Source organism: Bacteroides intestinalis, from assembly GCF_003464595.1.
Taxonomy (GTDB): Bacteria; Bacteroidota; Bacteroidia; order Bacteroidales; family Bacteroidaceae; genus Bacteroides; species Bacteroides intestinalis_A.
The window spans coordinates 1-57,671 of the sequence record NZ_QRZF01000019.1 but is presented as its reverse complement, the minus strand read 5'-3'; the positions used below and the strand labels follow the sequence as shown (position 1 = coordinate 57,671).

The window sequence follows — 57,671 nt, the reverse complement described above, 5'->3', positions numbered from 1 at the left end:
AAGGATTACCGCTATGAGGGGTACTATTATGGGGCAGGCTTAGCTTATGGCTACCAATGGCTACTAAGTAATCGCTGGAGCCTTGAAGCAAGTCTAGGCTTGGGATACGTACGTGCACACTACGATAAATACGATTGTCCTAAATGCGGTGAATGGAAAGAAAAAGGGAACAAGAACTATTTGGGAGCAACCAAAGCCGCCATATCACTTATCTATGTTATTAAGTAAAAAAGGAAAAACTGAGTTATGAAGAGAATATTATATATCACAGGAATCTTGCTGAGCGCATCACTGTGGACACATGCACAGGAGGGACAACTTATCAATGTGAAAGTGATTAATGAATCGGTAACAAAAAATGGCCGTGAAGTGAATGTTAAGATGACGCTTGATTTGACAGATATGGAAATAGGCAACCAGAAAAGCGTACGTCTGAAACCAATCATTGTAGCCAAAACAGATTCTAAAGAATTAGAATTAACCCCTGTTGTAGTAGATGGCCGTACCCGAAACCGGATACATAAACGTATGAAAGCATTGACAGGAAAGTCAACAGTGGATGATGCCTATATGGTGGTGCGCCGTAAGAGCAATAAAAAGCAAAATGTGGAATACTCCATGACCTTGCCTTACGAACCTTGGATGGCACAGAGTCGTCTAATACTTCGTGAAGAAATGACTGGTTGCCTGGAATGTGAAGCGGGCACGCTCGCTACAGAAGAATCTTTAGTAAAGAACACCTTCCTACAACTGTTTCAGCCACAATATGTTACTACTTTTGTACAACCAGAAAAGGAGACAATAAAAGTACGCAATGAAATACGTGCAGTACGCCTTCAATATCGTCAGAACAGCTATATCATTGATCCGAAATTCAAAAACAACCAAGCAAAACTAGATTCAGTACATAATTCCATAGAAGTGGTAAAGACAAATCCCGATTTGACTATAACAGGTATTTATATAACGGGGTATGCTTCGCCCGAAGGTACAGTAGCCTACAATGAACATTTGTCTAAAAATCGTGCAGAAAATTTTGCTCAATATATGCAGAAGGACACAAATGTAGATGCCTCACTATGGCACGTAACTTGGAAAGGGGAAGACTGGAATGGATTGCGGAAAGAAGTGCTAAAGCACCCAAAACTCTTAAAAATAGATGAAGTTATAAAGATTATTGATGAGTGCGAAGATGATCAGGATGTTTGCGAACAGAGAATCAAGGACCTTGTTCCTCCAGAGATTTATCAGCGTCTACTGAATGAAATGTATGAACCCTTACGCCGTAATGAATATCGCATAGAGTATAACGTAAAAGAATTCAGTTTGGAGGAAGCTAAAAAACAGTTGAAAATCCGCCCGGATTTGCTAAGCATGGAAGAGATTTATATGGTAGCAGACTCTTACGGAGAAGACTCCCCCGAATATAAAGAAGTACTATTGATTGCGGCCCATACCTATCCAGACAAAACCTCGGCAATAGTAAACGGGGCTAACGTGGAAATGGAACGCAACAATATAGCTGCCGCTATCTCAATGATAGAGAAATCGAAAGCTGTCCATACCCCTGAAGCATTAAACTGCTTGGGTGTAGCCTATGCGAAAAACAAACAATATGATAAAGCAAAAGAGACACTAAAACGTGCAACTGACGCCGGAAACATGGAGGCCAAGATCAATCTGGAACAATTAGCCAGAGTTATTGCTGACTTATAACAGACAGAGTCCCGGTAAAACATGATAAATAAAATCAGTTAGCATATACATAATAAAATTAAGTTATCAATTATTTACTAATCAATTTAAATTATGAAGTTAAGCAAGTATGTTATGCTGGCATTAGCTGGATTAGCTTTTGCAGCATGTAGTAATGAAGATGCAGAACAGAATTCCCTCAGTAACGGGAAAAGTGTTTCAATTTCTATTGCCAATATGGCAAAACCAGATAGCCGCGCAACAGGTAGTTTTAGCGATGAAACTCAAAAAATACCTGTTGCAGACATCTCAAATCTGAAGGTGATCTTTCTGGCAGGAGATCAAATTAGCTCTACCACAACATTTGATAAAGGCACTAATGTTGATGGTATATATACTTTCCACAAAGTTCCAGGTGATGTGAATGCCGTTGCCATTTTAGGGAACACCGATAAGGTAATAACAGTACACTCAAGTTTTAGTACTTTATTGGATGCTATAAAAAAAGATCTTATAGGCCAGCAATCAACACCAAACGACATTGTAGTATACGGAAAGAGTACATCATGGTCTGCAAGTGGTTCATGTTCAGATGAAAGTGGAGCTACATCCACACTTTACGATGCAGGTCAGATAACCGTACAACCTCTATTGGCCAGAATAGAGATTGGTGGCATTGCATGTACCGATTTAGGAGAGAGTTCAGCCAGTGAAGTAGCTCTCTATAAAGAATTAACTTTATCAAAAATTGGTATTGATAATATTCTGACAACAGTTGATGGCAGTGAGACTATCAGTTATCCGGCAACAGAACAGGGACAAAAAGACTGGAATGCCGCAACAGGCTGGTATATAGATCCTTTCAATCCAGAAATAGAATTAAAAGATAAGGATGCATTGCCTAATGTATATGTTTACAATGTAGCTCCAGGAGCAGCTCCCCGCATCATACTGACCGTTGCAAACGGAGTATTCAATAATGGAGTAAGTGGAAATTTGGATATGCCTCAATACGTAAGAGCATCCAGTTATACTGATGATAAAGGTACAGAAATCACAGCTTTCGAAGCTGGTAAAATCTATAAAGTCAACTACGCTTTCACCTGTAACAACATCAAGCCATGGATACCGGTAGAAACAATCTGTGTGAAAGTTGATATTGTAATTCCAAACTGGATAATTGTAAACCTGACTCCGGATTTTGATTAATTCCCTAACCCTAATTTTTATAAAAGGCAGTGTGCAGTAACCATATAATACTGCACGCTGTTCATAGCTATTCCACAATTTATAAGCATACAGAATAATGATGAAATACATAAATCCATTCATAATCCTGCTTTGGGTCGTTCTGGTGGCAGGATGTATCAAAGAAAATAGGGATGACTGCGGCCGTTGCACTCTTCGTTTCAGCTACGTTGGCGATGGTACTACGGAAATCTTTCAAAAAAAGATTGAAAAGGTGAATCTGTATGTCTTTGATGCGAACCACAACTGCATAGTCTCCCGCACGCTTAAGCAGAACGAACTAAGCACTCAAAGCATCAGTCTTGAGCTCTCTCCTGGAACATATCGCGCTGTATGTATTGGTAATGCTTTTGAAGCAACTGTAATCACAGATGTCAATTGTGGAAACTATAAAGATATACATTGCACACATCCGTGTTGCCTATCGGGAGACATTATCCATTCCAATGACTCTCTCTATCAGGGAAGCAAAGAATTCGCAGTTCCTAAAAATCGGGAACTGACAGAAACCATTCCCTTTTCTGCTTCACACATAGATATGTATGTAGAAGTAAAAGGTTATATAGAAACTGCTGCCCGCTCTACTTCACCTTTAAAACTTGAAGTTAACAACCTATCAACCTGGGTAAACTTCAATAACGAAGTAACAGACGATGAACTGGCAACATATTATCCACTGTCTGATGTAAAAAAACAAAGTTACGTATACCGGTTCAATATTTTAAAGCAAACAGAACACCCTTGCCTGAAATTGTATGACTCAGACAACAAGGAAATTTTCAGTATGCAATTGGCCGACTTCCTTGAAAAACACCCTGAAATAAATATTGATAAGAATGAGACTATTATCCCTATTCTTATTGAATTCAAGAGTATAGGAGTAGAAGTAAGCATACCTGACTGGGCCATAGAAGACGTAAAACCGGAATTCTAAAATAATCGTAATATGAGAAATATAAAGATTCACAATATATTCTATCTGTATAAAAGGGCAGACATCTTTCTTTTACTATTAGGAGTACTCCTTTGGACAAGTTGCATCAAAGACGATTTTAAGAGTACCCCTGTAGTCAATGGAGAAGTTATACTAAATGTAAAGTTGCCAAAACCTATTATATCATCTACCACTACACGTGCCGGTGCCATTGATTTTGATATAGTCAATGACTTGAATATCATTATTGCAGCGGGCAGTAATGAAGAATCAGACATACAAGAAATCTTCTATCTCCCCTTCAATGACGAAGCAAGCGTCATATTACCTGATGGAGTTACTTTTGTGTCTCAGGAAAACAATAGTTATTCACTCCATTTTTCCGCAAAGTATTTGGAAGACAAAGGATACGTGGCAAGTACTATCTATGTGGTTGCCAACTATGGTTCAAGTATGCAAATCAAAGGTCCTCATAATGTCGGGGAATTACAAAGAATAAAGGAAGAAACCTCTAGCCTATCCGGTATTATCAGCGGAAACAGTATGCTATTTGCTAAAGCTATAGAAAATGAGACACATACCGATGCAGATGGAACTGTCGGCAAAACTCTGAAAGCGGAGTTACAACGTCTCGCTGCATTAGTAACAGTCAGAATTGATGGAAGCGGATTAAAAGATGACGTAATCATAACACCTACCAGAATTCAGTTACACAGGGTCCCTAAGGAATGTTTCATAGGTCAACCAAATATCGACTTGAATGCTTCGACTGACATTGTCCAAAATGGCGAATTCAAAGAAACGGCATCTTACAAATGGTCACGAGTTGCCAATGAAGTAACTGTTGAAAAATACAAAGAACAATTTTCTAATCTGTCCACCCATAGTGGTAAACATTATTTCGAAGGTAATAGTTGGAATGAAGGTATAGAAACAAACTATACTGATCAGGACGTTGCACCTTTGTTTCTATTTGAAAATACTCATCATGAAGACTTCGGCGCTGCCGAAACAAACCAGAAATATAAGCGCCCAGCTGCAGCAACCGGCATTACTCCTGAAGAAATTGATGCTGCAGCCCAAAACTGCTCATACCTTGAAGTATCGGCAAATTATTTAAGGTATAAAAATGATGGAGAAATTATTTCCGGTCCAGTATCTTTCCGAATATTCTTAGGGGGAGATGTCATCTCTGACTTCGATGTAATTCGTAACCACTATTACGCAGTAACTTTATCACTATCAGGATATGCTGTAACCGAAGGAGGACAAATAGATCCAGAAACTGGTGAATTGGAAACAAATTCAGATGATATAACCTGGCGCATGGAAACCGAACTAGGTGAAGCATCATTTGTTTCAGGAGATATAAATGTAAATGCAAGCGGAGAATACATACCAATTGAAGTCATGGCCGGAGAAAATACAACTTATACCATTTCCGGGAGTGGAGACTATTTTCTTTGGGTATATGATCCGGACAGTTACAATAAAACAGGTTGGGAAAGTGTAGCTGGTGGTTCGGACCTTAAAGCAACAAACGGTATTTTATGGATTTATGCTCAACCAATGGTACCGGAAAGTGGAGCTACAGCAACATCCCGTTCATGTAAAGTAACCATCTCAGTAAATGGTGAAGAAATTCAGACTATCGAAATCAAACAGTATGCCCCGATCGTATACGATGTCCCCGATGATCTAGCAAATAAAATATTCGGCCATACAAATATTAGTATTTTGATCGACAGGGTAGACAGACAGGCTATGCCCTGGGGCTTCAAAGGTGAAGTTCTGGATAAAAATGTAGGCTTTGACGCCACATATCCACACGGCTATGCCAACTGTTTCCATTTAATCGATCAAGCAGGAGGATGCGAACATTATAAAGTAGCACAGTCTTATCTCCCGTGGGGAAAAGAAAATGGTGGAAGTGCCATGGTATATGCTATGACATTTTATGGACTGCCGGAACAAGCCCCATCTGGTAATATAGATGACTTGTTAAACGATCATAGTCTACCAAATCTTAGTGCAAGCCCGAGTTATACCGATTACTTTTGGACTCTTCCGGCTATTGCAGAATGGCAGATGATTGAAAAAGCTTGGTTAGCTGGCAGTTTTAATGTAGCGGATGCTGAACCCTTACATGACTTTATGGAATATTGGACCTCAGATGCTGTAAGTTTAGTATCCGATATAGATGGAGGAGACGAAAAAGCTTATACTTATCAAATAGGAAGGGATTTACATTCACTTAGTGAAGATGATACATACCCTGAAAACTTGATAAAAGACCGTGATACTCCATTGCGTTTCCGGTTAATAGCAGTAAAGAAGAATTAAAAAAGAAAAGCCAGTCACATTCTTTTTGTGAAAAAGGAAGTGGCCTGTTGTTTGTTTTGTTGATATCCCATTCCTGCCAAGCGAGGTAAGGAATGGGATTCATTTAGATGATATTAACGGATAAGGCGCCCTTTTTATATGCTAAGGATGTATCTCCTCAAACGCCTTATTCTCTTCCTCTATAGTAGTGATTGTTTCCGGCAGCTCACTGATAGGAAGATCAAAGTTATACCAGTCGGTATAGCAATCGGTGACATACCACTTTCCGTCAATTAGTTCGAACACTACGCGAAGAGAAGCTTCCGACTCATCATAGCCAGCCTCAAACTCTTTATGTTTGGGGTTGTTTACTGTGAAGCGGGAGACATAAACTCCACCTTCCTCGTCTGTGATACGCTCTTCTTTAAATGCATCTTCGCCCAACAACGCCCACTTCTCACGTGTAAACGGAAAAACCTTCTCCGTCTCACCATCCTCCTCCAACAGGGCAATAGGAGTTTTCAACGGAAACTTGATACGAGAATACTGGAAAGAGGCACTGGAAGTAAATTTCTTGAGGAATGTTTGGAAGTCCTCATTAGCTGCGGCAGCATGACCGTTTGTAGTCGTCAGCATAAGTACCGCGAAAAGACAAAATACAAAGTGAATTGCCTTCATCTAGTTACAATGTCAAAGGGTTTATTAATCAGGCGCAAAGATAATGCAAAATCCGAAAGCAATATAAAATAAGCTGCTTATTTTATATTGTTAAGGTGTAGTTTATCTTATCCGCAGAAGATAACAATAATCCATCCGCTCCCATATCTTCAAACATATGAGATAATATTACAAAGAACATACATATTATATCCGTTCCTTTACTGCTAATAACACGATATATCTAATACTTATGAAAATAATAATATCATTTATGCTTTTTAGTATTCTGACATCATGTATTCAACAAGGAAGTCAGTTAGAGCAAGCAATATCGCAAAGTGGAGACAACCATGTTGAATTGGAGAAGGTCTTGTTACACTATTCCGCCAATCAATCCGACAGTTTGAAATTAAAAGCAGCAAAGTTTTTAATAGAAAACATGCCGGGACATTATTCCATTCTATCAGATGAATTAAGCAATTACAAACAGCATCTTTTGCAATACGACGCATATCTTAAAGCTCCTGCACATATAAGAGCCATGTTTGATGTTTATCCTTACCAGGCAAGCCTGGTAAAATTGCTCCACCCCAAAAAGGTAGAAGATATAAAGATTATCAAAGCAGATTATTTAATAGATAATATAGATAAAGCTTTTCTTCATTGGGAAGGTCCCTGGGGAAAGCATTTGACGTTTGAAGAATTTTGCGAGACATTACTTCCGTATAGGGTTGATATTGAACCATTATCCAATTGGAGGGATTCTTTATCATCTGAATTCACCACTACAATGAATTGGCTTTCTCATGTGGATGAATATGCATATTCACCTTATCAGGCATGTCAGGTCATAAATGATACACTTTATAAATCAACTAATTACGCTAATCACATTTTCCACGGATTTCGACATTCTTTAATATCACAGAATGCAAAAGATTGGAATTGTGTTCAATACGTCTATGGAGCTCAATATGTGATGCGAGATTTGGGGATACCTGTTCATATAGACTATATTCCTCAATATGGTGTTCGAGGAAGTCGCCATTATTGGAACAGCGTATTGCATTATACCGGGCGCTCCTATCCTTTTCAAGGATACAATTCAGGACCGGAACGTTCTTTGAATCCTCATAATGGAATCATTAAAGTTTTTCGTCAGTCATATGCCCGTAACAAATATTGGGTGTCAGAGAAAGCAAGAGGCGAACCTATACCTCCATTTTTTGAAAATCCTTTTGTGAAAGATGTCTCTCATGAGTACCAACGTACCTTTAACATAAAGGTTGATTTAACCCATGAAAGCGTGGAAAAACGACAATTTGCCTATTTATGTGTATTTAATAATGAGAAATGGGTTCCGATACACTTTGGAAGAATAAAAAAGAATTCGGTTGTATTTGAGAATGTTGGAACCGGAGTTGTTTGTGTGGCAGGCTATTGGATAAACGAAGAAGTAGTTCCCGCATCATATCCGTTTCTAATTAAAAGTACAGGAGAACTCAGCTATTTATGTCCAGACAAGAACCAAATACAAAGTATCCGCCTCAAACGCAAATATCCACTGGTTAATTGGATTAATCGCAATAGTGACAGGCTGGTAGGAGCGAAAATAGAGGCATCACATAACTCTACCTTTATTCCATCAGTCGAGGTTTCCAGTATATCAGAAAACGCATATTCCAACTATGCAGACCACTACATCCCTTATTCGGAAAAATACCGTTATTGGAGAATACGAATTCCAGGTTCGAAAGCTTCAATCGCCGAATTGCAGTTTTTCTCAGATAATGACAGCATTCCACTAAATGGTCGTTTTTTTGCCTCACCTAAAGAAATAGAGTTCGAACAAAAAAAGGCGGCACTTTCTGACTTGGACAAATTAACTTCTGTGGAAATACGAGACTGGCTTGCCATTGATTTTGGGCTCCCAGTCAGCATCAGTCGCATTCATTACCTGCCTTTAACAGATGACAATAATATAGTCCCCGGTGAAACTTATGAACTGCTGATTAGTGATGACAAAGAATTCAATAGCTTAGGAATAAAAGTGGCCGAACATTCATATATTGATTTTGATTCGGTACCAGTTAATGGACTCTATTGGATAAGAAATCATACAAAAGGGCGCGAAGAGAGAATTTTCACATTTGAGAAGAATAGAGTTGTTTTTAGATAGAAAATGATGAAACAGACCTTGACATATACGGATTTGTACGCTTGTGCATTTGCCCTGTATATTGCTCTCCATACTATATGGACTTCCAACAACCTCATGGAGAGAGGTGATTGGTTGGTGTGGGGATATGTGGTAACCTGCTATATACTAACACGCTGCCTAACAAGCTCCTGGCAAAACAGACTATTGGTGATAATCGTTATTTCCGGGTTTATTCAGTCTCTCATTGCATGGAGGCAATTTTATGGTTGGACAGAGTCTAACCATAGCAGCTTTTTGGTTACAGGCAGTTTTAAGAATCCCGCTCCTCTGGCGGGATATATTGGTGCATGCCTGATATTAACTATAGAATTAATGCAATTATATCATAAGAGAAACAGGAAAATCACCTTTTTATTAATACCTGTGGCAGTCTCAATGTTCGGAGTCATCATCCTCTCCTATTCCAGAGCAGCATGGTTAGCCCTACTGATACTCATTGCGTGGCAAATTGTGAGATATTATAAAGTCCAGCGTCGTTATTTATCCGTTATTGCAATATTGCTCATTTTATGTTCAGCAGGTTTCTATTTTCTAAAGAAAGAATCTGCCGATGCGCGACTATTTATATGGAGCACCAGTAGTCAACTCATTTATACTTCTCCGCTGACCGGCTCTGGAGTAAACAGCTTTGCATCCCAATATATGTATGCGCAAGCCGAATATTTTGCGAATCATCCGAAGTCACCCTACAAACTCAAAGCATCCGACAATAACCATGCCTTTAATGAATATCTGCGCATTGTTATTGAATATGGAATTGCCGGATTTATACTACTATTTTTACTATTCAGAAGTGTTTCATTCCTTCATCCTGTTTTATTGTTCTATAGCGTCTTTGCTCTTTTCTCATATCCATTGAGTATTGCACCTATTGTTTTACTGATAGCCATTATGTTAGCCTCTCATCCAGGGAAAACCATCTGCTATTATTCTAAGTATGTCCTGATTGCTTTCTTTTTATTTATATCATGCATCCTCGGCTACACAACCTATCGTTTCAAGACAGAAGAATGGAAATTGGAAAGTATGATTCACGAATATGAACATCTTCCCAACCCCGAATTAGAAGATAGGCTATATGAATGCTATCCCCACTACAAAAACAACCGCACATACATAGCCTCGTGTGCTATGCAGTTTTATAAAAATAAAAACTACCCCAAAGCAGAGATTATGCTGCAACGGGCCTCAGTATTATTCCCTTCCTCAAGAATTTTATATGATTTGGGTAATTGTTATCATAACCTTCAGAAATATGAAGAAGCGGAGCAGGCCCTATTAACCTCATGCAATATGACTCCGGGCTATATATTGCCACGATATTACTTATTTCGTCACTATGTCGAAACGAACCAAATCTGCAAAGCACAGGAAAATGCCCGACTGATTATTCAAGATAGTTTTAAACAAGAGGGTTCTATTGCTCTTCAGGTGAGACACCTGACAAAAGAGTATTTAGAGAAAACAAAGAAAGGAGGTGAATAAAAACGCAATAAACTTTATCGATAAAACAGAGTGATCTTATTAGTAACCAACATTAATACATTAAAATGAAAAAGAAAAAACTAATATTTATTTTAGCACTATTCACCGGCTTGTGGTATTCTTGCTACGACGATTTGCCCGGCTCGCAGAAACACAAGCAAGCAGATACTCAGCAAACGGGTGACAATACAATGAGCCTTGACGCAGTAAAGAGGTATTATTCATGCATCCCCCAACTGGCTTTGCCTCAGACACAGGATAAAGTACATGAGCATGGGGCAAATGACAGTACGAATGTAGTGAATGACAGTACTCACATACACACGGATGCGTGCCGGCATGAGCATGCAACACGAAGCTTGCCGGATGTTCAGGGAAGCAACATCGTTCTCCTGTGGGATGAATCCAGAGAATGGTCGGACTCAACATTCAATTATGTAGAAATACCCTTAAATGTCAGCGGAGGGAAATTATACGCCCATAAAACGATGAAACGAAAGGGTAAAAAGACTATCTTTGAGCGTATTAAACCAGAGTGTATGCTTGTATTCGAGCAAAAGCGCGGAGAAAAAAAGATAGATTGCTATATGGTTACGCTGGTAGGAGAAAAAGGCTATATAAAAAAGCACGGGAAGAAAATGAAAACAATGCGTCACATTCCCGATGATCACGCTTTTACCGGAGTGTGGTACAAGTCCTATCTCAGCGGACGCATTAAGTCTGCCTATTATTACTCTAATGGAAAAAGAACGCACAAGATTTTCAGAGCTACGTGTCAGCAACAGTCCGATTATTCGAAAGATAATGACTTTCTTTCAATCAGTTTGATAGATCGCTCTCTATCGGTTTCCAGTTATTCTATCGATTGGGAAAATGATGTGTATTATTGCGCATTTTGTGGTCTGTACCACACGTATGACGGAGGCGGGTGTGAAGTCTTGATTGAGTATTGTACCAGATGTGGACAAAACGTTAATGACTGTTCCTGCTGTTACTATTGTGGAAATAATCCATGTACTTGCAATGATTGTTTCGTATGCGGAAACGATCCATGCACTTGTTATTCCCAATGCCCCGATTGTGGACATGATCCTTGCATTTGCTGTCCGGATTGTGGTAATTATCCCTGTACTTGTTGCCCCGTTTGCGGCAATTCTCCTTGCACTTGTGATGACGGAAATACAAATCCTGACAATCCGGATGACTGTAATGGTCCCAAATGTCCGGAGTGTGGAGGACTGATTATGGATGGCATAGCCACAAGGGCGAGTGTTTCTTGTCCAATATGTGATGGAAAAAGATGTCCGGTTTGTGAAAAAAGACACTGTAAAGAAGTCCATAGCAACTGTGATCCAATCCCTGCTTCCGGCAAGATCAAAGCAAGTGCGAACACTATGTATAATACGATGAAGAATGCCCATCCTGATGGTCCCAAAACATTTGCTTTCAGTGATTTTGAGAATCTTCTCAGAACTAATGGACATAATGAGAACTCCATTAGTCTGTCTTATTATGCAGATGACAATACATATAGATTAAAAGAGTTAGTAGAAGGAAATTCTCCAACCAGTGTCACAATTTATACGCATAACACGACTGTGGCTACCATACATAATCATCCTAACGGTACCCCACCGTCCGGAATCGACTTCTTGAATACAGCCAAATGGGTGTCCGAGAATAATGTTTATTCAACCACGTATGTCTATACCACCAGTGGTAATTATGCACTATATATTGAAGATGTCCAAAAAGCGGAACTGTTTTATTCTAAATATTCGGGGTGTCTCTCAGATACGGAGACAAAGATGTTTAAAGCAGAATCCGATTTAGATAAAAAATGGGAAAGTATCTATAATAAATTGAAAGGATTATCCGATACCGACAGGCACATGATGTCGCTTGCCGAATTGGCCGAACAAACTAATTCAGGGATTCGTATATTGAAAAGTGAGTCTTCAAGCAGCAACTCTTTCGGGTTATACTATACCCAAACAATTGATGATAGAATTATACCGTATAATTGTAAATAATAAACTTATGAAAAATTTAATTCTAATTTTGTCACTATTTGTGGCATCCATATCTGCTTTTGCACAAAACAGATATATATCTTTGCAAGAATGCAATAACGATACTCTCGAATATGTGAAAGCGAATTTTACAGGCAAGAACATTGAAAAGTACATAAACCAACCATTCGGAATATTTGCAGATGATTTCGATTTAGATTTTCATCTGATAGGAAAGTCTGTGATATCTATTAAGTCTCCAAGAGAGGTAGAAGCTATAAAAATATCATACAAGAATGAAGGTAAATTTCACCTTAAAAAGAAATTTCCGTTATATTGTTGCTTTGTCCAGTTTCACCAACCATATCCTTCAATGGGTGGCTTTATAACATACAAAGATAAAAATAGAGTAAATGAAAATACAGCTATAAGGGAATACTTCGGCAATTTCATTATAAAAGACATAGAATTTATATTACTTTTCAGCAATGGAGACACTTCTAAAGATAAATTTTGGTATTGGAAAGATTTAGGATTTGATTGAAAGTTTATATATAAAAAAATGAATATCAAACGATAACATTTGTTCAACATATAAGCAAATATATCAAGTTAACTAAAAGCATACCTATAGTTTTAGGGAGTACAAGACAATTTTGAGTTGTTTTTCTATTTTCAGTTGTTCATTGTCAGCTTTGTTACTATTGAAAACAGAAAAACAACCTCAAAAAGAGTCCGCATATTGAAACTAAGCAAAATCCAAACAGGATTTTAATACCGTATAACTGTAAATAACAAACTTATGAAAAATTTAATTCTAATTTGGTCACTATTGGTGGCATCCATATCCGCTTTTGCACAAGACGGATATATATCCTTGCAAGAATGTAATAATGATACGCTCGAATATATAAAAACAAATTTTACAGGGAAGAATATTGAAAAGTACATTAACAAACCGTTCGGAATATTTGCAGATGATTTTGAATTAAAATTCTATTATATAGGAAGGTCTAGTAAGGATAATTTCCCATACCCTAGGGAAGTACGAGGTATAAAAATATCATATTTGGGAGATGACAAGTTCCATCTTATAAAAAAAGTCCCAATATATTGTTGTTTTATCAAATTTTATGAACCATACCCAAAGAGTGCTGGGATTGCAGAATACGAATTTAAAAACAGAGTAGATCAAAATAGAGCCATAAGGGGATATCTTCGTGATTTCATTATAGAAGATATGGAATTTATATTGTTCTTCAGCAATGGAGAAACCACTAGAGGAGACAAGTTCCGTTATTGGAAAGGATTAGGATTTGATTGAAAATTTATATCATTGCTGTCCACTAAAAAAGTAGATAGCAATGACTTTGTATATAAAATGAATAGCAAACAATAACATTTGGTCGGTATATAAGCAAATATACCTATAGTTTTAGGAATAACAAGACACTTTTGAGTTGTTTTTCTATTTTCAATCGTTACATAGTCAGCTATGTTCCTCTTGAAAATAGAAAAACATCTTCATCAAGCATAAATACCTATTCGTGTATTACCTTTCCACAACCTATTTCTCTTCTTGCAGTTCTTTCAGCCCTCCCTGAGTCTCCCTATCCATCGGCTTTCCGGCTGAAACTTCCAGTCTTCTCACCACCTCATACACATTGCCGTATTCCGTATGTCTCCTTTTCAGTCCTGCCCGAAGCAATACTTGCCCGAAGCGCATGGGGTTACTGCCTCGCATGGCGGCAGGGTTGGCCGTTTGCAATTCGCTGAAAATGTCGGCGGCGGTCAAGTCAAGGCTCTTTTCATGGGCAAGCGGGGTGCGGAACCGGGAAGCGAGTACCTCTTCAACAAGACTGGTACGATAGAACTTTTCATTGTACCTTTGCAATTCTTCCTCTTCTTTCTTGGTGAACCAGTTACGCCGTCCGGCAGACAGTTCAGCTTTCAGTTGGGCAAAAATCTGGTCATGCTCTATGTGGGTGCAGTCGATATCGTGCTTCACTTCCACGCAGAAGAAACGGCGGCTGCCCGTCGGATCGGTGAGCAGGTCAAAGCGGTTGCTTGTACCGATAAATGAGGCTACGCGAGGTAGTTGCCGGAAATTCTGCTGATAGGCCTTGCGGATGTTGAGGGTGGACATCTGCATCAGGTTCTTCAGCAACGGCATCTTGTTTTCGGCGTATTTATCAAATTCATCCATATTCAGCAGTCCCATTTCCGCCAATAGCCGTTCGGCTTGTCCCTGCGAGGTGAGTTTCAGGTTGTCGGTGTAGTAACGCATCAGCACGTCAGGCATCAGTGAGCGGCAAAAGGTACTCTTCCGGCGCCCCTGTTCCCGGCTGACAAGAATAGGCGCTACACTGTTGGCATGCAGTCCGGACTGATCCATCCATTGCGAAGCAAGCCCCAGCATCCATGTGTGGAAGCCTTGCACCCACAACGGACGACAAGAAACGCGTTGGGCAAGCGCAGTCAGCCGGTCGTGTCCGTCCCAGGCGGGCAGCTCTTCCATGTAGAGGTGAAAAGGGTGATAAGAGGCGATGTAAGAGGAATAGACATAACGGCTCAGGTCCTTGTCCCAACAAGGAATACCTTCGTCATGCGCTTCAATGCATAAAGCATTCAGTTCCCGCTTACCGATAGGAATGAAAGGAGTGGTACGTTGTCCGGCAGGGCGAAACTCGGTCTCATCCGTCAGTAGGTTGTAGCGAAAGTCGTAACGGGTTGTCAGGAATTCCTTTACATTGCGGGTCAGGAGCAAAGTCGCATTAGCGGCATTCTTCGATATTTTAAGTTTTGTTTCCGGTTTTGTCGCTTTCAGCTTTTCCGCAAAAGTCAGTAGTTGGCTTGCCTCGCGCAAAAGTCGGTGCTGTTGCAATGTCATTCGATTCTTCTTCATGATGTTTTTTGTTTTCTTTTAATGGTTAATGGTATCGGTTTGTCGAGCTCGATGCTACGAAGTTACTATGCGGAATAGGGGTTTTGCAAGCTTTTCCCTATTATTTTTATCATAAAAACGCTTGCAGAAAAAGATAGGGCTTTTATACGCGTAACCCACTTATTTATGTATCTTTGCATACTTCTTTATAAATGACCGACCAAAGTCATTCGTTCTACTGACTGGAGTTATTCGATTGAGTGACTGGAATTATTCGATCTGCCAACCGGAGTGGTTCATTTATAAACGAGCACCTTTGGCACAATAAAGTAAGGATATTAACCGCATAAAGAGATAAGATTTATGTCAATAGTATATGATTGGTATGAGAACCCCAATGCTGAGGGTGATCCGGAAGAAAGGGGATTGCATCCCCGCCCGTTGCTTAACGGAAAAGTCACAATGAAACAATTGTATGCCCGCGTGCATGCCCGCAGTTCGCTCACGACGGGCGATGTGATGAACGCGATAGATTGCCTGACGCAGATTTGTGGTGAGGAGTTGCGCGAAGGCCGTGAGGTACACATTGAAGGTCTGGGGTATTTCTCCCCAACACTGGAAGCTACGCAGAAAGTAACCCGTAGCACACCGAACAAGCATCTGAAAGTACGGTTAAAGAGTATCAGTTTCCGTCCTGACGTCAATCTGAAAAGTGCGCTGACGGGCATCACGACCACCCGGAGCAAATATACCCGCCACTCCCAACGCCTCTCGGAAGTGGAGATAGATATGCGCCTGAAAGAGTACTTCACCGAGCACGACGTACTGATTCGCTACGATTTCCAAAATCTGTGCAGTATGGCACGCACTACCGCCAACGGACATTTAAAACGGCTGCAGGAGGAAGGTAAACTGACGAACGTAGGGCGACGTACGCAACCCATCTACCGTCCCATGCCGGGATTTTATGGTATGTCGCGAGATGCGGAGGTGAAGCGGTGAAAGGGAAAAATAATTTCAGCCGGAATACCGATGAACAAGGAACTCCGGCAAGAACTGAAAGAACAGAACCTTCTTATTTCTGCCTCAGATACTCAAAGCCGAAACGACAGCGCAGGCAGTCTTTCCTATCGCAATACTCTTTCTGAAGTTGCAACAAAGCCTGCGAATCAGCAGCAGTAGATACAGGTAGCCCTGCCCCACTCCAATGGCGAATGATGTGATTATCTTCTGCCTTCAGGCTCTCAAGAAAACGGGTGGCACGCTCGCAGAGTGCTCCGTCTGCTTTATGCAGGCCATAGGCGTATAAGAAAGGAATAACAGTGTTAATGGCAATCAGGCTCTGAGCATTCTTCCCCACTTGCTTTTCACGGGAGGAAGAGACTTTCCGGAAATTGAAATGCTCTTCCCAATACGGGGAGGTACTAATAGTCAGTAGTTTCTGGACAGCTTCCAGCGTTTCCGCTTCCATGATGCGGGAGAAGAGCGAGCGCTCCTTATAATACAAGTTTGCCAACTGTGCCAGCCGGACATGGGGAAAATTGCCGGGACGCAAACGGAGAAAACGCCATTGAGTGGCAGGCATTGGAGCCGATAATTCAAACTTATGCTGCAAATAGCGGAACTCTTTCTGTAACTTCCGGTAATATTCATCCGCATCCGGCAATTCCTCATCCAGCAACCCGGCTTGTCCGAAGAAGAAAGCTTCCACCTGAAAGAGATTGTCGCGGTGCTTACCTATCGCCCGGAAAGGCAAATGATTGGCCCATGTCTCAAAAGCATCCCCATTCAGCCCGAAACCAAAGTTACGGGACAAGGTAATGAAGAATACATCTTCCCAATGATTATTGCAATGTTCCAATCGGGCAACAATAGCACGGGCCTTCTGTTCAAAGCGCTCCACCTGCAAAGCAGAAAGCCAGGAATGAACAATGAGTTTCGGAAGAGAAGATAATATGGAATAGCAAGGAGGATAAATCTCCGCATGGTTCAGCTCGGCATAGTGCCGACGGATGGACTCGGGGCAAAAAAGCTGCAACTGGGGTACCGGTGCACCGTTCGCACGAAACACTTCGCAATCTACGGTCTCCGCTACATGCAGGATCACGTTATCATAAGCAACATCTTTATCGTGCCCATGCCGCATCCAGTCGGAGGCAACAGTGTGCACTTCAACGTTTCCCACCCAGAGGGTACCGTCTATTTTCAGTTTGGCATTAAAGAAGTCGGGGCCTGCATTTGTGTTCGGTAGTCCGGCATCTATCACCTCAACCGGCTTGCCGGTAGTCGTCCGAAGCATCTTCAAAGGAAAGATTTTATGCTTCCAGACGTAATGCAATAGTAGTTCCATTGTTAACAAGAAGTTAATATTGCCCGCAAATGTAAGAAAAACATTACCTTTGCGACCTATAAAATGTTGATAAAGTGAATTAAAACAGAAGAAAGAATGAAAATAGCATTAATCGGTTACGGAAGAATGGGTAAGGAAATCGAGAAGATTGCCCTCAGTCGCGGACACGAGATTGTCAGCATCATCGATGTAGATAACCAGGAAGATTTTAAATCGGATGCTTTCAAGAGCGCTGATGTTGCCATAGAATTCACCAACCCCATGGTAGCCTACAATAATTATATAAAGGCTTTCGAAGCCGGTGTGAAGTTAGTTTCCGGCAGTACGGGTTGGATGAACGAACATGGCGATGAAATCAAAGAGCTTTGTACCAAAAGAGGTAAAACGCTATTCTGGGCGTCTAACTTCAGTCTGGGCGTCACCATTTTTTCTGCCGTGAATAAATATCTGGCAAAAATAATGAACCAGTTCCCGGCTTACGATGTGACGATGAGTGAGACACACCATATCCACAAACTGGATGCTCCAAGCGGTACGGCTATCACGCTTGCCGAAGAAATTCTGGAAAACCTCGACCGTAAAGAACGCTGGGTGAAAGGAACCATGCAGGCACCGGATGGAACCGTTTCAGGTTCTACCAAATGTGCGGCCAATGAACTCCTCGTCAGCTCTATCCGCGAAGGGGAAGTGCCGGGTATCCATGTAATCCGCTACGAATCGGAAGCTGACAGCATTATCCTTACGCACGATGCCAAGAACCGCAAAGGTTTTGCGCTGGGTGCCGTACTTGCTGCCGAATTTACTGCCAATAAAGAAGGTTATCTGGGAATGAGCGACTTGTTCCCTTTTTTAAAAGACTAAAAGATACAAGGAAACAAGGTGACAAGACACAAGGGAGTTGCCCTCCTGTCAACTCGTTAACTTGTTCCCTCGTCAACTAAAAAAATATATTATGAGAAAAGCAACTCGCGCCCAATGGATTAAATTTGCAATCATCACCGTGCTTTACCTCGCCTTTCTGGTATGGGTAAAAAGCTGGTTGGGACTGATTGTCCTACCCTTCATCTTCGACATTTACATCAGCAAAAAAATCCCCTGGGGCTTCTGGAAGAAGTCTAAGAATCCGGCTGTACGCAACATCATGAGTTGGGTAGACGCTATCGTGTTTGCACTGGTAGCTGTTTACTTCGTCAATATCTACGTATTCCAGAATTATCAGATACCTTCTTCTTCACTGGAGAAATCATTGTTGGTAGGCGATTACCTCTACGTCAGCAAATTAAGCTACGGTCCGCGCGTACCCAATACGCCATTGTCCATGCCGCTGGCTCAGCACACCCTGCCACTGGTAAATACCAAATCGTACATTGAGTGGCCCCAATGGGACTACAAACGTGTTCCGGGTCTGGGCAAAGTGAAGCGGAATGATATCGTAGTATTCAACTTCCCTGCGGGAGATACCGTAGCAACCAACTATCAGCAAACGGACTTCTATTCCCTTGCCTACAACGAAGGGCAGCGGATGTATCCGAATCCCGTAAATATGGACAGTCTGACGCGTAAGCAACAACGTGCCGTTTACGATTTGTACTACAATGCCGGAAGGAACCTGATACTTTCCAATCCTAAAATGTATGGTGACGTTGTTGTCCGCCCTGTAGACCGCCGCGAGAACTATGTAAAGCGTTGCGTCGGATTACCGGGAGATACACTTGAAATCAGGGATGCCCAAGTCTATATCGACGGGAAGCCTCTTGAAAATCCGGAAGACATGCAGCTCAACTATCTGGTACAGACCACAGGCCCGTACATCACAGAAGATATGTTCCGCGAACTGGGCATCAGCAAGGACGATCAGGCAATGGTCACTAACGAAAGCCTGTTAATGGAGATGGGATTAACCCACCGTGATGCACAAGGGCGCCTGGCTCCTACCTACGATCTGCCACTGACAAAGAAAATGCTTGAAACGCTATCGGGTAATAAGAAACTGATCAGCCGCATCGTCATGGAACCGGAAATGTTCACCGGTCAAATGTATCCGTTGAACCTCTATACAAAGTGGGATCGCAATAACTACGGCCCAATCTGGATACCGAAGAAAGGTGCTACCATCAAACTGACCGAGGATAATCTGCCTATCTACGAACGTCCTATCAGAGCATATGAAGGCAATACGCTGGAAGTAAAAGAGGATGGTATCTACATCAACGGTAAAAAGACAGACGAATATACCTTCAAGATGGACTATTACTGGATGATGGGTGATAATCGCCACAACTCTGCCGATGCCCGTTCCTGGGGATTCGTTCCGGAAGATCATGTCGTAGGCAAGCCGATTGTAGTTTGGCTGTCACTCGATAAGGATCGCGGCTGGTTTGACGGTAAAATCCGTTGGAACCGAATATTTAAGTGGGTAAAATGATGCCAAATTAAAGAATGAAAGAATTAAAGAATGAAATGGGATACACTTTCATTTTTTAATTCTTTAATTATTAATTTCGATATGAAAGCATGGAAGATAACGGGAGCAATCATCGGAATAATACTCGTTGTAGTGTTACTCCGGGGTTGCGTTATGACTTCCTACCTTATTCCCTCATCGGGTATGGAGAACTCCCTGTTTCAGGGAGAACGTATCCTGGTAAATAAATGGAGCTATGGGCTGCGCCTTCCCCTCATGGCGTTGTGGAATTATCATCGCTGGGGAGACAGTCCCGTAGAAAAGGAAGACATTATCGTCTTCAACAATCCGGCTAATCTTTCAGAGTCTGTCATTTCCCGACGCGAGGTATTCATCAGCCGTTGTATTGGTGTGCCGGGAGATACGTTACTGATAGATTCCCTGTTTTCCGTCATCCCATCGGAAAAGAACGCTCCCGACCAAAAGTTTCTGTACGACTATCCCCGGAAAAAGGAGAAGCAGCTTGATTCATTACTCACTCTCCTTTCTATATGCGATAATCGCCTGATGGGACAGGATAGCATAAAGAATGTACGTAGTTTCAGCCGTTACGAATATTATCTGCTGGAACAAGCCATGAACGGAAACTGCTGGATAAAACTACTGGATAAGAAAGACTCCATAGAGGCCTTACGTCCGCTGATTGTTCCCGGTAAGGGAAAAGCTGTACGTGTATATCCGTGGAACCGGACTCTGCTACGCAATACCTTGGTGCTGCATGAAAAAAAACAAGCTGAGATTAAAAACGATACCTTATATATAGAAGGTAAACCTGTGCAACATTGCTACTTTACCAAGGATTATTACTGGGTAAGTGCTAATAACTCCATCAATCTCTCTGATTCCCGTCTGTTTGGTTTTGTCCCTAAAGATCATATTATCGGCAAAGCCTCGCTCATCTGGTTTTCTAAGGAGAGCGAAACCGGGCTGTTCGGAGGGTATCGCTGGAAACGTTTCTTCAGTCCCGTACAATAGAAAAGGAGAGATCGTAAGAGAACTAACCAAAGAATGAATTCAAAATGAAAACCGTATATCTTTCTTCTGCCTATCTGGCACCCATAGAATACTATGCCAAGTTACTGGCTTATGACAAGGTCTTTATCGAGCAGCACGACCATTATGTGAAACAGACCTACCGCAACCGCTGTACCATTGCAGCACCGGACGGTGAATTGGTACTTTCCATCCCTACCGTCAAGCCCGCCACCCTGAAATGCCCACTAAAAGACATCCGTATCTCCGATCATGGCAACTGGCGGCACCTGCATTGGAATGCTCTGTCATCTGCTTACAATCATACGCCTTTCTTTGAATACTACAAAGATGATTTCCAGCCTTTCTATGAGAAGAAATATGAGTTTTTAGCCGATTTCAACGAAGAATTATGTCGTCTTGTCTGTTCATTGATAGATATACAGCCGGACATGGAACGCACTGATATGTACAAGATTGATCTTACACCCAACGAAGATGATTTTCGTGAACGAATTCATCCGAAGAAAGATTATAAAGAGGAAGACCCGGACTTCATTGTCCAGCCTTATTATCAGGTCTTCCAGGAACGGCTCGGCTTTCTGCCCAATCTCAGCATCGTCGATTTACTGTTCAATATGGGACCGGAGAGTTTACTGATATTGCAACGTTCATTTTGAGAATTTCTGCAGGAATTCTGCAAGATTCTCCCCTTCTTCCAATCCCAGTTTCTTACGCAAACGGTAACGGCTAATCTCCACCCCTCGCAAAGAGATATTCAGGAGCGGAGCTATTTCTTTAGACAGCAGATTCATCTGAATATAGGCACAAAGCAACTTTTCTTTGTTATTCAGTTCCGGATATGCCTTTTCCAGTTTACGGAAGAAATCATGATGTACAGAGTCGAAAGTACTTTGAAATGCCTGCAAATCGTCATCATGCTCAATATTCGTATCGATCTGCCCCAACAGCCGGAGTGTTTTCCGGCGAAGGGATACAAGATTCTCCTCACTGATGGAATGAGAAATACCCAACACTTCCTTCTTGATATCCAATAAGATTTCATTCTTACGCACAATATTCAAAGTGGTACGAATCAGTTCCTCCGATTTATAACGTAATTCAGACTGCAGGTTTTCTTCTTTCAGGATATCTATCTTCTTATCTTTCAGTTCACTTTCTTTCTTAAACTCTTGTTTCTGACGATAAAGTTCCAGTTCTTTCTGCATCAGCAGGCGCTTGCGGCTATCGGCAATACGATAATATATATAGTATAGCAAGCCACTTAGCATGACAGCATAGATCAGATAACTCCACCATGCACGATACCAGGGAGGCAATACCTCAAAAGCAAAACTCGTAATCACCGGTTCCTGATCTTTATCTGTCATCAGCTTTACACTGAATACATATTTCCCTTCGTGCAAACCTGTAAATTCCTTCACGCTATTCTCGCTATACTCACTCCATTGACCTTTATCACTACCATTACTGAGTCGGAATGAATAAAGGGATGCCTGGGAAGGATCATAGGTATTCACATTGTACTGAATACGAAGAGAGTTGTGACGATAAGGAATAATCACCGGCGAATCATCATACCGGTAACTACGCCCATAGATCAACGAGTCACGTTGTCCGGTCAGATATACCCGGCGAATCTGCAAAGACAATGGCGTAACATCTGTAGTAACCGGAGAAAGACTTACCAATGAAAAACCTTCTTCTGTACCTACTACCGCCTGATCGTCACATACATTTACACTCTCATTATTTTCAATCAACGAACCTTTCAGAAAAGACTCATGAGGATTCTTATAATAAGTATTTTTCATGGCATCATAGCGCAACAGCTTCAATGCTCCGCTCACTACATACCACATATTATGCGAAATATCTGTAGTAAGATAAGTATAGGAAGTCTTCCCATCCAATAAAGATTCCAACTCCGAATACTCTTCCAAGCTATCCGTAACCTGATTATAACGCCATAAGCCATAGTGTGACACCACTACGGTTTCATTGTTTATCTGAGCCAGGTAAGCATCATATCCCGTAGGAAAAGAATGGTTATTATAGTTCTTCAAATTTATGACTTCTTTCAAGTCATCAGACAGTTGAAGGCGACAGACACCTCTATCCTTATTAGTAATCCATAATATATTACCTGTTTTCTCAGCCAAAAGACTTTTTGCAGAATAGGTAAAGTTCCGAAGCCGGCCGGCTACTTTCCACTTTCCGGATTCCTTCTGCAACAGATGTAATCCGCTATATTTGCCATATGTTCCCACAATCAACACATCCGGCCGGTGGATGAGAGATATGAGCAGACGCGTCCCCCTCAAGCCATCCAGATGTTCCACATTAGCACCATCTATTACAAAAATGCCATTATCCGAAGCACAGAACAGCTTATCATCATGATTCAGGAACGACCACACCTGACCACCCGTACCGGGAATAAACTCCATTGGTATCGTCTGATTCAAATCTACAGAAGGCACGGTATAATACAGTCCCTGGTTGGTTCCTAAATATAGTTTATCCCGATAGAGATAAGAAGTGTATCCCGAACCTATAACCGGCCTGTTGCCATATAAAGAGGATATACGAGAATTCAAATGAATATAGTCAATTCCATTATCCAGTCCTAACCAAAGATTTTCCTGTGCATCAAAAGCCATACTAAGCACTGTTTTATTCTGTAATCCGCTACTAATAGATATGACATCGATCTCATCTTTTTCAAGATTCAATAAGCACACCCCGTCTTGTACAGAGCCTATGGCCAACAAAGAATGATTAAGAGCTGCACAAAACACACGGTTTTTCTTCATGAACTCATCTGCCGCACAAGTATATTTCTCGATCTTTTCACCATCATAAGTAAAGAGTCCGTTATAGCGGGTAGCTATCAGAACCTTACCGTTATAAGGTAACAGACTGGATATTCTTCCCAATATCTCCGAACCGGGTACTACAGTGAAGTCTTTCCCATCAAGAATGAGTAATCCTTCGGCAGCGCCTATATAAAATTTATTGTATACGATAGAAGAAGTATATATTTCACCGCTACATTCCAGATACTCCAAATGGTCATTTTCCCAATAAAATAAGCTACGATCCGACTGAAAACAGATTCGGTTCTTATCCTGCAGAATATTCCAGATAACACCTATAGAAGAGTTAGGAGGCAAACTATCCGAAAGACAAGTATAGTCCAACCCTCCCAAACGATTCGGAGTAAAATAGCCAAAACGACCGATTCCACCGATGTAAATCCGTCCGTCATTTCCTATTTTCATAGCACGGGCTTTTGCATTATGCATGGGATAAAGATTCCATCCGGCGCCATCAAACTCCAACAGTCCATTGGTATTGGCCACATACATCCAGCCGTTTTCATGTTGCTGTAACCCCCAATTCTGATTACCGGCTTTATAAGCATGGCGTGTATAGTTTGTTATCGGCCGTTGCCAACCGGCACTCAATGATGAGCACAATAAGAGAAGAAAAAAGAATGTAGCATACGTCTTTAGTTTCATAGCGGTCAACTTTTGGTTTCGTAGAAGCAAAGATAATGTCTTTCTGATGAATAACACTCTATTCTTTGAGAAAAAGAGAAGTAGTCTTTTAAAATCAAAATATCCATTTACATCACTAATAATCAATACATTAATTTCGCGTAGAGAAAGTATTGATGTAGTCAGCAAGCAATACTGATGTAGCTAAGATGTAGCCATATTTACAATGTGAGCATGAAAGACCGATATATTTGTCATCACTTTATACAACGATTTAGAAAAGCATATTAACCATTAAAAGAGAAAGGACGCCTATGAAGTAATACTTATGAATCACACATCTTAAAGAGGGGCATATAAATCTACTTCCACCTTAAGAAGTAAAAGCCCTCGGTTCTTACATGAAATTAACCTTTTATTATTCATTTAAATTTAAGCTATATGAAACATTTTTTGGTATTCCTATTAGTCTTTATTGGTATCGGAAGCGTCTCGGCACAGCAAGCCAAGATTACCGGTACGGTAAAAGATAACACAGGAGAAACGATTATCGGCGCTAATGTCACCATCAAAGGAGGTACAGGTGGTACTATCACAGACATTGACGGTCATTTTAGCATTGATGCCTCAACAAATGCCACTCTTGTGATATCCTTCATCGGATACACTACACAAGAGGTTGCCCTGAAAGGCAAAACAAATATCGTTGTAACCCTCAACGAAGACTCACAAGCATTGGACGAAGTTATAGTGATTGGTTATGGTACCCAGAAAAAGGTCAACCTGACCGGGTCGGTATCAGCAGTGAAGATTGATGAAGCAATTGCCAGCCGTTCCATTTCCAATGTATCCTCCGGACTTTCCGGTTTAGTGCCGGGATTGGTGGTAAACCAATCTACTGGTTTTGCAGGTTCCGATGGCGCATCACTGAAAGTGCGCGGTTTAGGTTCTATCAATAACTCCGACCCGCTCATCGTAGTGGATGGCATGCCTGATGTTGACATCAACCGTATCAATATGAATGATATCGAGAGCATTTCCGTATTGAAAGATGCTGCTTCATCAGCCGTTTACGGTTCGCGTGCTGCTAATGGCGTTATTCTGATTACCACCAAAAACGGCCTGGGACAGAGTAAGGCAAAGATTACTTATAATGGTTCTTATGCTTGGGCAAGCCCGGTAGAGTTCTACGACTATATGAATGACTACTCCCGAGCACTAACTATGCACATGCGGGCTGCCGGCACAGGAAACAGTTCAACCAACTTCCGCCAAGGAACAGTGGAGCAATGGATGGCCATGAGTATGGTGGACCCCATTCTGTTTCCCAACACCGACCAATTTGATGAGATGTTCCGCACAGGTGGTACACTCAACCAGACTATCTCGGCTTCAGGTGGTTCGGACAAAATGAATTTCTACGCATCAATCGGTATTATGGATCAGAAAGGATTGCAGATTCATAATGACTACAGCCGCTACAATATGCGTTTCAACCTGGATTATAAAATCCGGGACAACTTTAAAATCGGTATGAAGTCAGACGGCCAATGGTCCGAAACAACTGCTCCCCGTGGAAGCGGTTTGGAAAATGCCGGTTTGAAATATGCAGTATCCGGTATATTGAACAAGCATCCTGAAACGGGCGAATATGGTGGTGCCATGGCTTATGGTGAAAATTCTGCTGCCGGTAACGTAGCTGCCGAATATGAAGCATATCGTACAACTACCTCCCGTAAGGAATTCAATGGAAATGCTTATGCGGAATGGGAACCTCTGAAAGGTCTGAAACTGAATGTAAGCTATGCATTGAGATATTACAATCAATTTTCAAAAGCTGTTCAGAATCCTTTAAAACAATGGAATTTCCAGAGTAATACAGTAGCCCGTGAAATGCCGGACAACGGAGGAGATGGTATTACCGACTCTAATTATGAAGGGTATAAAACATTATTCCAAGGTAGAATCAGCTATGACCGTGAGATCGCTCCGGGACATCACATCACAGCGATGTTCAATGCTGCCGAAGAATTCTGGTCTGATCGTCAACTCGGTGCCTGGAGAAAAGACAGACTTCATTCAAGTCTCGAAGAACTGAATGCAGCCTCGGCTGCACAACAAACCAACTGGGGTAGATCCGAATCAGAAGGCTTACGTTCTTTTATCGGTCGTGTTAATTATGCAATGTTCGACAAATATTTGTTTGAATTCAACTTCCGTTCGGATGGTTCTTCCCGTTTTGCCAAAGGGCATCAGTGGGGTTTCTTCCCCTCAGGAGCAATCGGCTGGCGTATTTCTGAAGAAGCATTCTTTGAACCTTTGAAGAAAGTTATCAGCAATGCCAAATTCCGTGCTTCTTACGGTACATTGGGTAATAACTCCGGTGTAGGCCGTTATGAACAAAAGGAAACGATGAAAACGACTAATTACATCATGAATGGTAAGTTAGTACAAGGATTCAGTGCTAGTAAAATGATCAACCAGGACCTTTCCTGGGAATCAACACGTGTTATCAATGTGGGTCTGGACCTTGGTTTATTCAACAACCAACTGACGGCTGAACTTGATTGGTACGATCGTTTCACCACCGGTATGATTCGTGGCTCCAGCATTTCTTCTATCCTTTCCGGATATGACGCACCCCGTGTAAATATCGCCGACTTGCGCAATCGTGGTATTGAAGCCAATATTACTTGGCGTTCCAAAGTTGGAAAATTGGATTACAGCATCAACGTGAATGCTTCTTACAATGTGAACAAACTGGAAGAATGGGGTGATCATCTTGACAGAGGTTGGACAGCATTGAATATGCCTTACCACTTCCTGTATATTTATGAGGCCTACCCCGGATTGGTACAATCTTGGAACCAAATCTATAATGCTCCCTATCAAGGTAACTATACCGCACCCGGTGACATCCTGATTAAAGACCTGAATGGCGACGGGCAAATCGATGATAAAGATAAAAAAGCATGGAAAGATAAGTATCGTGAAACTCCACTCGGACAATTTGGTATCACTCTGACAGGAGGATATAAAGGTTTCGATATCCAGGCATTGTTCCAGGGTAGTTATGGTCGCGCAGACATGTGGCTGGACGATCTCAATAATGTAAGTGTTCCCGCCGACCGTTATGCTTTCCAGAGTTTCCACTGGAATGACACCTGGTCATTGGATAATCGTAATGCTTCCATGCCAAGGCTGGTTACAGGTAGCGGAGGCTCCTATAACAGAACAGAAAGTACTTTCTGGGCGGAAAACATGAATTATGTACGTCTGAAAAACTTGCAGATAGGTTATTCAATCCCAACCAAGTTACTGAAAAAGATCTCATTTGAACGTGCCCGTATTTATCTGTCTGCAGAAAATGTTTTCACAATAACCCCGTGGAAAGGCGTTGACCCGGAGAAATCTATCAGTAGTTGGAATCAACAATACAATAGATCGGATGCTAATGACCTCTATCCTTTGGTTAAAACCTATTCTATCGGTATTAATGTTGAATTTTGATAACCACCTTAAATTAGAAAACGAATATGAAATACATTAAGTATATATTATTTGCCGGACTGGTCGGAACAATGTCATCTTGCGTAAGTGATTTACTGGACAGACAGCCGACTACAGAAGTATCTTCAGACCTTTTCTGGAAAAGCACAGATGATGCTTTGTCATCTACTTACGGGGTCTACAATGCTATCCGTGACTTGTATGCTACCGATTATTATTACGATGGACAGGGCGAATTTCAAAACACCCGTGGCAAAAGTATCGGAAGTATCACCGGATGGAGCCCTGCCGCCTGGGTAACAAGCGGATTTTCATCTATGTGGAACAATGCTTATAAAACGATCAACCGCGCTAACTTTACTATCCAGAACATAGAGCGGATGATTGAAATAGAGGGGAATGCCACCACCCGGACCTCTCTGGAACGCATTAATGCTGAAAACTATTTTCTTCGCGCATTAGCTTACTTCCGCCTGATTGAGAACTGGGGTGATGTACCTTACTATCGCCATGTACTCTCAGGAGATGCCGAAGCTTGTTCTCTGGAACGTATTCCTATTGCAACCATCAAGGATGACATTCTGCAAGACTTGCAATATGCTTACGAAAAACTGCCTGCAAGCGTAAGTGGTGGCGAGGCCGGACGAGCAACTCAAGTAGCTGCTTTGGCTTTCAAAGGTAAAATAGAGCTTTACTGGGCATCCTGGAAGAAAAACGGTTGGCCGGAACTGAAAGATTTCCAGCAAAGCACAAGCGAAGCCCAAGAATACTATAAACGGGCTGCCGCCGACTTCAAGAAAGTGATCTATGACTATGATCTGAAACTTTTCGGCAATGGTGACCCGGGAGAGTATCAGACTCCCAACTATTGGAAGTTATTCCAATATGACAATGAGTATTGCCAGGAAATCATATTTTCTCTTCAATATGGAGGTCCTAACTTGGGTGACGGACAAGGAGAAAGCTTATTACGTGATTTCGGCACACGTTCTACAGCCAATGCACAATGCTGGATTATGCCGACTAATCGCCTGGTAAACCGTTATCAATCGACTGTTACAGGAGATTTCTTACCTGAGTTAATCTTAAACAATCAGGAAAATCAGGAAAACGGCGCATGGAACCGTAAAAGTTACGAAAATCGTGACTGGCGTATGAGAAGTACTATCTTATGGAATGGTGAGAAAATGATTAAGGTGGCTCTGGACGGTATGTCCATTGGTGATAGCCTGACTTGGATGTTTGGAGTTAGAGGCGAAGAGTCCAAAGGATTTATCAATAACGATGCCAGCAGTCAGACTGGTTATATCTACCGTAAATGGGTACGCCAGGTAGGTATTGCCGAACGTACACAGGGACCTCAGGATTTCTATCTGATGCGTCTTGCTGACGTCTACCTGATGTATTGTGAAGCCGTAAATGAAACAGATGGTCCATCACAGGAATTAGTAGGATTAATCAACCAAATCCGTAACAGAGGTAACCTGCCGGGATTGAAAGAAAGTAAGTATGCTAACAAAGAAGAGTTCTTTAAAGCTATCGAGCAAGAACGCATCGTAGAATTAGCTACCGAAGGACATCGTCCGTTCGACATCCGTCGTTGGAGAAAAGTCAACGAAATATGGGGTGAACCGAATAGTGATGGTCAGACGCTGTATGACACTAAAGGAACCAGACTCCGTGACGAGTTCAAAAATGCTTCCGAACGCGACTTCCAGAAATACTATATTTATCAGATTCCGGAAGGTGAAAGAAGCCGTAATCCGAAGTTGACTCAAAATACCCCATGGTATTAATACTCAGCTTGAAAAACAATACTTATTTAAAACAAGAACGAACATTTATGAAAAGTGTATATAGAATACTAAGTCTTTTGTTTGTATGCCTCCTGATACAAGCTTGCGGAGACGCCCCGTTGGATGACAACAATTTGTTGATTACCGACAGTGAAGAATGCTATATGTCCAACTTCGAGTTGAGAGGTCCGGACGATCGTAATGTATTGGTTGAAACCAATATTCAGGATATAGAAACAGATGCTACGAAAGGTATAGTTACAGCTGTAGCCAAATTCGGAACCAATCTGAAGCATGTTAAACCTCACTGTTCTGTTGCTAAAGATTGTATTGTAACCCCTTCTATGGGTTCATGGATCGACTTTAGTCAATCACGTGAATATACGGTTATTTCGGGTAACCGCCAGGTGAAGAGAACTTATACCATCACTGTAGCTTTACAGGGAGAATAATTTAAAACAGTATCAACTTTAAAAAAGGAGACTATTTATGAAACTACTGAAATATGTAATGCTGTCTGCCATTGCGCTTTCCTGTTTTTCATGTAGCGATGACGATGATTCTACGCTGAGAAACGATCTGATTAAAAAGACAGTTGCTCCTGCTATCGCAGGTGAAAAAATAGAGTTCGCTTATGCCATGGGTGCCCAGATGGGACAGTTGGGGCAAGCCGAAGCAAGGGCTTCTATCTCAGGAGCCGAAGGTACAGGATTTGAGCTCAACTCCTGGTTCACTGCAAGAAACAAACTGGTGGTAAACGGAGTGACGTATCAGGCAGGGGATGATGTTCCTGTACAAACAGTAAAGGACGCTTCCACGAATGGTGCCACATCTACTGCCACTATGATGGATAAAGTAGATGAACACTATATGAATCCGGCAGTGGCTTTCGGTACCAGCCAAGCATCACTGATTGCCGCTACTGTACGCTATGCATACGTGGTACCTGCAGAAGCCAAAGGAAAGAATATCTCTTTCACTTTCTCATCAACTTCCAGCACAGGTGCCAAGGCTTCTTACAGTACCCCGTCTTACCCTGTTTCTAAGATGGACATGAAACGACTCATTGAATTGGGTAATGAAGGAGCCTGCTATTTCTCTATTGAAGACATGAAGGCCTATACAAAAGAAGAAGTAACCACCCAAAGTCTGGCAAGCAAAATCGACTTCATTTATATTTATCAGGCCAAATTGAATGGCTACGATTATAAGCATTCATTCGTATCGCCAGGTACCGACCCGAAATACATTGCTATTGCAGGAATTGTTCCTGCCGGAGCCACCAATAAGACCCCTATGGAAAAACGTGCCAATGTACGTGACGCACAGCTGAAAGGTGAAGCGCCCAATGTTTACATTGACGATGTTGACTTCCAGAGTTTGGATCTCGGTGCGGCAGTTGATTATGCGTTGACATTCAGTAAGGATGACGGTGCATTTATGAAAACAGCAAATGGCAAGTATGCCGCTTATGTATATGTGAATAAAATTGATGATAGTGGTAAAATGACGGTTAGCATCAAACGTTACCCGTTGTAATCTCATGCACATGAATCGTATCAGAATCCATATTTTCTTTTTAATTGTGATCCTCGCAGGAGGAGTACAAGCTCAAAATCCCCGGTCGGTCTTCACCGACCGACCGGTGGACTCTGCAGCCGTATATTTTACTCCGGAATGCTTCCCTATCAAACCAGATGGAAGCACGGACGTATCTGATGCTCTGCAAGAAGCACTGAATACCGCCAAACATAAAGAATCGGGTTGCGGTATTCTTTTTGTCCCCGAAGGAGTTTATAAACTTAGTAAAACGATATATATACCTTCAGGGGTACGTCTCATTGGATATGGGACCAAACGTCCGGTATTCGTCCTTGGCAAAAATTCACCCGGTTTCCAGGAAGTGACGCATGAAACAAATAAAGGGAAGTATCTTTTCTGGTTCATCAGTGGGAACTACCGTTCTGAACGTCCAGTGAATGACGCTAATGCCGGAACTTTTTATAGTTCGTTACTAAATGCAGATATTCGTATTGAAGATGGGAATCCAAATGCTTCAGGAATCCGTGCTCATTTTGCCCAGCATTGTTCCATCTCCAATGTGACGATTCACGTAGGAAAAGGACGTGCAGGAATTGTAGATGCAGGTAATCATCTGGAAAACGTATCCGTCTTTGGAGGAGAATATGGTATTGATACGGATAAATCAGCCCCGGGATGGCCCATTATGCTACTCAACAGTTATTTTGAAGGACAGCGTAAAAGTGCGATTCTGACTAATGAAGGTGGATTGACTATCGTACGCATGAAAGTAAAGAATGTACCCGTAGCTGTAGAGATTAAAGAAGATGCACCCGATCGCCTGTTTATGGAAGATTGCATCTTTGAAAATGTACAACGAACGGGACTCATTCTGACCGATGCGGGCAATGCAGCTACGCAAATCAATCTTCGGAATATACAGTGCAAAAATGTTCCGGTATTTTCTCTGGAACGTTCTACAAATGAACAGGTATCTGGTAAGGGAAAGACTTACCAGATTACCCGTTTCACTTACGGCTTCAATGCCAACAGCCTCGAAGATATTCCCCAGATAGTACGTGAAGCTGAAATCGTACCTATCAAAAGTATCATCCCACTGGATGCCGGTGATACTCCAATGCTTCCTACAATGAGCCATTGGGTTAATATCCGGGATTTGGGTGCCAAAGGAGACGGTTTTAGCGATGATACGGAAATATTCCGGGAAGCCATAAAGAAATATACGAATATCTATATTCCGCAAGGATGGTATGTGGTCAAAGATCCATTAGTTTTAGAGCCGAATACAAATATAATCGGGCTACACCCCGGAACCACTATCCTGTTAACACTAGGCGGTAATCCTGCATTTAGTGGTTTTGAAGCACCTCAGGCACAGTTAACGGCTCCAAAAGGAGGTACTAATATCGTATGTGGTATCTTCCTCAACGCTGATGCATATAATTATCGGGCTGTAAATTGTAAATGGATGGCAGGTGAAGGTTCATACTTATACGATGTAAAATTCAGCGGACATGATAAGAACCGCTTCTTCTATAACGGGCAAAGTGCAGCCAATCCATTAGAAAAGCCTATGCCTGTAACCCCGGAAACTCATGACCTGATAACCCGTGCCTGGGATAACCAGCATTGGAGTTTATGGATAACTAATGGAGGCGGAGGTACTTTCCGGGATTTATGGACGGCTAACGAATATAGCTCGGCAGGTCTTTATGTAAGCCATACTGAGACGCCCGGACGCATCTATGGAATGTCGCTGGAACATCACTTACGTAATGAAGCGATTTTTCGCAACGTTGCCAACTGGAAAATCTATGATTTTCAGTTTGAAGTAGAAGCTGAAGGTATCGACACACAGCCATTGGACTTGATTGATTGCCGTAACCTGACTTTTGCTAATTTCTACTCTTACCGTGTATCACGCATGTTGAAGTCTTATCCATCGGCTATACGAACCTGGAATTGCAAAGACATTGAATTTCTCAACCTGCATAATTATGCCCATGCCCGCGTGAAATTTACTTCCAATGCCAGCCTGTATGATGTAAATAGCCGGCATGAAGCACGTCGCTGGGAATTGGCACGGCTGCAACTGACCGGCAAAGAGAACCGGAAATACTCATTGAACAATGAAATAGGAAAAGCTGAGATTATAGTCACCGGCTTTGAATTCATTGACGGATTGACTAAAGACAGCCAAGGCAATATCTATTTCTGCGAATATCGTATGCGACGTATCTACAAACTGGATATTAAAAGCGGGCAAGTGACTTCCATTGCCGATTTCCCCTGGAATGCAGTGGCACTGACCTGCGATACGCAGGACAACCTGATTGTTGTCACCAAATACATATCTCAACCCGGTTATAAAAATGATGATACACGCAATGACAACCAGCCATTATTCGGATGGCGTGGATCGGGTGGCTTATGGGGATTCACCTACGTTCCCAAGCTTTATTCAATCCGCCCTGAAAATGCAGATGATAGCTTTCAGGTACTTCCTTTAGTAGATATGTCACAGGTACAGAAGCCTCAGAAGGTATGTTATTTAGCTAACCGAACTATTACCCAAAATGAATATTACGGTGGAAGAAAACCAACTCACTGCTTTGTGGCTCTGGATGGAGTAACTATTATTCCATATTATGAAGACCTGTTCCGTTGTTCATCTATAGTGGAAGCCGTTCCGGGAGAAACAATCTATACACTGGATGAGTATCACCAACGAGTTATTCATTCGGAAACGGATACCCAAGGTTTCTTACAACATAGTCATGTATTTGCAGATGGAGGTGACCGTAGTGTAGTAACAGACCAAACCGGCAATGTATATGTAGCAAACGGAGATATCTCTATTTTCGATTCTACAGGCAAACTTATAGGAATAATAGAGGTGCCCGAACGCCCGACATCCTTATTGATAAGCGGGGATAAGCTCTATATTACAGCCATATCCTCACTTTATCAAGTAAGATTAAAATAATAAGTTTTTCCCATCCAGACTAAGTTAGCAATAAGGTTAATTATCTTACCATGAAAAAGAAAGAAAACACATCCAGACAGACAGCTTTCCGCAGGATAGCTACTACCGCCCTATCTCTATTATTCCTGACAACTGTACAGGCACAACGAGAAAGTAAAACCATCAATGACAGCTGGAAATTCTTACAAGGTGAATGCACTACAGCAATAGATAGTGCTTTCAATGATGCAAACTGGACATCCGTCCATCTGCCACATACCTGGAATACGGATGCTTACACTGAAAAGGATTACTATCGGGGAACAGGCTGGTATCGCCGGCAAATATCGATACCGCAAAGTTGGAAAGAAAAACAGATATTTCTAAAACTGGATGCCGCCAGCAAAGCAGCCACCATTTATATCAATGGGAAAAAGGTAGGTGAACATACCGGAGGATATACCGCCTGCACATTCGATATTACCCCATTTTGCTCATTGAATACTCCCAACTCTCTTGCTATTTGTGTAGATAATGCCCGTCAGGATATCCCTCCTATTTCAGGTGACTTTACATTCTTTGGCGGCATATATCGGGATGTATGGCTCACAGCTGTCCCGAAACAACATTTCCATCTGACGAATTATGGTTCGGAGGGAATTTTCATCAGTACCCCCCAAGTATCCGAGGAAAAAGGTACAATACTTATCCGTGGAGATATAAAGAATGATGCTACCCAGAAAGCATCACTCGAACTGGAACACATCATATATCACCCTGATGGAAGCATTGCCCAGAGCCTGAAACAATCCATACAGATCAAGGCCGGAGAACAGTATTCTTTCCGTGCTGAGACCTCTCCGATCTTATCTCCTCAGTTATGGACTCCGGAAACCCCTCATCTCTACAGAGTGGAAAGTATCCTACGTGATAAAAAGACTAAAACGGTTCTTGACCAAAGTAACCACTATACCGGCTTCCGCTGGTTTAGTTTTGATGGTGAAAGAGGATTCTCCCTCAACGGAAAACCCTATAAACTACGTGGCATTTGCCGTCACCAGGATCAGAAACCCATTGGGGTGGCACTAACGGATGAGATGCACCGTCGCGACATAAAATTGATGAAGGAAATGGGAACCAACTTCATCCGTATCTCTCACTATCCACAAGATGACGCCTTACTGGAAATGTGCGATAAACTCGGCATGTTAGCTTGGGAAGAAATACCCATCATTGACATTGTACCCGATACCCCCGGTTATACGGAAAACTGTGAACGAAATCTGCGGGAAATGATACGCCAGCATCATAATCATCCCTCAATCATCACCTGGGGATATATGAACGAAATCTTACTCGTCACTCAACGACGCTATAAAAAAGAAGAAGAATTAAAGCCCATACTGGAACGAACACTGGCACTAGCCAATCGACTGGAAGTAGTGTTAAAAGAAGAAGATACAACCCGCGTCAGCACTATGGCATTCCATGGTAGCAATAGCTATAACAAAGTTGGCTTAGGCAGTATTACCGATATTGTCGGCTGGAATCTTTACCAAGGCTGGTATGGAGGTAACCTCACCGGATTCGAACAGTATCTGGAAGAACAACATAAAAAGTATCCTTCCCACCCCATGATTGTTAGCGAATACGGTGCAGGATCTGACAAGCGCTTACATTCGCTACAACCTCATGCTTTTGATTTCAGTATCGAATACCAGCAGAAGTATCTGGAGCATTACTTGCCCGTACTGGAGGAAACATCTTATATCTGTGGTGGAACACACTGGAATTTCATCGATTTTTCTTCCGCATTGCGTGATGAGTCTATGCCACGGATCAACAATAAAGGATTGGTATACTCAGACCGTACTCCTAAAGATGTATACTATTACTATAAAGCTGCCTGGCGTCAAGACATTCCAGTATTACATATCGCCAGCCGCGACTGGACACATCGTTCCGGTGTACAGCATGGGAAAGAAGCGGTCATATTACCAGTTAAAGTATATACGAACCTTCCTGAGGTAGAGCTTTTTATAGATGGGAAGTCTTTGGGCAAACAGAAAACCAAGAATTTTGCAGTAACATTTGAGGTACCATTCTGCCAAAAAGAACACTTTATTGCTGCTAAAGCAGAAAATAGAAAAGCCGCCCAAGATATTTCTTTTGTAGAAGACGGAATCCGCTTAAACTTTATCCCTATCCCTGCAAATTTAAATGAAACAAATCTACGGGACTTAGAACTTGCCATCAATGTAGGAAGTAATTGTTTCTATACTTCTGACGAAAGTAATCTCACCTGGTTACCCGATCAGCCTTATACTGAAAACGGCTGGGGATATATTGGCGGAGAAAGTAAAAGCAGTCAGATACAAATAAAGAATACCAATGACGGACCTCTATTTCAGACTCTTCGCAACGGAATTGAAGGTTATCGTTTCGATGTTCCCAACGGAGTTTATGAAATAGAATTTCTTTTTACAGATATATTCCGCGAGAATGCAACAACAGTCTACCAATTAGGTCGTAATTCTGATGTGGAAAACCGTGAAAACAGATTCGACATAATAATCAATGATCAAACTATCGAAGAAAGCTTTTCCCCTTGTCGCGAAAGTGATTATTTTCATGCTCTGCGGAAAAGATACAATATTACAAACTTTCGGAATAAAATTGAAATACGCTTCCCTGTTCGGAATGGAAAAAGCTTTCTGAACGGTATAAAACTCAGGAAACTTTATTAACTTCAAAACAAAAACACCATGAGAGTCAGAATTAACTTAGTCATTACCTGTTTATTACTTGCAGTAGGCCATATGCATGCACAATCTATTTGGGATGGAGCACATCTGCAAAAAGTAAAACAATCATTACATCAACCTTACTTCTCTACCACATATCAAGAGTTGGTAGCAGAAGCTGAAAAATTGCTGGATGTACAACCTCTATCCGTCGTGATGAAAGAGAAGACGCCTGGCAGCGGAGATAAACACGATTACATGAGTCAGGCACGCTATTATTGGCCTGATCCCTCCAAACCTGACGGTCTACCCTACATCAGCCGTGACGGTGAGTCGAACCCGGAACTGAATAAACTGGATCGAAACCGTCTTGGAGCAACTGCCCAACGCGTCACCACTCTTGCACTTGCGTGGTATTTCAGCAATGACGAGAAGTATGCTCAAAAGGCAACTGAACTGATCCGTGTATGGTTCTTTAATAAGGATACGCGCATGAACCCGAATCTGGAATATGCCCAGATGATACCAGGGCACCATAATAACAAAGGCCGCTGTTATGGTGTCATCGATACTTATTCGTTCGTTGAGATGCTGGATGCCGTACAACTATTGGAGAAGTCGAAGGCTTTCACAACTAAAGACAGTAAACAACTGAAAGCATGGTTTGGCAAACTGCTGACATGGATACTGAATAGTCCGCAAGGACAGGAAGAAGCTAATCAGGCTAATAACCACAGTACAGCACATGATGCACAAGTTATCGCTTTCGCCCTATATGCAGGGAATGTGAAAGTGGCACAGGAAGTCATCAATGCTATCCCCCAAAGACGTATCTTCACTCAGATCGAGCCGGATGGCAGGCAACCACATGAGTTGCGCCGTACCCTTGCATTCGGCTATTCACAATTCAATCTGTCCCATTTCATCGATATTTTTCTTATGGCTCAGAAGATTGGTATTTCAATTGATAACGCCACATCAACGGACGGCCGCAATTTCTACAAGGCAATGGACTTCTTAGCCCCATACGTTGGCAAAGATGTAAAAGACTGGCCCTACCAGCAAATCAGCGAATGGGATTACAAACAACAAGAATTCTGCAAAGACCTGTACCGTGTTTTCCTGTTAAATCCGGAACGTACAGACTATCTGAAACTTTATAGAGCACATCGCACCATTGATTGGAAGGATCGTTTCAATCTATTGTGGGTAAAACCTGATGATGTAGACAATGCATATGCTTTTGCTTGTGGCCAACTGCAATTTGCCATAAAATGTGCAAATAAGGCCAGAAAAGAAGCTGAGAATCAATGCAAACACCGCGTAATTCCCCGGAGTATCAACAAAGACGGTTCACTGCGAATGATACATCCGCACGACTGGTGTTCAGGCTTCTTCCCCGGCTCATTATGGCAAGTATATGCTTATACAAACGATGATTTCTGGCGTCAGGAAGCTATCAGCAATACCTGGATGATAGAAGAGGCTAAATGGCACAAAGGTACTCACGACCTGGGTTTCATGATGAACAATAGCTTTGGAAAAGCTTATCAACTAACAGGTGAACGTTCTTATAAAGATATAGTATTACAAAGCGCCAAGACTTTAATTACCCGCTACAATGATAAAGTAAAGAGCATTCGTTCATGGGATCATAACCGTGATAAATGGAAGTATCCCGTCATCATCGACAACCTGATGAACCTGGAAATGCTATTCTGGGCTACCCAGGAAACCGGCGATTCCATCTACTGGAAAATTGCTGTAAACCATGCCGATACTACCATGAAGAATCATTTCCGTCCGGATTACTCTTCATATCATGTAGTAGATTACGACCCCGAAACAGGAGAAGTGCGTGCCAAACAGACAGCACAAGGCTATGCCGATGATTCTTTCTGGAGCCGTGGACAAGCATGGGGATTATACGGATATACCATGTGCTATCGTTTCACAAAAAATCCAGCCTACCTGCAACAGGCACGCCATATTGCAGACTTCTTTTTCGGCTTACCGAACCTGCCGGAAGACTTTATTCCTTACTGGGATATGAAAGCGCCCGGTATTCCCAACGTTCCCCGCGATGCCTCTGCCGCTGCCATCATGGCTTCAGCCCTGTATGAACTCCGGACCTATGTTTCAGCAGAAGATAGCAACCGTTATCAAGGCATTGCCGACAAGATCGTAGATAGCCTCAACAAACATTACCAAGCTGAACCGGAAACAAACTATGGTTTCCTGTTGCTACACTCCACCGGACACCATCCGGGAGGTGATGAAATCGATGTTCCTCTCAACTATGCAGACTATTATTACCTGGAAGCATTGGCCAGAAAAGACGCTTTTAAGCAATAATTAATACTTTTTGATATAGGAGTTCACCTTTTTGAGACGTTTGTTATAGTAAACGAACTACTTTTCCACTACTTTTGTAGCACAGAGATTTAGAATAAACTTATAAATGAAAAGACATGAAAAACTTATTCGACATTAAAGACAAAGTGATTATCGTTACCGGTGGTTGCGGTATCCTGGGTAAAAGTATTGCTAACTATCTTGCAGAACAAGGTGCTAAAATCGTAATTCTTGACCGTGTAGAAGAAATTGGTAAGGAACTGGAAGCAGAACTGAATCAGAAGACAGAAGCCATGTTCCTTGTAACAGACGTTCTGAATAAAGAAATATTAGAAGAAAACAAAAAAGCCATCCTGGAACGTTTCGGTACCATTGATGTCTTGCTGAATGCTGCAGGTGGAAATATGGCAGGTGCAACTATTGCTCCGGATAAAACCATTCTTGACCTGGAAGTAGATGCTTTCAGAAAAGTAGTAGACCTGAACCTTTTCGGTACGGTATTGCCTACAATGGCATTCGTAGACGTGATGGCAAAGAATAAAAAAGGAGTTATCGTTAACTTCTGCTCTGAATCAGCTCTGCGCCCTCTTACACGTGTGGTAGGATATGGTTCTGCCAAAGCTGCCATTGCCAACTACACCCGTTATATGGCTACGGAACTGGCCACTAAATTCAGCCCTGAGCTTCGTGTTAATGCTATCGTTCCGGGCTTCCTGCTGACAAACCAGAACCGTGCCCTGTTGACTAACCCGGACGGGTCTTATACCGACCGTGCAAAGACCATCATCGCCCACACCCCATGCGGACGTTTTGCCGAACCGGAAGAACTGTTCGGAACCATCCACTACCTTATCAGCGATGCTTCCAGCTTCGTAACGGGTGCCTTGTCTGTAGTAGACGGTGGTTTTGACGCTTTCTCTATCTAACACTTACAAAGTGAATATGGAACACTTGTGTGGTACAAATGAAACACTTGTATGGCTCAACCCAAACACTTGTGTGGTACACGTAAAACACAAGTGTTCTATATTTGCTTCATAAATATCTATTTATCAACATAGTACAAATCTATAAATCAAGCCCATTCATTATGATATTATGTGAACAAACCTGGCGCTGGTACGGTCCTAACGATCCGGTCAGCCTGTGGGACATCAAACAAGCCGGAGCAACCGGTATCGTAAACGCCCTGCACCACATCCCCAATGGCGAAGTATGGACAGTAGAAGAGATCATGAAACGCAAAGAAATGATCGAAGCTGTCGGTCTGCGCTGGTCGGTAGTGGAAAGTGTGCCTGTGCACGAGCATATCAAGACTCAAACGGGAGAATTTCAGAAATACATCGATAACTATAAAGAAAGCCTGCGCAACCTCGGCCAATGCGGCGTGAACATCGTAACCTACAACTTCATGCCCGTACTGGACTGGACGCGTACCGATCTCGCTTACGAACTGCCTGATGGTAGCCGCGCCCTGCGCTTCGAACGTGCCGCTTTCATTGCTTTCGACCTCTTCTTATTAAAGCGTCCCGGTGCTGAAAACGACTACACCGACGAAGAAAAAGCTAAGGCAAAAGCCCGCTTCGAACAAATGACGGATGCCGACAAGCAACTACTCGTTCGCAACATGATTGCCGGACTACCCGGTTCGGAAGAGAGCTTCACACTGGAACAATTCCAGCAAGAGCTTGATCGCTATAAAGACATCACTCCCAAAAAGTTGCGTGCCAACCTGATTTACTTCCTGCAAGAAATCACTCCTGTTGCCGATGAAGCCGGTGTAGAGTTGGTTATCCATCCGGACGATCCTCCTTGTTCTATCCTTGGATTGCCGCGTATCATGAGCAGTGCTGCCGATTTCCAAGCATTGATTGACGCTGTTCCTAATAAGAGCAATGGTCTTTGCCTCTGTACCGGCTCTCTCGGAGTCAGCAGTTCCAACGATCTGGAAGGTATGATGAAACAGTTCGGTGACCGCATTAACTTCGTACACTTCCGCAGCACACAGCGCGATGCAGAAGGTAATTTCTACGAAGCTAACCATCTGGAAGGTGATGTAGACATGTACCACGTTATGAAAGCTTTTCTCGAATTACAGCAAAAAAGACAAGTATCCATTCCTATGCGTCCCGACCACGGACACCAGATGGTAGACGACCTGAAGAAGAAAACCAATCCGGGATACTCCTGCATCGGTCGCCTGCGCGGATTAGCAGAATTAAGAGGTTTGGAAATGGGTATAGCAAAATCTATCCTCAAAGAATAGATTCCCAAACCACATAGTTCAGAATAAAATAATAAGGGTATGCCTAAGGAGAAAAGCACAATCTCCGGCATACCCTTCGCTCATTTCATAGAGAACTTAAATCAAATAGAGAGCTTATATCAAATCACTACAGCTCCTTCTGGCAAGGAGACTTACATATCTCTCATCAAGCACCTTCAATCTGGTTGGCAGGGTATAGGTAAAATCAACCTTTCCGCCTGCGTGAATCATCATTACCGGAGAATATTCTCCCGGCTCCAATGTGGGCAGGATTACCAACACCTCTGTGTCAGTATACTTAAACACTCTTTTAACATGTATCAATGTGCCCTTATCGGAGACGGGAGAAAGCCCCAGGTAAATGGTTCCAAGTGAAGACAGACACAGGTTCTCACCTGTAATGACTACCGGAGCATTAGGAGTAATAGTACCGTCACGCAAACCTGTCAACGGGTCGTATATCTCCTTAATAACAGGAACATTCTTTCCGAGGATTACCGGATACTCATTTCTTTCCTGCTTATTATGATGCAACTCAGTCCCTATTTTTTTTCTATCTTTCCTCACCATTCTATTCCTTTTTAATTAGTAATATCAGTCTCTTAGACTACACCACAAAATTACACCAGAATGCATATACTTTTGTGGCAAGAAAAAGAAAGATCAAGCTTCCAGACTTTCTATGTATGATGCTCCCTATTCACCCAAACTCTTTTTTCGGAAATAGGGTACCTCAAAAAAGAAATGTTACGATTATCGAAACAAGTAGCCCGCCAAAAGTGTTAAATAGATAATAGACAAACCTCCAACTCACACTGATTATGATAACAAACGAGTTAAACACAGGACTAGTTAATGCCGTCAAAGAGAAACTCCCAGCCAAAGACAACCTTGCCAATGCTTTAATGGACATTCTTTATATAGGCAAAGAAGCTATATACCGCCGGCTCAGAGGTGAAGTACCTTTCACACTGGCCGAAGCTGCTGTTATATCCAGGAAACTGGGTATATCACTGGATAAGATGATAGGCGTAAGTTTCCGCGATAATGCCGTATTCGATATGAATATAGTAAGCAGCGACAAACCTTTCGAAGCCTACTACTCTATTTTGGAAAAACAGGTAGACCTGTTTCATTCAGTGAAAGAAGACGAAAACTCGGAAATAGGAACTTCATCCAACATTATCCCCCAAACCCTTTCACTAAAGTATAATATGCTCTCCAAATTCCGATTATTCAAATGGATGTACCAAAATGAAAATATCAAATGCAAACATTTCGAGGAAATGGAAATTCCGCAAAAAATGGTGGAGAAGCAAAAGGAATACAGTGACTTGGTATCTCATATTCATTCTGTAGACTATATCTGGGATAACATGATATTCAGCCACCTCGTTAATGACATCCAGTATTTTTGCAGTATCCATCTTATTACCGATGAAGATAAGGATACGCTTAAAGAAGAACTATTCTTATTAATAGATGAAATGGAAGAGCTCTCTGCACGTGGGAAAAGCAAAGCAGGCAATGACGTCAAGATTTATATTTCGAATATTAATTTTGAAGCAACCTATAGTTACTTGGGCACAAGTTCCACGCAACTTAGCCTGATCCGCATTTATTCCATTAACTCCATTACCACACAAGATCAAGAGATGTTCCGTGGATTGAAGGAATGGATTCAATCATTGAAAAAGTTCTCGACTCTGATATCCGAAAGCGGTGAAATGCAGCGTATTCAGTTTTTCAAACAACAACGAGAAATCGTAAGTATATTGTAACATACTATTCCGATTACTGAAATAAACCTAATTATATTTATCCATTTTCGAAAAGAGATAGGTATCCTATCTCTTTTTTTTCACAGTTCAACTATTTCTTATTTCATTCTTTTCAAATAGAAAATAATCCTATTTTCCACACATGATATAATACACTAAAGTTCCAGTTACAAGCTCTATATTTGCATATGTCACAAAAACGTCCTATGACATTTGATTATTAACAAAAAAGTAGAAGGCTATGACAAAGAATTACATTGTAAAAGAGCTGATTAACAAGATGAAAGAGAGAATTCCCAAAGGTCATAATCTAGCCAATTATCTGACAGATACATTATACATGGGAAAGGAAGCAGTCTATCGCAGATTGCGTGGAGAAGTCGCATTCACCTTTGATGAAATAGCCATCATTTCTCATAATCTGGGCATTTCCATTGACCAGATTATAGGGAATCATCTATCCAATCGGGTCACTTTTGACTTGAATTTACTGCATTCACCCAGCCTGATAGAAAGCTATCATGAAATCGTGGAACGCTACCTACGGATATTCCATCTTGTAAACGAAGATCAGAACAGTGAGCTATATTCCGCCACCGGTACCATACCTTTCACTCTTTATTCATCCTATGAATATCTTTCCAAGTTCCGGATAAGCCGATGGATATATCAGAATGGGAAAATGAAGACCCCTAATTCCCTGAGCGACATGCAGGTACCTGAGAAGATAGTCACTGCCCATAAAAAGTTGAGTGAAAATATCAGGAAAGTAGGAAAGGCCTATTTTATATGGGATAGTAATATCTTCCAATCTTTCGTGAAAGAGATAAAATACTTTGCCGGATTAAACTTAATATCCACATCAGATGTTTTGTGTCTCAAGAATGAGTTACAGCACTTGCTAACCGACCTGGAGAATTTATCGATCAAAGGAGAATTCAGTGAAGGGCATGAGTTATATATCTACCTGTCAAACATTGACTTTGAAGCAACATATAGTTATCTTGGCAGAAAAGATTTTCAGATTAGCCTATTCAGAGTATACTCTATCAACTCCATGGATTCACAAAGCCCACAGATTTGCCAGATGCAGAAAAACTGGATACAATCTTTGAAAAGGCACTCTACTCTGATTTCGGGCAGCGGAGAAGCGCAACGAATAGCGTTTCTGGAGAAACAGAGAAACATTATTGATATGCTATAAAAAGAACTGTATCAGAATGGCGTTGAAACCATTCTGATACAGTTCTTTTTATAAGACACTCATTCAAAACCCTACTCCACTGTTCTCACACAACGGTAACGTGCCCAGGTTGCCGCACCACCTTGGGGCCATGCACCAAATACAGCACTATTTTCTCCAACTAACCAATAATTACCATCACGATCAGTTAAAGTCCAGTGTACACCGCTAATTTCTTGAAAACCATTTCCAGTCCAGGTAGTTGAACTACCAAATCCCTGATTATTATTACTTAAAACCGAAGCTCCTAAACTGAGAGCCAAATACATCTCACGCTGGGTGGGCAAACGCCAGTTATTTCCTTTACCCGCACATATATCCCTTGCTTGCTCCCAAGTCTTACCAGTACTACTGGTATTTTCTATTTGAAATTTCGGGGCAACCTTATTCGTCGTAGCAGGACTTTCACCAGAACTGAGCAATACCGAAGAATCCGCACCTCCATTAGCATCGCGGGAAACAACAGTAACTCCTTCAGTAGATTTGATAAGATAAGGATACTTCGTTCCACTCTTGCTATTATCTCTTACACAACGGAAATATTTATTGTCACTGACAGACTCAGAATACGGAAAGCCTGTCGAAAGTTCTAACGAGAATCTTGTAGCCGAACCTGCAGCTGTATAGTAGGATGAAGACCAATAGTTACCAGTCCAGTTATGATACCAACCATATATATTCTGGCTGTTATAATAACTGCCATCCAATGCATTACCTCCCAATGCATTCTCATAGACATACGACATCAGCAATTCACTGGCAGTAGGCAAACGCCAGCCATCACCTATATTCTTGCATATTGTTTCTGCATCGGTAGCGTTTGCCTGACGTCCCCTACTGGCATCTTCCGTATAGTATTTTCTATTATCGAACCGAAGCGGATAAAGGTAAAAAAGAGGTTGCCCAACACTGGTGTAAGACTTAACCTCAGACACCATTTGCAAGTCAATCGTACGGTAGAACGGATAATATGAATCACTGACAGTATGCATCACGTTTCTGAACGTAATTCTTATTGTTCCACTCTTCCCTTCTTTCCATTTGCCGGGATGAAGTTTTAATCTGAAGTCATATCCCCGGTTTACTATATCATTTCCTTTACCATCATCATTTGCACTAACAACGGATTGTTGATACATCTTGGCGTCTGCATTTTTTGTACCTACGATTATATCATTATCCGCATCAGGACGGATCAACCCGGTTCCATCATCACCAACGATATCAAGTTCTTCTATCTCCATTATTTCCCAATTGTTATTGACAAACAATTGCACATACTGTTCCGCCCCCAAATACATCTTATAGGTACGGCTATTGGTAGTAGTAGGATAAAATCTGATTGAAAATTCCAATTCTCCCTGGTTGATGGGAAACTGTACCTGAGTAAAGTACCCTTCCTTATCGAACAGATTGAATTTCATGTAATCTTGACGCCACCACCAACCAGTGCCATTTACAGTACTACCATCTCCCACTCTTCTCGGATTCAGTTGTACCGTAAATGCTTGTACCCTGTCTCTGAATGTTTTAGAGTTATCTCTTTCCAATTCCGGAATCAGGCCACCGGCAGCGTACTGAACAGTCCCTTCATTAACAGTCTCCTGAAGATAGACATTTATTTTATCCATAGAAAACATCACATACACTGTCTGCGGTTCAATGGGAAGATCATCGCCGTCAGGATTTCTAATCGGGAAGAAGAGGCCGTTTTCCAATACATTTCCGTATGCATCCACAAATTTAATAATCCCCGGGTCTATTACTTCCTGTATTACTTTAATCTCATGAGTCAATCGTCCTGCTGTCAGTGTAACAGTCGCAGTACGAGTGATTCCGATAGTTCCATTATTAAAATAAGGAATCCGTAGCATAAGCTGCGTGTCATCATTCGCTATACCCGATGCCGTTGCTGCTCCGTCACTAAAACCAAGCCAGTCACTCCCCTCTGTAATGGAAGCCTTCCAGCCATCGGGACTATCAGTGAAAATATCTATAGCATAACTGTTATTCTGGTATTGGGTTACACCCACCTCCGACTCGCCCACTCCGAGCATATACTGCCCATTGTAGACTACATCCTTCACCTTGTCTCTATTATAGTGTATTAATCGGATTTTCAAGTTAGACATGACCGTATAAGAATTCAACGCATCGCCAATACTTTCATAACCGGCACCCAAAGCCTTTGTAATACTTACAATATATTTATAGTTCCGCTTCAAAGGTAAATACTCTACCTGTTCACCTACCTCTCCAGTCTTGGTGAAATCCACCCGGTAAAAGGTAGATTCGCCATTATCAATATTTCCCTTCACTATCAGGCAAACAGCCTCCTTACGACTGGCAGCACCATCTTGCGATGCACTGCCGGCATCTACCGCCGCAGGAGCCTCAAACGTATAAATCTCCCCATCGTATGGCGTATTGCCATCCACAGAATAGCTTAATATAAGAGACTCTTGCGTCTGCTTACCACTGTTTGCCGGAATATTCAGAGCATCATCGGCTGCAGAAACAATAATTTGCCCGTTTGCATCCCAAGCCGGAGCAACATATCCGGTCGTATTGTAATTAGCCAGATACACCTCCTCCACCGTAAAGTTGGACGCTGAATTACGAATGTCGATACGCGCCAGCATGCGCGTCATACTGATACCGGTTATTGGCTCCATTGAAGGACCAAGTTTCGTCACTTCTTTCTCCCCATACATAGGAATCGGTGCATAACCATCAGGAGTTAATCCATCAGCCGGCCATTCACCGGTTGAAGTATGAGTTATCGCCTTCAATACCTCTGCTTTGCTAGTCGTCCCCTTCACAAAACCCGACACAATACTACCAAGCTGTTTGTTAGCCACAATCGCAATGCAAGCCGATGAAACTGTAGGAGAAAGTATGGCAGAGAAATCCACTGTGGAAATATTATTGGCTAAATCCTGTGTGACCCCTGTCCCCTCTACCCATTCCAGAAATACCGACGGCGATTTCGACGTATCGAAAACAAGAATATCTACGGTTTTCACCTCATCTTCCTTCTTTGCAGCCCCTACTCCAGACATTGTACGCGAAGATACGGACGGGATACCTACATCGGGAACTGTCAGGGTAAACCGGATGCCGTTCTCCGTCGTTGGAGGTGGTGCTATACTAAACTCCTCCTGCACACATCCTGCCAGCCATATAGCTGCCATTAGTATCAACAAGAGATAGTTCTTTTTAAATCTTGAAATCCTATATTTCATGTATTCATTTCCTTTCTTAAACAATATGTTATCCACCACTATGGCACAGTTAATATTACAGTTTTGGGTGGATTATCCCCATTCGTATTAACCAATGTAAGCGTAGCCGTCTTACCGGATATTGCATTAGCCGTAAAATAAAAATATACCGCTTCACCACTCACACCACTTGCGCCGACCATCGTTTCACTATTGAGTAAAATTTTATCATTATCCTTTACCCCGTCAATCTTCCACTCCCACGTTCCCGGACTACCAGAAGTAAAAACGAGCTTACGGCGCTGCATAATTCCAGTTCCGGCATCATTACTGTCCAGGTGCACTTCCTCAGTCATCCATACCCCATCTCCACCCCACTGATGCAGAAGTATCCGATGATGCAAGTTACCTGCGTCAATATAGAACCTCGTCTCGCGTTCGACTCCATCTGCTGCTTCAAATTTAGGCATCACAACATTAACATTATAGGTATATACGCCACCAGAAGAAGATGTTTGAGTCATTGTGACCGTCGCCCACGAATCCATTCCATTTTTATCCAGTATTGCCCCGACCGGATACCCCGTATTCGGATTCGCATCATAATTCGTTTTAGCTTCTATATCCACCGTTACAGCGTTTGCCGCCGTCAACACTTTAGTCTGTGACAGCTTGAGATAGTACTGTCCGTCAAAAATCACATTCACCGGTCTATCTGTCCATGCAAGAGGAGTGGCAGAGATCTGATAGTTCTCGTTTGATATCGTAATATTGTAATTGATATATTCACCTGATTCCCACGAATGCGGATTAGTATTAACAATATCTTTAAATAGAAACTCCCGCTCCCCAAAGTTAGTCGTAACAACAATTTTAGCCGTAGCAGATGATAAATCAGACGGCAACATGAGAAAGGTGTCCCCCATCAGGGTAGCATCTTCGGTTACCGTGTTGTTATTGCTGAGCACAGAAGCAATATTCCCGGTGGTGACACCGCTCCACACAAAGGCAGGTTTAGCATTTTCCGTAGTGGCAGCCGGAATGTCAGTCACGGTAAGCTTACCACTCTTCCCAACATCACGGAACTCTATTTTTTCGATTATCACCTCATCGGGTACCGGGGCTTTCTTTTTAAACGTAAAAGTCACTTTGGTCAGTGTATGATAAAAATGTATACTCACATCCTGGCCCCATACCGGTGTCGATATGGCTGCCAGTACATCAACATGAGCACTCGCAGATGCATCTACCGTATAGTCCAGCACCATTTGTTCAGGATTAGAGAAAGTAGTTGTTGGTGCATTTGTACCATTATACGGATACCACGAGAAGAATTTCATGCTCGCTCCCAGCATACCCGGCCAGTATTGTTCCGGCGATATCGTTGCCGTCAGATCGGTATTCACTATGGCACTTGCATTGAAGTATGCCTGCGAAGCAGATGAACTGGGCGTCAGGGAAGCAAAGAAACCAAATGCTTCTCCTTTCAGGTCAGTATTTGAAGAAATAACCGTACCACGGGTACCGGTTCCACCCTCCCCGATACGTTGCACAACAATCTGCTTCCCACATGTCATCATCTCCTCGCCAATGCATGAGAAGAAGATAGCCGGAATTAAAACCGCCATTGCAATCATCCTGATACTATTTCTAAACTTTATCATCTTATTTCTTTTCCCTAATTAAAACTTCATGTGATAGAAGGCATCACAAATCCATATCCAGATCAATATCCTTTCGCGCACCCCAATCTTCTACCGTTATTGCCAGTATCCGGATACCGACTTTACCTACCCGGGCTGTTATCTGATACACATTATTCCTACGGATTTCCGTAAAGGGTTCTGCTACCGGCATGCCTCCATCATCGACTTTTGTTATTGTTTCTATCACCTTCCCACTTATTCCGGTAACGTCTGGCGGCCCTTTCAGAACATCGGTCATGCTGACAGCCAATCTGTCGGAATAATCCGATTTAAATATACGTTCAGCAGTATAAAACGAGCAAAGTAATTTCCGGTTCTCGGCTCCTGTAGCCAATGAATATGACCAGGTTTTCGTTGCCGCCGCCGTCCAGGTCTTTGCAAGCAAATCATCCGCTGATACATTTTCCATCACTTTTCCGTAGTTTTTAGAAGAATCAACATTATCCCTCGTACCGTTATCCTCGTTGCCCATCACCAAATAACTATTATGAGTGAGGTTATGTAAGGTAACACTGGTACTTCCAGCTGTATATCCAGTCACCGCTCCACCGTCTGTAGCCTCAAGAAATATATCGACCCGAGCCACAGCACGTTCAACAACCATTTCTACAGTCTTAGTTTCTTCCGGGACTACAGATATTCCCCGGATTACCCCCGTCATGGGCATGCCGGTTGACGAAACAATCTCTCCGTCACTATTCAGTATACTGGCAATATTGTAATCTACATTTTGTAATGCTGCCAAGGTGGTGATTCCATTAAGTTCACTTGTAAGACCATGCGGTTCATTTACAATAACTATTACCATAATATCATTGTCGGGAGCCACTTTGAGTACTTGTGCAGTAATATCAGTAGCCACCCCCGGAGTAGATAAAATGATATGTTCATTCACATCCAACTTCGTGCCACCAGACACCTTGTTGAATACGATAAACCGTATCGTTTTAATCTCCTCCTGTCGATCCACATCCAGATTGTTCTTCAATTCGATGCTAAGCTGTGCGCGGGTAAGGGGAAGCAGTTCATCGTCCGCATTACTGCAGGAGAACAAAAAAGATATGAATGTCAGATATATAATATGTAATAGTTTATTCCTCATTCTTACACTTCGATATCATGAAGCCAATATATCCAGGTGCCCACCACAAGGCCAATTTGGATAAATTCTCCGCCTCCGGGCTTCTCGGTAACAGAGAATATCAGGTTCCATTCACTCTGGCGATCGAGGTATTCCTGAAAAGGAAGTTCCGTTCCATCGTGCCGGGAAACCGGACGAGCAATACTCAATAATGCCATCAAATCATGGCTCCATACTTCAGCTCCGGTATCCGCATTTCTTATGAGGAACCGGTAATCCCATCCATCTCTGTTGAGGAGACGCATCGTATTCAGGCGCGTAGATACAACTACATTAGAAGTCTCACCTTGACCTGTATAGTGAGGCACATAGGCAATCGAACTTCTGTCTGTGGGCTCATTCTCCCAAGAATAGACAGCACTTTCCGGCGTTTGAATTTCAAAAGTATAGTTTCCTGTTATTTCATTCTCACCATACTTCATCAACACAATATTAAACCGATTAGTGTTGCGTATCAGATTCACTTGATAAACCTGATGACTAGTGTTGGACGGCAGATGATCCACCTTCACAACTTCTCCGAAATAAAGGTGTGGGAACTCGAAGTCTACGATATCTGCTTCCCGCTTCAAAGCTACTGTTACTTGTTGTAAGGTAGTCTTTCCCGGAACCAGTTCACGCCCCACATCATCCAAAATACGGAAACTATCGGATAAACTTCCCACAGTCAATACCTTGTAACTTCCAAACTCAAGATTATCGGCCAAAGGCATCCGATTTCCACCAATCAGCGCGGAAGCCTCAGCTCTTTTTGAAAAGAGCAGTTTGTCATCGCTATCGAACACAAATATATCCACCGATCTAACCTGCGGATTGAATGCATCCGTATATTCCATATTATAGTCGAATGTGAATTCCAACCAAATTTCACATCGAGGCAGATCCTCGCGTATACTGTCGCATGATGCGATGAATAACACCGAGGTGATGATAAGGAATAGCGATTTTATTTTTTCAAACATATCTTTTTCTTTTAGGGGGCAACGTGTTAAGTTACCGGTTATATTGTCGGAGATCATGCTTAAAGACCTCCTGTTATTTCCATTTTAGGGGGCGCTATTTTATATTTCATACATTCCAAGTGCGCCAAAGCATTTCCGTGCTGTTTTTGAGAAGCCTGTCACCGGCTTATTATTCTTCATCGGCAATCAATGCCGTACATCATGTAAAAAATACAGGGCAGGCAGTTTGCACTGCCCTGTTCTTCTTTATGTAAAAAGTATATTAAATTTCAAAATTAGTAGTCCAGTATACCCATGGAGCAACTTTAATCTCGAAGTGAAGATAAGCACCTAACTTGTCAATATCTTCTTCTTCATCTGGATCCTCAGGACCACCACCAGGATACCATGGTGTGCCATTTCCATTTACCTTTGTCAGTGTAAGTGTATAATAGTTATTACGCACAACACCATATTTACCATATTCCATGTGATCAATAGCTGCGTTATCATGGCGAATCTCATAATAGTAATAGTTTAGACTTTTCTGATACCAATAGATACAACCATCTTCTTTTGTCAATTCACCGCCATTTGCACTGATATTGTCAAGGATATCTTGAGTAAGAGCTGCAAAGCTACCCGGATCACTACCACCAAGTGCTGTTCTCACCTGCGTATAGAATTTCTCACACGCATTTACCAAGAGCTTCTCCAAGGCAGTTCTCTGATCTTCAGCCTTAGCTTCAGCAGGTGTATACGCATCTAACAATTTTTGAAAGCTCTTAAAGTTTATAGAATTAGCTCCATTAGAGAGGCGATACCAGTCATTACCTAAAGTAAAATCTGCATCATTCTTCCAAGGTGCATATTGACCTTTAATCACCAAACGTGTAGCTGCACCAAACTTCTGATACCCTGCATCCATTGTATTTTCAATACAATATCTATATTTATCGCCCACAGACGCACTTTTTTCAACCCAGTCTACTTTAGGTTCACGATTGGCATCAAGCTCATTCTTTATAATACCTGTCAAGTATTCACTTCCACTGTCTTTCTTAAAGTTCGGGTCAACTGTGTAGAAGTTACTCTTGTAGAACCCAGTATCATGAGATGATCTTGTCTTTGTCTTCTGTGCAAAAGGAAACAACAAAGAGTTGTAATAATCAATAGTCCAATTTCCAAACTCAAATTGGCCAAGGGAAGCATTCGTAAGCTCTTCAAAAGGTCCAACTTCCGACACATTGACCATCACCTCCAGTTTAGATGCAAGACGTTCTATCTCAAGTTTAGCTGGCTTACTTTTAGCTGCATTCAGAGCTTCTGCTTCGGTTTTATAATCACTGGCTTTAAAGATGTTGGCTGCCACATCAAGCAGGCAGTCTGCTTTCCATGCATGGTTAATAGGATCTCCGTCACTATCATCATAGAAACCGGCATTAATCATAGCACAACCATTGGTATGTACAACCTCTTCCACAAAATAAGCATTATTAGCCTTACCTGACTGCGTACCTACAGTAACCAGAGCGTTGATATCGTTAAACGTTGCACCGGCTGCAATGTTATCCAAACGGTTCTTTAGTGTAGTACCCGGATTAGCAATGACAAGCAAATACTTAGTATCCGTACTTACCTTAACCGGAGTATTCGGAGTAGTAACTCCAGAGTTTGTTCCAAACTCGCCTGTTCCCAATACAGTGGCATACTTAGTTGTGCCTTCATCCTTAACTACATCCTTTGTTGCATCAAACGTTATCACATAAAGCTCATTAATCAGACTCTCTTCCGGCTCAGGCTTCTGCTCCGTAGAAGCACGTGTTCCCGGACTTTTTGGATTAGTCAGACTGATTGATACATAGGCCACATCATAGCCTTTTGTCACTTCGCCATCAGTATTATCGTCGAGTTCATTTGAACAACCCGCCAATACCGCAATAGCCAGCAACGACACTAAAATTGATTTAATCTTTAGCATAATACAAAACTTATTAGAAATTAATTAATATAATTATTCACTTTTACAGGTTCCTTTTCCGGTTCCCAATCATTACTTATTTATTTTTATTCTTTTTCTCTATCTCAATAGCATTAGCCTTCTTTTTAGCTAATTCCTCCAGATTGCCTCCTGCAGCATCCAGTCCAGCCTCTTTGGCAATCTTTAAATGTTTCTCTGACAATTCATATTCCTCCTTCATTAATAGTAATACTCCCATTGCATTGTTATACTCCGGCAGAAACTCTTCCGATTTCACTCTTTCCAGATAGCGTGCCGCAGAAACCAAATCATTGCGTGAAAGTGCTGCCGTAGCCGCATTCATATTGGCGATTTCACTTTCCGGATAAATGCGGACAGCTGTTTCAAAAATATCGATAAACTCCTGTGAACCTTTCGGGTAGGTATTAGCCACCATGAACATTTCATTCAGACTCAGGTTCTGTGGACGTTTCTTTATAACTTCCTTCGCCTCTTCCAGATTAAAATTCTTAATATCATAGCTTACCTTACAGATCGCTACACGAAGTCCCGGGAAGATATGCTTCAACATAAACCGATAAGGTGCACCACCACGAAGTTGCATCAGCTTTGTTTCCCTTCCTTTCTCAATCGGAATATTCGTAATGATTTCCATCACTTCCGCCTTATAATCCATTTCTACGGTAGCAAGTGCCTTTACCAATCCGTCCCAGTTTTCACCTCCAAACTGGATATGATACTGGTTCTTCGGGAAATCATATTGCGTAGCCAGATAGTTGCGCAATGCCATAGCACGGCCCTCAGACAAGCGTTTATTCACCTCCAACGTTCCTTCAGGAGAAGCATAACCGATAATATCCAGACGATTCACTGTGACATTCGCATCAGATTTCAGATCATCAATCATCGCACGTATCTTAGCCAACTCCTTGGGATTGTTCATATACTCAGGGCGAATATCCACCTTATTCACCTCAAAGTCCAGAAAAGCTTCGGCCTGCACATCGCGGCTCTTTATCTCCTCCACCATCGGTTCCACATACGACAGATAAGGAGTTACCACGTAAGGTACCAACATTCGTTCAAGTGTAACCTTATCAAAAGTATGCTCCACATTCATCAGAGTACTTTCACCGCAACCACATTCATCACGTTGCACATTCAGCCGGGCATCTGCCATCCATGCTTCATAAGGCAACACATATCTGTATTGAATGACACCACTTTGCTTCTTTGTATTTTTCTCTACCCGATAAGGGAGTTTATGGCTATTCTTCTCTTTCCGGCTCATCACTGCCAGTCTGCGTTCATAAACCAGGTACTCATTGCGTCCTTTAATAGATACTCCGGGAAGATCATAAGTAGTGGTAGACGAAACCAGTTGCGGAATAAGGTCCACCCCACGCGCAGATTTCACTTTCACATCCTCCAGAACGACATCCAGATCCACATGAATAAATTCACCCAGTTGTTCCAATCGCACAGGCTTTATACGGATAGTACCATCGTATGAACGATCCTGAGCCAATACCCCATTCACATTCAAAAATAAAAAGGTCAGTGCCAGTGCAATGAATTGCATATTTCTTTTCATCATTCTCAATCTATTTAATTAAGTAAATAAGTGATACGCTCGCTTTTGTAGGTCCCAGGTAATTCTTACTGGCATCTTTCTGTTTGGTACCGCACGTTGTGCAAGGATATTTATCATATAAAATACGCGCATATCCCAGCCCTACAGAAGCCTCGATACTCCAACGTTTTTTCAATATCCATGAATGTCCTATGGAAAAGCCTCCTCCATAAAGGCGTCCTTGGTAGCGCATATTCTGCATATTATCACTGATTAACGGCCAGTCGGGCCATCCGCCTACATTGAAATCAGCATAATGAGCATGTAACCCAATAAACGTACGGTTGAAACTTTCGCAAAACCAATAACGAAGCTCCGGCTGTATACCCCAGTGCTTCAAGCGAGTATCATCAAACTTCCACGGATTATAATTGACCGGAATATCCAATGTCCACTTACGTGACAAAGCCACCTCCAAACCAAGACTCATAGTAGTAGTGGCATCGTAAAGCAAATTGCTTTTCACTGCAAGTGTTTGAGCTTTACTTTCGACCGGTAACAAACCCAATATGAATAGTATGCATACTAGTATTTTCTTCATTTATTTCTAGTTTTTATTTTTATAAGTCATTCCCTTATTCCATGCCCTTTTCAGCATAAGACAACATGCCGAAAAAAGCATAAAATCTCAGATGCAAATATCGCTGAAATTAAGAAGACTGGAAATCGTATCAAGTTCTGTTATAGGCACTAAAAAGAGGGACATACAACCAATTATGCCATTGTAGAAGATGAAAACGACTGAAATAAGAAAAAAGAGCAATTCAGGATGTTCATTTTCGCAATACGAACATTTTTATTTTTTATGTTTCAATATTCGCAACTTTCAAAAGAAATTAATCCAAACCATTTAATATATGAAAGAGAAGAAAATAATCATTAAATACAAGTTTAAACCAGCAAAATATGCAACTTCGTATAATCACCCCCCTTCACACACTATTCTAGCTTACACTCCCTACAAAAAGAGAGTGAATTCTACAGAAGTCAATTTTGTATTAATTACTACATTATACACTTTATATTCTCGCCATTATTATAATGTGAGTTAGTTAGCTATTTTTCTTGTAAAGAAAAGGGCTACGAAGCAAGTGCGGCTCATTGTGGAAGCGTTGGGGGAACCTTAAACGGATCACGCAATATTTGCGGTGTAGGGTAATGAAAATCTCTCATTGTAGTGTATTGGACGGGATAGTTTTTTATTTTCCCTTTTGCCCTTTTGTTTTTCTGTCTGAAAAATAAAAGTCTATTCAAGTCTGTTTTTTACCTCACGAGACCGTTCTTTTCGTCTCGTGGAAGGATTTTAATCATCCCACGGGGCGAGGTCATCCCGTCCCGTGAGACGGATTTCGTCGCTTCACGAGGCCGCTTTGCTCCTAAGCCGGGGAAGAATCCATTGCTTCGTCCGGTCATTCCAGATAGCATTGTCTTCCGGGCGGGGAGGTGCTTCGTCGGGGATGGGGCAACCCATGTAGGTGCGTTGCCCGCCGATACGCTTCTCGAAGCGGTAAGGGTCGAGTGAATGGCTTTGCTCGGCAGCCTCCAGCTTCAAAAGCTCTGCATGCAGGAAGGCTGAGGTACGGCTGCCGGGAGCCGTGAAATTAGCAAAATACTGGTGTACGTCACTGCTGTTCAGCAAGGACGGCCCTTTGTCGTAGAGCAGGATGTGCTGTTTGAAGAAGCCTATAGCCTCTTTGAAGTACCGGCTCAGCAAACCACCATACCCGCTCTTCATGCAGGCAATTTCCGCCCAACTGCTCTCCAGGCACAGCCCGTCCACCAATTCCTGCCAGGGACGAATGGCGTGAAGGGCACTACCGCCGGAAAAAGGAGCAACGGAAGCATTGGCGGAGATACCGGTATCGGCAGGGACACCGGTATCATTACGATCATCATCAGCAGCAGATATTTCTTTTTCTTTTGCTGCTGTTGTTATTATATCTCTTATATTCTCTTTTTGCTGTAGATTTTCATTCGATAAGCCACTGATATTCGGAGTATTGCGATTTATTCCAGATTCATTTTCATCGCGATTTTTGTCCATTGTCTGCCTGTTTTTCGTCGAAAAGCCG

General features: G+C 42.0%; 39 protein-coding genes (1 of these 39 running past the window's edge). 26 read left to right on the top strand and 13 right to left on the bottom strand.

Annotated features, from left to right (window positions below; translation table 11 throughout):
* The 5 genes from DWW10_RS20405 to DWW10_RS20385 all read left to right on the top strand — a co-directional run.
* Positions 1-228 carry the end of a DUF3575 domain-containing protein gene (locus tag DWW10_RS20405; protein ID WP_118420671.1) on the top strand. The gene continues 345 nt to the left of window position 1, outside the view, so 228 of the gene's 573 nt are visible here — the last part of the coding sequence; its start codon lies off the left edge, out of view; its stop codon occupies positions 226-228.
* An 18-nt stretch (positions 229-246) separates the two neighbouring features.
* A complete protein-coding gene (locus tag DWW10_RS20400) occupies positions 247-1,716 on the top strand; it encodes an OmpA family protein (RefSeq protein WP_022393247.1) in 1,470 nt (489 codons plus the stop codon).
* A 93-nt stretch (positions 1,717-1,809) separates the two neighbouring features.
* Entirely contained in the window at positions 1,810-2,904 is a 1,095-nt protein-coding gene (locus DWW10_RS20395; protein ID WP_022393246.1) for a hypothetical protein, read from the top strand.
* Positions 2,905-3,001: 97 nt separating this feature from the next.
* Positions 3,002-3,877 carry a FimB/Mfa2 family fimbrial subunit gene (locus DWW10_RS20390; RefSeq protein ID WP_022393245.1) on the top strand — a complete coding sequence of 292 codons (876 nt, stop codon included), beginning with the start codon at positions 3,002-3,004 and terminating at the stop codon, positions 3,875-3,877.
* A gap of 12 nt (positions 3,878-3,889) precedes the next feature.
* Complete coding sequence (locus DWW10_RS20385) at positions 3,890-6,220, top strand: DUF4906 domain-containing protein (protein ID WP_022393244.1); 2,331 nt, start codon at positions 3,890-3,892, stop codon at positions 6,218-6,220.
* A gap of 141 nt (positions 6,221-6,361) precedes the next feature.
* Here the strand turns inward: DWW10_RS20385 and DWW10_RS20380 are convergent, their stop codons facing one another.
* Positions 6,362-6,877, bottom strand: coding sequence for a hypothetical protein (locus DWW10_RS20380; RefSeq protein WP_022393243.1), 516 nt, complete (start codon positions 6,875-6,877; stop codon positions 6,362-6,364).
* 232 nt (positions 6,878-7,109) lie between these two features.
* On the opposite strand from DWW10_RS20380, the gene DWW10_RS20375 reads away from it, so the two are divergent.
* From DWW10_RS20375 to DWW10_RS20355, 5 genes are all read left to right on the top strand, one after another.
* Entirely contained in the window at positions 7,110-9,038 is a 1,929-nt protein-coding gene (locus DWW10_RS20375; protein ID WP_118420674.1) for a hypothetical protein, read from the top strand.
* A 3-nt stretch (positions 9,039-9,041) separates the two neighbouring features.
* Positions 9,042-10,565 carry an O-antigen ligase family protein gene (locus DWW10_RS20370; RefSeq protein ID WP_118420675.1) on the top strand — a complete coding sequence of 508 codons (1,524 nt, stop codon included), beginning with the start codon at positions 9,042-9,044 and terminating at the stop codon, positions 10,563-10,565.
* 65 nt (positions 10,566-10,630) lie between these two features.
* Complete coding sequence (locus tag DWW10_RS20365) at positions 10,631-12,598, top strand: hypothetical protein (protein ID WP_022393240.1); 1,968 nt, start codon at positions 10,631-10,633, stop codon at positions 12,596-12,598.
* Between the two features lie 7 nt (positions 12,599-12,605).
* The gene (locus tag DWW10_RS20360) at positions 12,606-13,121 is read left to right on the top strand and encodes a hypothetical protein (protein WP_022393239.1); all 516 of its coding nucleotides are present in this window, start codon (positions 12,606-12,608) and stop codon (positions 13,119-13,121) included.
* Between the two features lie 258 nt (positions 13,122-13,379).
* The gene (locus DWW10_RS20355; protein ID WP_022393238.1) at positions 13,380-13,901 is read left to right on the top strand and encodes a hypothetical protein; all 522 of its coding nucleotides are present in this window, start codon (positions 13,380-13,382) and stop codon (positions 13,899-13,901) included.
* Positions 13,902-14,144: 243 nt separating this feature from the next.
* Here DWW10_RS20355 and DWW10_RS20350 read toward each other — a convergent pair whose 3' ends face one another.
* Positions 14,145-15,482 (bottom strand): VapE domain-containing protein, encoded by a 1,338-nt coding sequence (locus DWW10_RS20350; RefSeq protein WP_022393237.1) that lies wholly within the window; start codon positions 15,480-15,482, stop codon positions 14,145-14,147.
* 342 nt (positions 15,483-15,824) lie between these two features.
* Here DWW10_RS20350 and DWW10_RS20345 point away from each other — a divergent pair, with 342 nt between their 5' ends.
* Complete coding sequence (locus tag DWW10_RS20345) at positions 15,825-16,463, top strand: HU family DNA-binding protein (RefSeq protein WP_022393236.1); 639 nt, start codon at positions 15,825-15,827, stop codon at positions 16,461-16,463.
* Positions 16,464-16,536: 73 nt separating this feature from the next.
* Here the strand turns inward: DWW10_RS20345 and DWW10_RS20340 are convergent, their stop codons facing one another.
* The gene (locus DWW10_RS20340) at positions 16,537-17,811 is read right to left on the bottom strand and encodes a DUF2851 family protein (protein ID WP_118420678.1); all 1,275 of its coding nucleotides are present in this window, start codon (positions 17,809-17,811) and stop codon (positions 16,537-16,539) included.
* Between the two features lie 96 nt (positions 17,812-17,907).
* Between DWW10_RS20340 and dapB the strand changes: the two genes are divergently transcribed.
* From dapB to DWW10_RS20320, 4 genes are all read left to right on the top strand, one after another.
* Positions 17,908-18,672 carry a 4-hydroxy-tetrahydrodipicolinate reductase gene (gene dapB / locus DWW10_RS20335; RefSeq protein ID WP_022393234.1) on the top strand — a complete coding sequence of 255 codons (765 nt, stop codon included), beginning with the start codon at positions 17,908-17,910 and terminating at the stop codon, positions 18,670-18,672.
* Positions 18,673-18,763: 91 nt separating this feature from the next.
* Complete coding sequence (locus tag DWW10_RS20330) at positions 18,764-20,236, top strand: S26 family signal peptidase (protein WP_022393233.1); 1,473 nt, start codon at positions 18,764-18,766, stop codon at positions 20,234-20,236.
* 81 nt (positions 20,237-20,317) lie between these two features.
* Positions 20,318-21,250 (top strand): signal peptidase I, encoded by a 933-nt coding sequence (gene lepB, locus DWW10_RS20325; RefSeq protein ID WP_022393232.1) that lies wholly within the window; start codon positions 20,318-20,320, stop codon positions 21,248-21,250.
* A 44-nt stretch (positions 21,251-21,294) separates the two neighbouring features.
* The gene (locus DWW10_RS20320; protein ID WP_022393231.1) at positions 21,295-21,927 is read left to right on the top strand and encodes a WbqC family protein; all 633 of its coding nucleotides are present in this window, start codon (positions 21,295-21,297) and stop codon (positions 21,925-21,927) included.
* On the opposite strand, the gene DWW10_RS20315 is transcribed toward DWW10_RS20320, so the two are convergent.
* A complete protein-coding gene (locus DWW10_RS20315; protein ID WP_022393230.1) occupies positions 21,919-24,792 on the bottom strand; it encodes a ligand-binding sensor domain-containing protein in 2,874 nt (957 codons plus the stop codon). The genes DWW10_RS20320 and DWW10_RS20315 overlap by 9 nt on opposite strands.
* A gap of 420 nt (positions 24,793-25,212) precedes the next feature.
* On the opposite strand from DWW10_RS20315, the gene DWW10_RS20310 reads away from it, so the two are divergent.
* The 9 genes from DWW10_RS20310 to uxuA all read left to right on the top strand — a co-directional run bounded on the left by DWW10_RS20310 (position 25,213) and on the right by uxuA (position 41,949).
* Entirely contained in the window at positions 25,213-28,281 is a 3,069-nt protein-coding gene (locus tag DWW10_RS20310) for a SusC/RagA family TonB-linked outer membrane protein (RefSeq protein ID WP_022393229.1), read from the top strand.
* A gap of 26 nt (positions 28,282-28,307) precedes the next feature.
* Positions 28,308-30,077, top strand: coding sequence for a RagB/SusD family nutrient uptake outer membrane protein (locus DWW10_RS20305; RefSeq protein ID WP_022393228.1), 1,770 nt, complete (start codon positions 28,308-28,310; stop codon positions 30,075-30,077).
* Between the two features lie 47 nt (positions 30,078-30,124).
* Complete coding sequence (locus DWW10_RS20300; protein ID WP_021967871.1) at positions 30,125-30,529, top strand: hypothetical protein; 405 nt, start codon at positions 30,125-30,127, stop codon at positions 30,527-30,529.
* Between the two features lie 37 nt (positions 30,530-30,566).
* Positions 30,567-31,616, top strand: a complete 1,050-nt coding sequence (locus DWW10_RS20295; protein WP_022393227.1) for a DUF4466 family protein — start codon at positions 30,567-30,569, stop codon at positions 31,614-31,616.
* A 10-nt stretch (positions 31,617-31,626) separates the two neighbouring features.
* The gene (locus DWW10_RS20290; protein ID WP_022393226.1) at positions 31,627-34,605 is read left to right on the top strand and encodes a glycosyl hydrolase family 28-related protein; all 2,979 of its coding nucleotides are present in this window, start codon (positions 31,627-31,629) and stop codon (positions 34,603-34,605) included.
* A gap of 50 nt (positions 34,606-34,655) precedes the next feature.
* Positions 34,656-37,331: a glycoside hydrolase family 2 TIM barrel-domain containing protein gene (locus DWW10_RS20285; RefSeq protein WP_118420679.1), complete on the top strand. Its 2,676-nt coding sequence runs from the start codon at positions 34,656-34,658 to the stop codon at positions 37,329-37,331.
* 18 nt (positions 37,332-37,349) lie between these two features.
* Entirely contained in the window at positions 37,350-39,683 is a 2,334-nt protein-coding gene (locus DWW10_RS20280; RefSeq protein ID WP_022393223.1) for an alginate lyase family protein, read from the top strand.
* 116 nt (positions 39,684-39,799) lie between these two features.
* Entirely contained in the window at positions 39,800-40,609 is an 810-nt protein-coding gene (locus tag DWW10_RS20275; RefSeq protein WP_118420680.1) for an SDR family oxidoreductase, read from the top strand.
* A 164-nt stretch (positions 40,610-40,773) separates the two neighbouring features.
* Entirely contained in the window at positions 40,774-41,949 is a 1,176-nt protein-coding gene (gene uxuA / locus DWW10_RS20270; RefSeq protein WP_022393222.1) for a mannonate dehydratase, read from the top strand.
* A 114-nt stretch (positions 41,950-42,063) separates the two neighbouring features.
* Here the strand turns inward: uxuA and DWW10_RS20265 are convergent, their stop codons facing one another.
* Positions 42,064-42,519, bottom strand: coding sequence for a DUF4469 domain-containing protein (locus tag DWW10_RS20265; RefSeq protein ID WP_022393221.1), 456 nt, complete (start codon positions 42,517-42,519; stop codon positions 42,064-42,066).
* 251 nt (positions 42,520-42,770) lie between these two features.
* Here DWW10_RS20265 and DWW10_RS20260 point away from each other — a divergent pair, with 251 nt between their 5' ends.
* Complete coding sequence (locus tag DWW10_RS20260; RefSeq protein WP_022393220.1) at positions 42,771-43,730, top strand: hypothetical protein; 960 nt, start codon at positions 42,771-42,773, stop codon at positions 43,728-43,730.
* A 241-nt stretch (positions 43,731-43,971) separates the two neighbouring features.
* Positions 43,972-44,934 (top strand): hypothetical protein, encoded by a 963-nt coding sequence (locus tag DWW10_RS20255; protein WP_022393219.1) that lies wholly within the window; start codon positions 43,972-43,974, stop codon positions 44,932-44,934.
* Positions 44,935-45,005: 71 nt separating this feature from the next.
* On the opposite strand, the gene DWW10_RS20250 is transcribed toward DWW10_RS20255, so the two are convergent.
* From DWW10_RS20250 to DWW10_RS20215, 8 genes are all read right to left on the bottom strand, one after another.
* Positions 45,006-48,218: an Lcl C-terminal domain-containing protein gene (locus DWW10_RS20250; RefSeq protein ID WP_118420703.1), complete on the bottom strand. Its 3,213-nt coding sequence runs from the start codon at positions 48,216-48,218 to the stop codon at positions 45,006-45,008.
* A 38-nt stretch (positions 48,219-48,256) separates the two neighbouring features.
* Positions 48,257-49,861 (bottom strand): fimbrillin family protein, encoded by a 1,605-nt coding sequence (locus DWW10_RS20245; protein ID WP_118420681.1) that lies wholly within the window; start codon positions 49,859-49,861, stop codon positions 48,257-48,259.
* A 43-nt stretch (positions 49,862-49,904) separates the two neighbouring features.
* Positions 49,905-51,005, bottom strand: coding sequence for a hypothetical protein (locus DWW10_RS20240; RefSeq protein ID WP_022393216.1), 1,101 nt, complete (start codon positions 51,003-51,005; stop codon positions 49,905-49,907).
* Between the two features lie 2 nt (positions 51,006-51,007).
* A complete protein-coding gene (locus tag DWW10_RS20235; protein WP_022393215.1) occupies positions 51,008-52,006 on the bottom strand; it encodes a FimB/Mfa2 family fimbrial subunit in 999 nt (332 codons plus the stop codon).
* 262 nt (positions 52,007-52,268) lie between these two features.
* Positions 52,269-53,966, bottom strand: a complete 1,698-nt coding sequence (locus tag DWW10_RS20230; protein ID WP_022393214.1) for an Mfa1 family fimbria major subunit — start codon at positions 53,964-53,966, stop codon at positions 52,269-52,271.
* 76 nt (positions 53,967-54,042) lie between these two features.
* Entirely contained in the window at positions 54,043-55,563 is a 1,521-nt protein-coding gene (locus tag DWW10_RS20225; protein ID WP_022393213.1) for a DUF3868 domain-containing protein, read from the bottom strand.
* Positions 55,564-55,570: 7 nt separating this feature from the next.
* Complete coding sequence (locus DWW10_RS20220; protein ID WP_022393212.1) at positions 55,571-56,140, bottom strand: DUF3575 domain-containing protein; 570 nt, start codon at positions 56,138-56,140, stop codon at positions 55,571-55,573.
* A gap of 816 nt (positions 56,141-56,956) precedes the next feature.
* The coding region (locus DWW10_RS20215; RefSeq protein ID WP_118487249.1) for a DUF7833 domain-containing protein at positions 56,957-57,671 on the bottom strand (715 nt) is incomplete at its 5' end.

Coding starts and splice junctions, on each gene's coding strand:
- DWW10_RS20310 (WP_022393229.1), top strand. CDS start 25,213: ATGAAACATTTTTTGGTATTCCTATTAGTCTTTATTGGTATCGGAAGC.
- DWW10_RS20305 (WP_022393228.1), top strand. CDS start 28,308: ATGAAATACATTAAGTATATATTATTTGCCGGACTGGTCGGAACAATG.
- DWW10_RS20245 (WP_118420681.1), bottom strand. CDS start 49,861: ATGATAAAGTTTAGAAATAGTATCAGGATGATTGCAATGGCGGTTTTA.
- DWW10_RS20355 (WP_022393238.1), top strand. CDS start 13,380: ATGAAAAATTTAATTCTAATTTGGTCACTATTGGTGGCATCCATATCC.
- DWW10_RS20380 (WP_022393243.1), bottom strand. CDS start 6,877: ATGAAGGCAATTCACTTTGTATTTTGTCTTTTCGCGGTACTTATGCTG.
- DWW10_RS20390 (WP_022393245.1), top strand. CDS start 3,002: ATGATGAAATACATAAATCCATTCATAATCCTGCTTTGGGTCGTTCTG.
- DWW10_RS20320 (WP_022393231.1), top strand. CDS start 21,295: ATGAAAACCGTATATCTTTCTTCTGCCTATCTGGCACCCATAGAATAC.
- DWW10_RS20400 (WP_022393247.1), top strand. CDS start 247: ATGAAGAGAATATTATATATCACAGGAATCTTGCTGAGCGCATCACTG.
- DWW10_RS20315 (WP_022393230.1), bottom strand. CDS start 24,792: ATGAAACTAAAGACGTATGCTACATTCTTTTTTCTTCTCTTATTGTGC.
- DWW10_RS20360 (WP_022393239.1), top strand. CDS start 12,606: ATGAAAAATTTAATTCTAATTTTGTCACTATTTGTGGCATCCATATCT.
- DWW10_RS20275 (WP_118420680.1), top strand. CDS start 39,800: ATGAAAAACTTATTCGACATTAAAGACAAAGTGATTATCGTTACCGGT.
- DWW10_RS20240 (WP_022393216.1), bottom strand. CDS start 51,005: ATGAGGAATAAACTATTACATATTATATATCTGACATTCATATCTTTT.
- DWW10_RS20345 (WP_022393236.1), top strand. CDS start 15,825: ATGTCAATAGTATATGATTGGTATGAGAACCCCAATGCTGAGGGTGAT.
- DWW10_RS20370 (WP_118420675.1), top strand. CDS start 9,042: ATGATGAAACAGACCTTGACATATACGGATTTGTACGCTTGTGCATTT.
- dapB (WP_022393234.1), top strand. CDS start 17,908: ATGAAAATAGCATTAATCGGTTACGGAAGAATGGGTAAGGAAATCGAG.
- DWW10_RS20350 (WP_022393237.1), bottom strand. CDS start 15,482: ATGAAGAAGAATCGAATGACATTGCAACAGCACCGACTTTTGCGCGAG.
- DWW10_RS20365 (WP_022393240.1), top strand. CDS start 10,631: ATGAAAAAGAAAAAACTAATATTTATTTTAGCACTATTCACCGGCTTG.
- DWW10_RS20225 (WP_022393213.1), bottom strand. CDS start 55,563: ATGATGAAAAGAAATATGCAATTCATTGCACTGGCACTGACCTTTTTA.
- DWW10_RS20265 (WP_022393221.1), bottom strand. CDS start 42,519: ATGGTGAGGAAAGATAGAAAAAAAATAGGGACTGAGTTGCATCATAAT.
- DWW10_RS20230 (WP_022393214.1), bottom strand. CDS start 53,966: ATGCTAAAGATTAAATCAATTTTAGTGTCGTTGCTGGCTATTGCGGTA.
- DWW10_RS20235 (WP_022393215.1), bottom strand. CDS start 52,006: ATGTTTGAAAAAATAAAATCGCTATTCCTTATCATCACCTCGGTGTTA.
- DWW10_RS20295 (WP_022393227.1), top strand. CDS start 30,567: ATGAAACTACTGAAATATGTAATGCTGTCTGCCATTGCGCTTTCCTGT.
- uxuA (WP_022393222.1), top strand. CDS start 40,774: ATGATATTATGTGAACAAACCTGGCGCTGGTACGGTCCTAACGATCCG.
- DWW10_RS20290 (WP_022393226.1), top strand. CDS start 31,627: ATGAATCGTATCAGAATCCATATTTTCTTTTTAATTGTGATCCTCGCA.
- lepB (WP_022393232.1), top strand. CDS start 20,318: ATGAAAGCATGGAAGATAACGGGAGCAATCATCGGAATAATACTCGTT.
- DWW10_RS20285 (WP_118420679.1), top strand. CDS start 34,656: ATGAAAAAGAAAGAAAACACATCCAGACAGACAGCTTTCCGCAGGATA.
- DWW10_RS20340 (WP_118420678.1), bottom strand. CDS start 17,811: ATGGAACTACTATTGCATTACGTCTGGAAGCATAAAATCTTTCCTTTG.
- DWW10_RS20250 (WP_118420703.1), bottom strand. CDS start 48,218: ATGAAATATAGGATTTCAAGATTTAAAAAGAACTATCTCTTGTTGATA.
- DWW10_RS20395 (WP_022393246.1), top strand. CDS start 1,810: ATGAAGTTAAGCAAGTATGTTATGCTGGCATTAGCTGGATTAGCTTTT.
- DWW10_RS20330 (WP_022393233.1), top strand. CDS start 18,764: ATGAGAAAAGCAACTCGCGCCCAATGGATTAAATTTGCAATCATCACC.
- DWW10_RS20300 (WP_021967871.1), top strand. CDS start 30,125: ATGAAAAGTGTATATAGAATACTAAGTCTTTTGTTTGTATGCCTCCTG.
- DWW10_RS20280 (WP_022393223.1), top strand. CDS start 37,350: ATGAGAGTCAGAATTAACTTAGTCATTACCTGTTTATTACTTGCAGTA.
- DWW10_RS20375 (WP_118420674.1), top strand. CDS start 7,110: ATGAAAATAATAATATCATTTATGCTTTTTAGTATTCTGACATCATGT.
- DWW10_RS20260 (WP_022393220.1), top strand. CDS start 42,771: ATGATAACAAACGAGTTAAACACAGGACTAGTTAATGCCGTCAAAGAG.
- DWW10_RS20220 (WP_022393212.1), bottom strand. CDS start 56,140: ATGAAGAAAATACTAGTATGCATACTATTCATATTGGGTTTGTTACCG.
- DWW10_RS20255 (WP_022393219.1), top strand. CDS start 43,972: ATGACAAAGAATTACATTGTAAAAGAGCTGATTAACAAGATGAAAGAG.
- DWW10_RS20385 (WP_022393244.1), top strand. CDS start 3,890: ATGAGAAATATAAAGATTCACAATATATTCTATCTGTATAAAAGGGCA.